The following is a 56,855-nucleotide window of genomic DNA, read 5'->3' as shown; positions in this document are numbered from 1 at the left end:
GTCCAGCCTAGGTCGGTCGGCCGACCGACCCCTCAGATCCCGGTCAGGTGGTACCACCGGCTCACGTTGCCGGCCCGGTCCTTCACCTGGAACCACCGGATCCAGCCGCTGTCCCAGGACACGATGTCGGTGCCCCAGCGCACGGTCTTGTTGCTCCGCCGCGAGCTCCCGTAGGTGACGGTCGCCAGCCCGGTGCCCTGGTCGGAGGCGTGGATGTGCACCACCCAGCCCCAGCGGGCGTTGCTCCACGCCGCGGTGACCCGCTTGAGCTTCGGCGCGGCGGAGTCCAGCACGATCTGGTCCTTCGCGCGGCCGGCCGACGCCGCACCCGGGAACCGGACCCAGACCGTCTTCGGCACCTTGCTGGACCGCTTGTCCAGCGTCCACAGGTAGCGGCAGCTCGTCACGAGCGCCTTGGTGTCGGCGCGCTTGAACTTCGCGTCGTTCGAGATCGTCACCGCGGTCGCCCCGACGGGTGCGCGGATCGTGAGGACGGTGTACGGGTCGCGCGCGTAGTGCGCACCCTTGTCGATCTTCACGGCCGGCCGGCCGCGGCAGGTCTTCACCGGCGGCTCGGTCCCGCCTGGGATGGTGACCGGCTCGCTGCTCGCGGGGCCGCTGGCGCCGACGTCGTTGAGGGCGGTCACCACGCAGCTGATCTCCGTGCCCGCGTCGGCGTCGCTGACGACGTACGTCGAGTCGGTCGCGCCGTCGATCGTGACCCCGTCGCGCTGCCAGACGCGGGTGAAGGCGAACGGCGCACCGGTCCACTCGCCGTCGCTGCAGGTGAGCTCGAAGCCGACGTCGGCGGTCCCGGTGATGACCGGCACGGCGGTGTTGACCGGCGCACCCGGGTCGCCCGGCGTCTGGGCGTCGGCCATCCAGCGGGTGGTGCCCTCGACGGTCCAGCGCTGCACCCGGCCGTTGCCGGTGTCGGCAATCCAGTAGTTCCCGCCGAGCACCGGGGCGCCGAGCGTGATCGAGCGCGCGTGGTCGAGGTGGCCCTTCCCGGAGCCGGGGTCCGGCGGGTGCCCGAGGGTCCGGTAGAAGCCGTAGTCCTGGGTCGCGTTGTAGAAGTAGATGGCGTTGTTGGCGGCGTCGAGCACGCCGAGCTGGCCCTTGGTGTCCGCGATGAGCCCGGAGATCAGCGGGCCGGCGAACCCCGGCCCGCGCTGCACGTGCACGGTGCGGACCGGGTCGGCGCCGGTGCGCAGCGAGCGCAGGTTGTAGACCTGCACGACCCGGGAGTCCGGCACCCCGACGTAGAGCCGGGCGGGGACGCCGTCGAACGCCGGCGCGAGGGCCACCCCGCGCGGGTAGTCGTTCCCGGGCAGGCCCACCTGCGCCTCGAGGTTGCCGGCGAGGTCGTAGACCTCCACGTCGGCCCGGCAGCGGGCCGCGACGTAGACCCGGTCGGAGGTGACCGCGAGGCCGCCGTACCGCGCCGGGTCGTGCGCGTGGTCGACCGGGCAGTTCCCTCCCGGGTCGTGCGCGAACTGGGTCAGCGGGGTCCCGTCGGGTGCGACCTGCGACACGGTCTCGCCGTCGTCGACCCACACGTTGCCGTCGGCGTCGACGGCGAGCCCGTCGACCGGCCCGCTGCTGCTGAGGGCGAGCGACCCGTCGGGGTTGCCGTCGGCGTCGAGGCGGAGCAGCTTGCCGCCGGAGGCGAAGCCGACGTACGACGTCCCGTCGGTCCCGACGGCGATCGCGATCGGCCGTCCGGAGCTGACGGCGCCGGCAGGAGGAGGGGACAGCACAGCGAGGGCGGCGGCGACCAACGTCGCCGCGACCCCCCACCTGAGCGCATGCCGCAGCGCACCCCCCACCTCTCCAGGGTATTCGCCGATGCAAGGCGGCGCGGCCTGAATGACTAGACTCGAGCGGGCTCGATCGAGCCCTCAACTCCACCGAACGGACGTCGTACCGCCATGCCCACCACCGCCCGCACCGACCTGCGCAACGTCGCGATCGTCGCCCACGTCGACCACGGCAAGACCACCCTGGTCGACGCGATGCTCCGCCAGGCCGGCGCGTTCACCGCCCACCAGGCCGAGAGCGTCGCCGAGCGGGTCATGGACTCGGGCGACCTCGAGCGCGAGAAGGGCATCACGATCCTCGCGAAGAACACCGCGGTGCACTACGCGGGTCCGGCGGCCGAGGGCAAGCCGATGACGATCAACATCATCGACACCCCGGGCCACGCCGACTTCGGTGGCGAGGTCGAGCGCGGCCTGTCGATGGTCGACGGCATCGTGCTGCTGGTCGACGCCTCGGAGGGCCCGCTGCCGCAGACCCGGTTCGTGCTGCGCAAGGCGCTGAACGCCGACATGCCGGTGATCCTCGTCGTCAACAAGACCGACCGCGGCGACGCCCGGATCGCCGAGGTCGTCGACGAGACCTACGAGCTGTTCATGGACCTGCTCGACGAGAGCCACAGCCAGGACGCGCTGGACTTCCCGGTCGTCTACGCCTCCGGCCGCGCGGGGGTCGCGGGGCTGGAGATGCCCGAGAACGGCGCGCTGCCCGACTCCCCCGACCTCGAGCCGCTGTTCAAGACGATCCTCGAGACGATCCCGGCGCCGACGTACACCGAGGGCGCCCCGCTGCAGGCCCACGTCACCAACCTCGACTCCTCGCCGTTCCTCGGCCGGCTCGCGCTGGTGCGCGTCCACGAGGGCACGCTGCGCAAGGGCCAGCAGGTCGCGTGGATGAAGCGCGACGGGTCGGTCAAGAACGTGAAGATCACCGAGCTCCTCGTCACCGAGGGCCTCGAGCGCAAGCCCGGCGAGTCCGCCGGCCCCGGCGACATCGTCGCGATCGCGGGCATCCCGGAGATCACCATCGGCGAGACCCTCGCCGACCCGGAGCAGCCGGTCGCGCTCCCGCTCATCCACGTCGACGAGCCGGCGATCTCGATGACCATCGGCACCAACACCTCGCCGCTGGTCGGTCGGGTGAAGGGCTCGAAGGTCACTGCGCGCCTGGTCAAGGACCGCCTGGACTCCGAGCTGGTCGGCAACGTGTCGCTGAAGATCCTCCCGACCGAGCGCCCCGACGCCTGGGAGGTGCAGGGCCGCGGTGAGCTGGCGCTGGCGATCCTGGTCGAGCAGATGCGCCGCGAGGGCTTCGAGCTGACCGTCGGCAAGCCGCAGGTGGTCACCAAGGAGATCGACGGCAAGCTGCACGAGCCGACCGAGCGGCTGACGATCGACGCGCCGGAGGAGTACCTCGGCGCGATCACCGAGCTGCTCGCCTCCCGCAAGGGCCGGATGGAGCAGATGACCAACCACGGCACCGGCTGGGTGCGGATGGAGTTCCTGGTCCCGGCGCGCGGCCTGATCGGGTTCCGCACCGAGTTCCTCACCGACACCCGCGGCACCGGCATCGCCCACCACATCTCCGAGGGCTACGAGCCCTGGGCCGGCGAGATCCGCTCGCGCAACAACGGCTCGCTGGTGGCCGACCGGTCGGGTGCGGCCACGGCGTACGCGATGACCTCGGTGCAGGAGCGCGGCATCATGTTCGTCGACCCGGCCACCGAGGTCTACGAGGGCATGATCGTCGGCGAGAACTCCCGCGCCGACGACATGGACGTCAACATCACCAAGGAGAAGCAGCAGACCAACATCCGGTCCGCCACCTCCGACAACTTCGAGAAGCTGATCCCGCCGCGCAAGCTCTCGCTCGAGCAGTGCCTGGAGTTCTGCCGCGACGACGAGTGCGTCGAGGTCACCCCGGAGCAGGTCCGGATCCGCAAGGTGGTCCTCGACCAGAACGAGCGCGCCAAGATCGCCGCCCGGGCCCGCAAGTCCCGCTGACCCGCTCCCTGCTCGCCTCTGGAACGTCATGCGAGCTGGCTGCCTCGGCGACCGGGCTGGATGACGTCCGGCGCCGGCGGGCGGGGGAGTTTCATCGGCCGGCCGATGGAGCAACCACCTCGTACGACGCAACCCCGCAGGTGACCCGGACGTCATCCGACCCGGCGCCCCGAGCAACCACCTCGTATGACGCAACCCAGCCCCGGGTACCGGCCACCCCATGAAGGAGTTCACGAAGGGCGACCGGGTCACCTGGCAGAGCCACGGCGGGACCGCCGAGGGCGTGGTGGAGAAGGAGATCACCTCCGACACCAAGGCCGCGGGGCGCACGGTCAGGGCGTCGAAGGACGAGCCGCAGTACCTCGTCAAGAGCGACGAGAGCGGCGGCGAGGCGGTCCACAAGCCGTCCGCGCTCACCCGGAGCACCAAGAAGGGCTAGCCAGCCCCTCACCCGCAATCGGTGAGGCACCGCCGTCGGAAGCGGGCGACACTGCCCCCGTGACCGTCCCCGTACGACGGCTGCCCGAGGACGCGGCGGCCGCACTGACCGCGGTCGACCTCGTGGTCGGCGTCGTCGCGGTGACCGCCGCCGCGGCGACCGCGACCGCGCGAACCCTCCGCGTCGACGGGCTGATCGCCCGCGGCGCCCGGCCGTTCCTCCGCGCCGGCGCCGCGGCCCGCACCCGCATCGTCCGCGAGGTCGACACCTACGCGCCCGGCCTGGTCACCCTCGCCGTGGGGCGGTACGTCGACCTCGACGGCCTCGTCGCGACGGTCGACCTCGACGCGGTGGCTGCCAAGCTCGACGTCGACGCCGTCATCGACCGGGTCGACCTCAACGAGGTCGCCACCAGGCTCGACGTGGAGGCGGTCATCGACCGGGTCGACCTCAACGAGGTCGCCAAGCGCATCGACATCGAGCTCATCCTCGACCGGCTCGACCTCACCTCGACCGTCACCAGCCGGGTCGACCTCAAGACCATCGTCGACTCGGTGCTCGCGCAGATGGACCTGGCCGGGCTGGTCGAGGAGGTCATGGACGAGATCGACCTGCCGGAGATCATCCGCGGCTCGACCGGGACGATGGCCTCCGACACGGTCCAGGTCGTGCGCATGCAGGGCGTGAACGCCGACGAGGCGGTCGCCCGGATCGTCGACCGGGTCCTGCTGCGCCGCAACCGGGCGCGGCCCGCGCCGGGCGGGGCCGGGTGAGCATGACCGAGCACGCACCCGAGCCGACAGCCGAGCCGACCGCCGAGCCGACCGCCGAGCCGACCGCCGAGCCGACCGCCGAGCCGACCGCCGAGCCAGCGCCCGAGCACCCGCGCGAGCACGCGCACGAGCTCTCCGCGATCCCCCGGGAGGCCCGCGCCTTCCAGGGCAACCGCGCCGGCATCGTGACCCGCGGGGCGGCGGCCACCATCGACGGCCTGCTCATCGGGGCCGCTCTGCTCGGCATCTACCTCGGGTACGCCGGCCTGCTGTTCCTCCTCGACCCGCGCTCGTTCGCGTTCCCGGACCCCACCTTCTTGCGCAGCGTGATACTGGGCGGCTTCCTGATGGGCTTCTACACGACGGTCACCTGGGCGGTCACCGGCCGGACCTACGGCAACCTCCTGCTCGGGCTGCGGGTCACCGGCAGCCGCGGCGGCGACGTCGGCTGGCTCCGCGCGGCCCTGCGCTCGGCCTTCTACGTGTTCTTCCCGATCGGCCTGATGTGGGTGGCGATCAACCGTGGCAACCGGTCGGTGCAGGACCTCGTGCTCGGCACGGCCGTGGTCTACGACTGGCAGCCGCGGGCGCACCGGTATCGTCCCGAACCGTGACGACCTCCCAGCAGCCGACCTACGACCAGCTCGCCGTCCTGCCGGCCTACTCCGAGCAGCCGGTGCCGATCGCGTTCGAGGACGTCAACGGCCACCTCAACGTGCGCCACTACACCGGGATCGCGAGCGAGGGCCTCGACGAGTCGATCGTCGAGCTCGGCATCCCGCAGAACTGGCCGGCCGCCGGGCACGCCTGCTTCTCCGCCGAGCACCACCTCAACTACTTCGCCGAGCTCCGCACCGGCGATCAGATGTCGACCCGGGTGCTGCTCCTCGGCCGCTCCGAGCGCGCCGCCCACGCGGTGGTCTACCTGCTCGACGACACGCACCAGCGGCTCAGCTACGTGATGGAGGAGATCTTCCTCCACATCGACATGAGCACCCGTCGTACCGCGCCCTGGCCCGAGGACGTCGCGGCCAACCTCGACCGCCGGATCGCCGAGGACGCCGCCCTGCCCTGGACGCCGGTGACCTCGGGCTGCCTGGCGCTGCGCTGAGCGCGGGCGGAGCCGGCCCGTGCGCCTCGACGTCCAGCTCCACGCCCGCCCCGACGCCGCGGCCGCCCGCGCGGTCGAGCTCGCCGGCACCGGTGTCGCCGGGCTGTTCACCTTCGAGGGGCCGCACGACGTCTTCCTGCCGCTCGCGGTCGCGAGCCAGGCGGTCGAGACCGACCTGATGACCAACGTCGCGATCGCGATCCCGCGCAGCCCGATGCACCTCGCGCACACGGCGTACGACCTGCAGCTGCTCGCGAAGGGCCGGTTCCGGCTCGGGCTGGGGTCGCAGGTGCGGCCGCACATCGAGCACCGGTACGGCGCCACCTGGGACCGCCCCGCGGCCCGGATGCGCGAGGCGGTGCTGGCGGTCAAGGCGATCCTGGGCGCGTGGCAGGACGGCAGCCGGCTCGACTTCCGCGGTGAGTTCACGCGGCACACGCTGATGCCGCCGACGTTCGTCCCCGGCCCGAACCCGTACGGCGTCCCGCCGGTCTACCTGGGCGCCCTCGGTCCGCTGATGACCCGGACCGCGGCCGAGGTCGCCGACGGGCTGCTGGTGATGCCGTTCCACAGCCACCGGCACTTCCGCGAGCGGACCCTGCCGGCGGTCGACGCCGGCCTCGAGGCGGCCGGCCGCACCCGGGCGGACCTCACGATCCAGCCGCAGGCGATCGTCGCGATGGGCCGCACCGACGAGGAGCTCGCCGCCGCCAGCGTCGGGGTCCGAGGGCTGCTCGCGTTCTACGGCTCCACCCCGGCGTACCGCCCCGTCCTCGAGGTCGAGGGCTGGGCCGACGTGCAGCCGGAGCTCAACCGGCTCTCCAAGCAGGGCGACTGGGCGGCGATGTTCGAGCTGGTCACCGACGAGATGCTCGAGACCCTCGCCGTCCGGGGGACTCCGGAGGAGTGCGCCGCGGAGATCCAGCGCCGGTTCGGCGACGTCGCCGACCGGGTCTGCGCCTACTTCCCCGGGTACGACGTCCCGCTGGACCAGGTGCGCGACCTGGCCGCCGCGCTGGCCTGACGCCCGTCCCCGTCCGCCCGCCCGCCCGTTCGCTCGCTGGGATAGTCCCTGACGTTTCGGCCCTCAGGACCGCGCCGGAAGGGCGAAAAGGTCAGGGACTATCCCGATGTCGACCCAGACACACGGCCAGAGCACCGCTCAGCGAGCCCGGCGCACCTGCGGACTCGTGGCGGAGATGGCGACACCGGCGAACCCGGCGACGAGCAGCACCACGGTCGCCTTCGAGAGGTACTCCGGCAGCAGCATCGAGAACGGGGCGATCACCACGTGCGCGATCAGCGCGACCGGCACCCACACCGGGGTGGTCCGGGCCCGCAGCAGCGCGGCCGCCAGCAGCAGCTCGCCGAGGTAGAGCCCGACGATCCACACGTAGAGGAACACCGCCAGCCCGGTCTCGGAGGCGAGCTGGTCGATGCCCTGGGACTTGATCGTGTCGGTCCGGACGAGGGCCCGGAAGAAGACCATCAGCATCGAGAACCCGGCCGTGCCCACGAACCCGATCTCGAGCACCACCGCGGCGATCAGGCCCAGGGTCCAGCCCCGCCGTTGCACGAGCGTGAGGATGGCGGGCAGGCCGAGCGTGAGGCAGATCGAGGCGATGAAGAGGATCGCGGCCGCGGCCATCCACAGGCCGCCGTCCTGCTGCACGGTCCGCAGCGAGTCGGCCGCGTCGTCGGACTGGGGCAGCAGGAAGCCACCGAGGCCCAGCGCCAGCGCCCCGGTGAGCAGCAGTGCCGCCGAGACCGGCACCCAGTCCATCCGCACGAGCGAACAGTAGGCCCTGCGGCCCCGCTTCGCCGCAGGAACTCCCCAGGCCGCTGGGATGGTCCGCGACCTGGGGTCTGGAGCAGCCTCAGCCGACGATCTCGGCCAGCCGGTGCACCTGGTCGACGTCCGCGTCCGTCGGGATCAGCTGCACCTCGTCGGCGCCCAGGTCCGCGACCTGCTCGAGCACCTCCCGCAGCTGCGCGGGCGTGCCCGCGAACCCGGCCGTCGCGGCGAGCAGGTCGACGAAGTCGGCCGGGATCCAGTTCATGTAGTGCCGCAGGTGCCGGTGCATCTGCTCGCGCGCCGAGCCGTCGCCGTCGTCGAGGGCGAACCAGAACGACGTGGTCAGCCGCGGCGCCGGCCGCCCGGCCTCGCGCCAGGCGTCCCGGGTGAGCGCGAAGACCTGCTCCATGTCGGCGAGCCCGACGTCCAGGGACATGCCCGCGAGCCCGTCGGCCCACGCGGCCGCGGCCCGGATGGTGCGCGGCCCGAGGGTGCCGACGAGCAGCTCGGGGCCACCCGGCTGCACCGGCGGCGGTCCCACCGGCCGTACGGCGTCGCCGACCCGCTCGCCCGCCCAGACCTCCCGCATCGCAGCGACCCGCGAGGCCAGGCCGGCGATGGTCCGGGTCCCGAGGTCGGCGTCCGCGACCTGGTAGTCCTCCTCGCGCCCGCCCACGCCCAGCCCGACGGTCAGCCGGCCGCCGGAGAGCCGGTCGCCGGTCGCGAGCGCCTTGGCCAGCGGCACCGGGGCGTGCAGCTGCGGCACCACCACGGTCGTCACCAGCCGCACCCGCGAGGTCCAGGCGGCGGCCGCGCCGAGCAGGGTGAGGGTCTCGGGGTTGTCGAAGGCCATCCGCTCGCCGAAGCACAACGAGGACCACGGCCCCTCGTCCACGGCCCGTGACCACCGCTCGAGGGTGTCGTCCGCCGACCACAGGTCCGGCTCCATCACCGGCAACGTCATGCCAACGTCCACGTGCCTAGTCTGGCGGGCATGCAGGCCCCGGCGGACCAGATCAGGGACGAGAGCACCGGCACGACCGCGCGGGCGCGGTCCCAGACCCTCGGCGACCTGCCCCGTCGTACGGCGCGCCGGGTGCCCGACAAGCTCGCGATCGTCGACGGCCCCACCCGGCTGACCTTCGCCGAGCTCGACGCGGTGGTCGACGCGACGGCCGCCGCCCTCGCCGACGCCGGTCTGGCGCCCGGTGACCGGCTGGCGCTGCTGTGCCACAACTCGTGGCAGTTCGCGGTCCTGGACTTCGCGTGCGCCCGCGCGGGCGTGGTGCTGGTGCCGGTCAACTTCATGCTCGGCGGCGAGGAGGTCGCGTTCATCCTCGACCACAGCGGCGCCCGGGCGTTCGTCGTCGAGGACGCGCTGGTCCCCGTCGCCGAGCGGGCGCTGGCGGCCTCGGCCGGCACGGTCGAGCGGTGCGCCGTCGTACGCCTCGCCGGGCCCGGCAGCGACGTCCCCGACGGCTGGGTCGACCTCCAGGAGTGGCTCGAGCACGACGGCACCCCGCCGGACGTGGTGCTCGGCGACGACGACCCGGTGCGGATGATGTTCACCTCCGGCACCGAGTCGCGGCCCAAGGGCGCGCTGCTGAGCAGCCGCAGCCTGCTGTGGCAGTACGTCTCCTGCGCCATCGACGGCTCGATGAGCGCCGACGACGTCGAGCTGCACACGCTGCCGCTCTACCACTGCGCGCAGCTGGACTGCTTCCTCGGCGTCGACGTCTACCTCGGCGCGACCAGCGTGATCCTGCCCGGCCCGGACCCGGCGGCGATCCTGCGAGCGATCGAGGAGCACCGGGTCACCAAGTTCTTCGCGCCGCCGACGGTGTGGATCGGGTTGCTGCGCCACCCGGACTTCGACAACGCCGACCTCTCGAGCCTGCGCAAGGGCTACTACGGCGCCTCCCCGATGCCGGTGGAGGTGCTCCGCGAGATCCAGCGCCGGCTGCCCGAGGTCGCGCTGTGGAACTTCTACGGCCAGACCGAGATGGCGCCGCTGGCCACGATCCTCGGGCCCGAGGAGCAGCTGGAGTACGCCGGCTCGGCCGGCCGGGCCGCGCTCAACGTCGAGACCCGCGTGGTCGACGACGCCGACCAGCCGGTCCCGCCCGGCACCGTCGGCGAGATCGTGCACCGCTCGCCGCACGCGACGCTCGGCTACTACCGCGACGAGGCGAAGACCGCGGAGGCGTTCCGGCACGGGTGGTTCCACTCCGGCGACCTGGGCTACCTCGACGAGGACGGCCGGCTCTACGTCGTCGACCGCAAGAAGGACATGATCAAGACCGGCGGTGAGAACGTCGCCAGCCGGGAGGTCGAGGAGGCGATCTACACCCTCGACGGGGTCGCCGAGGTCGCGGTGTTCGGGATCAGCCACCCGGTCTGGGTCGAGGCGGTGACCGCGGTCGTCGTCCCCAAGCCCGGCACCACCCTCACCTCCGAGGAGGTCGTCGCCCACTGCCGCACGGTCCTGGCCGGCTACAAGACGCCCAAGTACGTCGTCGTCGCCGACGCCCTGCCCAAGAACCCGAGCGGCAAGATCCTCAAGCGGTCCCTCCGCGAGGAGCACCGCGACCTGGCCGCCGGCGAGCGGTGACCGGCCCTCCGGGTCCCGACCCCCGGGCCTGCGCCCATCCGGGGCGGGCGCAGGTTAACGTCCTCCCGTGACGTCGCGACTCGGTGGAGCACTCGTGGGGGTGCTCGCAGTGGGTGTGGTCGTCGGCACGGGTGCGATGTGGGTCGACTACAACAACCGGGTCGACGAGACCGCCGCGGACGCGGCCGACCACGCGGGACCCCTCCCCTCCGCGCCCACGAGCACAAGCGCGTCACCGACCGCGGACGCCAAGGTCGTCTCCCTCTGGATCGGCGACGGCTACACGGCCGGCTCCGGCGCGGACAAGCCGGAGACCGGCGAGTCCTGCGTGGCCGCCGAGGAGCTCGGCTGGACCTGTGAGCTCGCCGCCGAGCGCGGCACCGGTTTCCTGAGCAGCGGGCACGCGTTCGACTCGTCGTACGACGCCCTCGTCGACCGGATCGACGAGCTGCCCGCCAGCGAGCCGGACGTCGTCGTGGTCGACGCCGGCCGCAACGACCAGGGGGTCTACTCGCAGGCCGCGATCGTCGCGGCGATGGACACCTACCTGGCCAAGCTCCGCAAGACCTATCCCGACGCGGTGCTCGTGCAGGTGGTCCCGTGGCGGCTCAGTCAGGAGGGGCCCGACCAGGCGATGACCGCCGCGGTCATCAACCTGATGGACAAGTACGACGGGTACGTCGTCGACCCGGTCGCGCAGGGCTGGGCCGGCGCGGGGAAGACCGACCAGCCGGACCTCCTCGTCGCCGACGGGATCGCCAACCAGGCCGGCCACGAGCTGATCGGCCGCAAGCTGGCCGCCTCGATCCGCGCCCTCGACCTCCCGGTCGAGACCGAGGGCACCGCGACCACCAGCGCCAGCCCCAGCACCACCCTGAGCGCGAGCAAGACCCCCTGACGAGCGCTTCATCTGGGATAGTCCCTGACCTTCTCGCCCTGAGATGTGGCCGTGAAGGGCCAGACCGTCAGGGACTATCCCAGCAGGCCCGCCCCCGGGGCCTTGTGGATGACCGATCGAGCGATCCGCGCCGGCGGGAACCGTCTCGTCATGGACCTCTCGGGCGTGACCAGGGACGTGGTCGTCCCTGTGCGCGTCGACCCGACCGGCCAGCAGGGGCCGACACCCAAGGCGGCCCGGGGTCCTCGGTGGCGCAGGTCCAGCCGAGGCCTGTTCGTGCCCGCTGACGTCGACCCGACGGCGACCGTCCAGCGGATCGTCGAGGCGGCGGCCGCGCTGCCGGAGGACTGGGGCGGTGTCACCGGGTGGGCGGCCCTCGCGTGGATGGGTGCGCGCTGGTTCGACGGCACTCCGTGGGGCGGCGGCCCGCGCCGCCTGCCCACCCTCGCCATCGGGGGCAACCGCGCGATCAGGGCGCAGCGGAGCTTCGCGACCTCCGAGGAACGGCTGGCTCCCGGCGACCTCCTCGTGGTCGACGGCCTGCGAGTCACCACCGCCGCGCGGTCGGTCTGCTTCGAGATGCGGTACGCACCCAACCCCCTGGACGCGGCCGTCACCCTCAGCATGGCCTGCTACGACGACCTGGTCTCGATCGACGAGGCGGCGGCGTACGCCGCGACCCTCAACGGCTGGACCGGGATCCCGCAGGCTCGGGACGGCCTGGTCCTGGCCGTCGAGAACGCCTGGTCACCACCCGAGGTGCTCATGGGGACGGTCTGGGCTCGCACCGGTCTCGGACGACCCCTGCACAACCGACCCGTCTTCGACCCCGAAGGTCGTCACCTGGGCACTCCCGACCTGGTCGACCCGGTCGCGGGGGTGGTCGGGCAGTACGACGGCCGCCTGCACCTGGCCGGCGCCCGGCGGCTCCGCGACCTCGGTGGTGAGGAGGCGTACCGCTCGCACGGGCTCGAGGTGGTGACCATGCTGGCCGGGGACCGGCGGGACCCCGGCCCGTTCCTCGCGCGGCTCACGGGGGCGTACCTGCGGGCCGCCGACCTCCCCGCTCACCGGCGTCGCTGGACCATCGAGCAGCCGGACTGGTGGCACGACACCTCGACCGTGGCCGCTCGCCGCGCGCTGCCACCCCACCTGCGCGGTCGGCTGCTGCGCTATCGGGCGGCCTGAGCGGGCCCGATCTGGGGTAGTCCCTGACCTTCTCGCCCCGGAACCTGCCGTTGAGGGGCCGAAAGGTCAGGGACTATCCCCCTCAGACCCGCCCCCCACCACCACCCCCACCACGACGAAGAGCCCCTGACGAGCGTGTCGCCAGGGGCCCTCCGAGGTGCTGGACTACTTGATCCGGAACGCCTTGTCATTGACGTCGAAGAAGTAGTTGCCGACGGCTTCGATCATGATCCATGCCGAGGAGGTCTTCTTCTTCGGCATCTTCACGACGACCTTCCCGTCGTTGGCCGTCTTCTTGGCGAGGACGGTCTTCCAGGTCTGGCCGTTGTCGGTCGAGAGGACGATCTTCACGTTCTTGGCCAGCTTCTGCGTGCCGTTGACCTTCCACGTGATCGTCGTCTTCTTGCCGCCCTTGACCGACTGCCCGGACTTGCCGAACGACGACACCAGGAACGGCCCGGTCTTCGGGTCGACCTTCAAGGTGACGTCGTCGTAGCCGACCCCGCCGCCGCCGGCCACGCCGTCACGCGCGGTCAGCCGGAAGTGCATGGCGTGGTCGCCCTGGCCCGGCGTGCCCTTGTAGGCGGACGTCGGCAGGAACTCCGAGTAGCAGTCCCGCGCCTTCGCCGGCACCGGCGTGTAGTTGTCCGGGTCGTAGGGCGCGACCTTCGGGCAGGTGCCGCTCTTGGCGTTGGTGTTGCCCGCCAGGATCTGCGCCAGGTCCGGGAAGGTCCGGGTCCGGTCGGCCGCCGTGGCGAGGTTCTCGCCGGGCGACTCGTACTCGAGCGTGCCCTCGTCGGTCACGTCCGCGTAGATCCCGAACACCCGGAACAGCGGGCCGAAGACCTTCTTGTTGTCGACCAGCCCGGTGCCGTTGTGCCCGCGGGCGTCGTCGTTCTGCTCCCACAGGTAGATCAGCGGGTCGCCGTCGGCGTCCTTGCCGGTGCCGGTCAGGGTGAACGGCGTGCGGGTCGGGATCGTCTTGTTCTTCGGCGCGCTCACCGTCGGGTTGTGGTTGTCGGTCGGGTTGACCTCGAACCCGGTGTTGCCGGGCTCGCCACCCTTGGCGGTCTCGCCGACGTGGACGTACGTCGCACCCGGGGCAGTGACCTGGAGGGCGGGCTCGTCCTCGCGGTCGCTGTCGTTGGTGTACGGGTCGGCGTCACCGGCGAACATCACCTGGAAGCCGCCCGCGTTGGGCTCGGTCAGCGGCGCCGGGTACTCCCCGGTGTCGTAGATCTCGCCGTAGGGGTCGTAGCCCCAGCCGGCCACCGTGACCTGGGTGCCGACCAGCGCGGAGAGCTGGGTCGCCATGTTGGCCGCGGTGTACGCCGTCGCGCCGGACGTCTGGCCGACCACGAACTGCTTGGTGCCGGCTGCGCCCGGGAACCCGACGGTGATCGTGTCACCGTTGTCGAGGCCGCGGAACGCGACGTCCTGCACCTCGACCGGCGCCCCTGCGGGACTGCCGGTGTAGGCGTTGACCTCGGTCTGCGTCCGCTGCGAGAAGTACGGGTCGGTGTGCGGCTGCAGGTCGTCGTACCGGCAGATGCCGGCGTAGGCCATCACCGAGGAGCCCGAGCCCGGCTCGACCGACGTACCGGCGTTGCGGTTGCCGCCCGAGCAGTTGACCTGGGTGCCGTTGAAGGTGTGGTTGCCGCCGAACTGGTGGCCCATCTCGTGCGCCACGTAGTCGATCGCCATGAAGTCACCGGTCGGGTCCGGCAGGCCGGTGCAGCCCATGCCCTTCTCGATGCTGCCCACGACGCCGAGGCCGGCGATGCCGCCGCCGTTGACGCCGAGCATGATGTGGCCGATGTCGTAGTTGGAGGCACCGACGAGCTGACCGAGCACGATCTGGTTGCGCTCGAGCGTCCCCACGTCGCAGTAGGCGATCTGGCCCTGCACGTAGCCGCCGTTGTCGGTGGCGTCGGGGTCGTTGACCCAGCAGGGGTTCGCGCCGCACGGGCCGTTGGGGCCGGTGGTCTCCGCCTCGGTGTTGAACTGGACGTCGGCGGTCAGCTCGATGTTGATCGCCAGGTCGTCGTTGTAGATCTGGTTCACGCGGTTCATCAGCGTGACCTTCTCCGAGGTGACGTTCGAGGAGCTGGCGCCGAAGTACTCGTAGTAGCTCGGGTCGGTGACCAGCGCGAGCCGGTAGACCTTCTGCGACACGGGGCCGCCGCCGGCGCGGGCCTTCATGGCCCGGTCCTTCATCAGCTTCTTGACGACCGGCATGTCCTTCTCGGCCAGCTGCTGCGCCTGGTCGGGCAGCGAGCCGCCGTAGTAGCTCAGGTGCGTCGTGGTGCCGCGGACGTTGTACGCCGGGTCGACGTACCAGGCGCCCTGGCCGCCGGCCGGGCGCACGCTCGCGTGGAAGCCCATCGGGGTCAGGTCCATCGCGATCGTGGTGCCGCGGTGGTCGGTGGAGCGACCGGCCCAGGTCGAGATGTCGGGGTTGGCCGCGGCGAGCTTCGGCGAGAGCAGCGACGTGCGCTGCACCGCGAAGTGCTCGAGGCCGCCGGTGGGCGTGGGCACCGCGAACGACGTGGTCCGCTGGCTGCCGGCCTTGGCGGCGCCGGCGAGGGCCGAGCGGACCTGCGCGGTGTCGACGCGGAAGGCCGTGTAGTGCTCCGGGTTCACCCGGACGTGCGCACCGCTCGGGCGGAAACCGTCCATCGAGCGGTACATCCCGTGGTCGGTCGACGCGTCAGCGGACGACCCCCCGGGAAGCACTGCAGCGGCGAGCGCGACGGCGGCCAGGGCTGCTAGTGGTTTGAAGTGACGCGACATTGTTCTCCCTCGTGGCCGAGATGCCCCCCGATCAGGCGGCGATTCGCACTCTAGGCCCCGGATGTGGTCCGCGCATCACCCCATTCGAGAGGAAATCCTCCACCGGCCCAGCAGCGTGCCCTCGCCCTCGAGCAGCGTCAGCAGCTCCAGCGGTACGTCGACGGGCGGGCCGACCGCGATCCGCGGGCCCTCCCCGGCGACCAGCCGGGGCACGACCGTCACGCACACCTCGTCGGCCGCGCCGGCCGCGACGAGGTCGTGCAGCAGGTGCGGACCGCCCTCGGCGAGCAGCTGGGTGAGGCCGCGGCCGGCGAGCTCCTCGCGGAGCCGGAGCAGGTCGACCTCGTCCTCGCCGAGCACCAGCACCTGGTCGTTCCCGAGCAGTTGTTCAGCCTCCGCGAGGTGCTCCGCGCTCGCGCAGGTCGCCAGCAGCACCGCTCCCGGCGGGCCCCCGCGCAGTTGTTCGGGTACGTCGCCGCGCCGGCTCACCACCACCGTCGGCCGGTCGACCGGGGCGTAGCTCTCGGCCCTGGCGGTGCCGGCGCCCACGACGATCGCGTCGGCGAGCGCCCGCAGCTGGTCGTAGACGCGCTTGTCGACGGCGTTGTTGATGGACCCGCTGCGGCCGTTCTCGCCGCTGGCGGCACCGTCGAGGGTGCTGACCATGTTGACCCGCAGCCACGGGTCTGCCGGGGCCGCGTAGAGCCGGGCCAGGTCGGGCTCGGCGCCGCCGGGGTCGGGCCCGACCAGCACGCGCAACGTCACCACTCCCACCTCACCACCCAGTACTGCACGCCGTAGGGGTCGGCCTCGAGGTCCACGGTCCCGGGACAGCCCGGGGGCAGGACGGCCGCCAGCTCGTCGAGCGCGAGGGTGTCCGCCCACAGCTCGTGGGCCAGGTCGTGGTCGATGCTCGCGAGGTCGCCGGCCCGCAGCCGCGCCCCCAGGTCGGCATCGAAGCCGACCGCACGCTCGTCCACGTACCCCGGCGACGACTCCCCCCGCTTCGCCGACCCGTTCGCCACGACCACGACCGGTGGTCGAGCTTGTCGAGACCCCGGAACCGAAGGCAGGGCCTCCGCCGGTGGTCGAGCGGTCTCCGGTGGTCGAGCGGTCTCCGGTGGTCGAGCTTGTCGAGACCCCGGAAGCGAAGGCAGGGCCTCAGCCACCAACGCCTCCCCGACCCTCCGCCCCTGCTCCGTCCCGACCACGGCGACCGGCCCGTCCGCGGCCGCCCAGCCGACAGCGGCCACGCAGGCCGCTCGCAGCTCCGCGACGGGGTCCTGCAGCCCGGCGTACTCCGGCAGCAGCGCGAGCACGCCCGGGACCAGGACCGCCCTCACGCCAGCCCCCGGATCGCGCGCAGCGGCGGGCGGCGGCCGGCGATCGACCAGGCCATGTCGACCAGCTGCCGGGTCTCGAGGACCTGGTGGACCCGGTGGATCCGAGCGCCGGCCATCGCGCAGATGGCGGTGGCGGCGTAGGTGCCGTTGCGCCGCTCGCCGGTGGGCAGCCCGAGGGTCTCGCCGACGAAGTCCTTGTTGGAGACCGAGACCAGCACCGGGTAGCCGGTGTCGACCATCTCGCCGATCCGCCGGGTGATCTCGAGGGAGTGGAAGGTGTTCTTCGCGAAGTCGTGCGCGGGGTCGATGACGACGCTGTGCGGGTCCACCCCGGCGGCTACCGCCCGCTCGGCCAGCGCGACGGTGGTCTCGATGCAGGCGGCCACCACGTCGTCGTACTCCTGGCGGAAGGGGTCGGTGCGCGGGCTGAGCCCGCCGGCGTGGGTGCAGATCACCGCGGCGTCGTGCGCGGCGGCGACCGCGACCAGCTCGGGGTCGTGCCCGCCCCAGGCGTCGTTGATGACGTCGGCGCCCTGCTCGAGCACCGCCTGGGCGACCTCGGCGCGCCAGGTGTCGACGCTGATGACGAGGTCGGGGTACGCCGCGCGCACCCGGCCGACGAAGCTCGCGACCCGCTCGATCTCCTCGGCCACGTCGACGTGAGGGCCGTAGCCCGCCCGCACGCCGCCGATGTCGACGAGGTCCGCGCCCTCCTCGACCACGCGCTGCACCCGCGCCCACGCCTTGTCCTCGGCGAAGGTGGCGCCCTGGTCGAAGAACGAGTCCGGCGTGCGGTTGACGATGGCCATCACCAGGGGCAACCCGTCGGTGAACGTCCGGTGCCCGAGCTTGAGCGGCGTGCACGACTCGGACATGCCGACGACAGTAGCGATTGCAGCCACCCAACCTGTTTGTGAGGTTCAATCGAGCATGTCCACGTCACAGGAGCCCCGACGGGGCCGAGGGCGACCGCGGACGCCGGGGGCCGAGAAGCGGATCATCGACGCCGCTCTCGAGGAGTACGGCGAGCACGGCTGGTCGGGGTTCACCATGGACGGCGTCGCGCGCCGCGCCGGCGTCGGGAAGTCGACGGTCTACCTGCGATGGCAGGACAAGGACACGCTCCTCACCGACGCGGTCGGGTCGGCCAGCGACGAGCTCGGCGACGTCGACACCGGGTCGCTGCGCGGCGACCTCAAGGGGCTGGCGGCGAACCTGTTCCGCTACTTCCGCGAGCCGGCCGGCTGGGCGTCGCTGCGGATCATCATCGACACCGCCGGCGCACCCGAGCCGCTGGGCCGCTTCTCCGAGGCGGTCGCCGACGTGCAGGTCGAGCACGTCGAGAAGATCCTCCAGCGCGCCGTCCAGCGAGGCGAGGCCAAGGACGGGGTCTCCCCCAACGCGGTCGCGGAGTGCCTCTACGGCTCGGTCACCATGCAGACCCTCGGCGTCCGCCTCGACGGCGGCGCGCTCGAGGACGCCCAGATCGACGAGCGCGCCGCAGCGCTGGTCGAGATCGTCCTGGACGGGGTGCTGGGCTAGCTGTACTGATCGGTGAGGTTGGTCAACCTGGTGATGGGTGCTGACCCGCCGATCGCGGTGTGGGGCCGGTGGTGGTTGTACTCGTGGAGCCATCCTGCCAGCGCTGCTCTGCGGGCGTGTTCGGAGCGGTAGAGCTTCTTGAAGGCCCAGCCCTGGGCCAGGGTGCGGTGGAAGCGTTCGATCTTGCCGTTGGTCTGCGGGTGGTAGGGGCGGGTCCGTTTGTGGGCGATGGCGAGCTCGGCGCAGGTGTCGCGCCACAGGAATGACCGGTAGCAGCTGCCGTTGTCGGTCAGGACCCGTTCCACGACCACGCCGCGGACCGCGAACCAGGCCACCGCACGGGTCAACACGGCGGCCGCGGTGGCGGCGGTCTCGTCGTCGTGGCACTCGGCGTAGGCCAGCCGGGTGTGATCGTCGATGACGGTATGCACGAAGCAGGTACCGATCTTTGGGTTGTGGTGTGCGTTGCGTGGCTTGCCCGGTGTGGCTGATCGGTTCCGATCTCCCTGCTGGCGACCGACATAGCGCCAGCCGCCGCCGTCGGGGATGTTGCCGAGCTTCTTGACGTCCTGATGCAGCAGCGAGCCGGGGTGGTCGTGCTCGTAGCGACGGATCGGCTCCCCGGTCGCACGGTCGACATGGGTGAGCCGGTTGATCCGGCACCGCACCAGCACCTTGTGCACCGTCGATGGCGCCACCCCGACTCGATCAGCGATCTGGACCGGCCCGAGTCGCTGCTTCCAGCGCAGGTGCACGATCTTGCGGACCACCGGTGCCGGCACCCGGTTCGGTGAGTAGTGGGGACGCGAGGACGCATCGTTCATTGCGTCCGGCCCGAGGAGGCGGTAGCGCTCGGCCCACCGCTTCGCGGTCGGCCAGGACACGTCGTAGCGCTCGGCGGCCCGTGCGATCGGCCAGTCGTTCTCGACAATCAGACGCGCCAGCCGCAGACGAGCGCGAGGGGTCAGTGCAGCGTTAGCGTGGGACACGAAGACCTCCAGGTGGCGGAGCCGGTTCTTAGACAGCTCCACTCCACGCCCGGAGGTCTTCGCCTTCCAAGCTCATTCAGATCGTGTCGTCACACGATCTCGACCAACGTGCCCGATCAGTACAGCTAGCGACCCTGCTCGCGCGCCTCTCTAGCCGACGAACCGGCGTACGGCGGCCGCCAGTGCCGCAGCGTAGGTCGCCCGCCCGGCGGGCCGGGTCATCCGGTGCGCGTCGCCGGCGTTGCGCATGTTGCCCAGCTCGACCATCACGGTCGGGACGTCAGACAGGTTGAGCGTCGCGAGGTCGGAGCGGAAGTCGAGGCCGTTGCCGCCGGCGATGTAGTTGGCCACGGTCAGCCCGCGGCCCTTGAGCGCTGCCCGGGTGTCGAGGGCGAGCCGCTTCGAGGTCCGGTAGATGTCGTGGGTCCAGGGTCGGCGGTCGGTCGGTGCGATCACGTGGAAGCCGTGGGCGCCGGCGGTGTAGGAGCCGTCGCCATGGATGCTGATCTTCGCGTCGGCGTGCACCTTGTTGCCGGCGCGGCCGCGCGCGTCGACACACGGGCCCCACCGGTCCTCGCGGTTGGCGACCCGGGTCAGCCTCACCTTGGCGCCGAGGTGCTCGAGCCGCGCCTGGAGCAGCTTGGACACCCGCCAGGTGAAGGTCGCCTCGGGGTAGCCGCCGTTGGTGGCGGTCCCGGTCGTGTTGCACTCCTTACGGAACCCACCCGCCGGAACCAGTCGGTTGATCTTCTCCGGGAAGTTGTGGTTGCCCAGCTGGTGGCCCGGGTCGATCACGATGACCTTGCCGTCCAGTGGCTTCTCCGTGGTTTCGAGGCTCGTCGCTGGCGCTCCTCGCACCTCAACCACCGAGCCACCCGATCCGCCGGCGTCTGCCGAGCGCCCCGCGTGCGCAGCGCCGACCGGCGCCACCAGCAGGACCGCGACGAGCAGCGCCAGCAGCTTGGTCACTCGTACCCCAGGATCTCCTGGCGCTTCTCGCCCCACGCCAGGGCCGAGCCGATGGCGTCCTCGAGGGAGAGCTCGGTGTGCCAGTCCAGCAGCTCAGCGGACCGGTCGACGTTGGCGAACGCCCCGACGGCGTCACCGGGGCGCGGCGGCGCCTCGCGCACCGGCACCTCGCTGCCGAAGACGTTCTCGAACGCCTTCACCAGCTCGCGCACGGTGACGCCCGATCCGGTGCCGACGTTGATGACGACGCTCGGAGCGCCGGCCGCCTCGATCACCTGGTCGAACTTCTCGACCGCACGCGCGTGCGCCCTCGCGAGGTCCCAGACGTGGATGTAGTCGCGGATGCCGGTGCCGTCGCGGGTCGGGTGGTCGGTGCCGGTGATCGTGAACGCGTCCTTCTGCCCACGGGCCGCCATCACCAGCTGGCCGAGCACGTGCGAGGGCTCCTTGGCGTAGATGCCGGACTCCAGGTCGGGGTCGGACCCGATCGGGTTGAAGTAGCGCAGGATGATCGCGCGCAGCCCGGTCGCGGCGGCCATGTCTTGGAGGACCTCCTCCATCATCCGCTTGGTGCGGGCGTAGGGCGAGGTCGGCGCCAGGAGGTCGCCCTCGGAGACCTCGAACTCGTCCTTGAGCGCGTAGATCGACGCCGAGGACGAGAAGAGCACGCGGCCCTTGCCCAGCGCGTCGAGCTCGTCAAAGAGCTCCAACGACTTCGCGACGTTGTCGCGGTAGTACTCGTAGGGCTCCTCGACCGACTCCGGGACGACGATCCGCGCCGCCATGTGGATGGTGGCGTGGATGTCGGGGTGCTCGTCCACGATCCGTCGCAGCAGGGCGCGGTCGGCGATGTCGCCCTCGTAGAAGATCCGGTCGCGGACGAACGCGAGCGGCCCGGTCAGCAGGGAGTCGAGGATGACAGGGGTGTGCCCCGCCTCCTCGAGCGCCTTGGCGGTGGTCGAGCCGATGTAGCCGGCACCGCCGGTCACGAGAACCTTCATGGTGGCCACCCTAGGTGACCGCCCTCCAGTGCCCAGAACCCTCGACCCGCCCTGCCGCCGGCATCCGGCTGGCATGATCCACACCATGCCGACCGCGCTCATCACCGGGATCACCGGGCAGGACGGGCTCTACCTCGCCGAGCTCCTCCTCGACAAGGGGTACGAGGTCCACGGGGTGATCCGCGGGCAGAACAACCCCAAGCTCGACTTGGTGCAGCGCCTGCTTCCCGACGTGCGGCTGCACAACGGCGACCTCACAGACATGTCCAGCCTCATCCGGGCACTCCGGGACTCGAACCCCGACGAGGTCTACAACCTCGGTGCGGTGTCCTTCGTGGCGTACTCGTGGGAGAACGCCCAGCTCACCACCGACGTCACCGCCAAGGGCGTCCTCAACATGCTCGAAGCCGTGCGGCTGCACACCCACGACAAGCCGGAGGGGATCCGGTTCTACCAGGCCTCCAGCTCAGAGATGTTCGGCAAGGTGCAGGAGGTCCCGCAGCACGAACGGACCCTGCTCTGGCCGCGCTCGCCCTACGGCGTCAGCAAGGTCTTCGGGCACTACATGACGATCAACTACCGCGAGTCCTATGGCATGCACGCCTCGTCCGGGATCCTCTTCAACCACGAGTCCCCGCGCCGCGGACCCGAGTTCGTGACCCGCAAGATCAGCGAAGCGGTCGCCCGCATCACGCTCGGCCTGCAGGACGAACTGGTGCTCGGCAACCTCGACGCCGAGCGGGACTGGGGGTTCGCCGGCGACTACGTCGAAGCGATGTGGCTGATGCTCCAGCAGCCGCAGGCGGACGACTACGTCGTCGCCACTGGGGAGACCCACTCGATCCGGGACTTCCTCGACGCTGCGTTCCGCCATGTCGGCATCGACGACTGGACGCGGTACGTGCGCCAGGACCCGAAGTACATGCGCCCGGCCGAGGTCGACCACCTCGTGGGTGACGCCAGCAAGGCGCGCGAGGTACTCGGTTGGAAACCCAAGGTCTCCTTCCAGGAGCTCGTGGCGCTGATGGTCGACGCCGACCTCGCCGCGACCCGATCGGGATGGTGAGATGACCCGGGCGTTCATCACCGGCATCGGCGGGCAGGACGGCAGCTACCTCGCCGAACAGCTCGTCGCCGAGGGCGTCGAGGTCCACGCGCTCGCCCACGCGATCGAGCCCCTGCCCGACGCGCCGGGCGTCGAGCTGCACTCCGGCGACCTGACGGACGTCGATGACGTGCGCTCGCTGCTCATCGATCTCGCCCCGGACGAGGTCTACAACCTCGCCGCGATGAGCTCGGTCGCCCGCTCCTGGGAGAAACCCGACCTCACGGCACAGGTGAACGGCATGGCGGCAGCGGCGCTGCTCGAATCCGCGCTCCTCGTGCAGGAAAAGCTCGACCGGCCGGTCCGCTTCGTCCAGGCCTCGAGCGCCGAGATCTTCGGCCAGCCCGACCGGTCCCCCCAGGACGAGTCGACACCCGTCCGTCCTCTCAACCCGTACGGCGCGGCGAAGGCCTACGCCCACCTCATGGTCGAGGTCTACCGACGACGAGGCCTGCACGCGGTCAGCGCGATCCTCTACAACCACGAGTCGCCACGCCGGCCCGAGCAGTTCGTGACCCGCAAGATCACCTCGACCGTCGCCTCGATCGCCCGCGGTCGCGCGGACGTCCTGACCCTCGGCAACCTCGACGCCCGCCGCGACTGGGGGTGGGCGCCTGACTACGTGGACGCGATGGTGCGCGCCGCACGTGCCGACCAAGCAACCGACTACGTGGTCGCCACCGGGGTCGCACACTCAGTGCGCGACTTCGTCGCGGCCGCCTTCGCCCAAGCCGGGATCACGGACTGGGAGGACCTCGTGGTCGTCGACCAGGAGTTCGTCAGGCCTGCCGACCCGACCGAGCTGGTCGGGAACGCGACCCGGGCTCGTCGGTTGCTGGGTTGGTCACCGACCGTCGGATTCGACGAAGTCGTCCAGCACATGGTCGAAGCTGATCTCGCTGCTGGCTGAGGAATCACTCAGCGCGGCGAGCGCGGCCCGCACCTCCTCGACACTGCCCGAGCGCGGCAACCCGAGGATCTGGGCGTCCGAGACCGGCGGGACCGGGACGTGCGAGACGAGCGGGTGCCGCGGCCGGACGTCGCGCGGCTCGTCGTCGGCGAAGAGCTCCTCGTGGAGCTTCTCGCCGTCGCGCAGGCCGGTGTACTCGATCGGGACCGGCGTGCCGGACTGCTCCATGAGCTGACGGGCGACGTCGACGATCTTGACGGGCTCGCCCATGTCGAGGACAAGCGCCTCGCCCGGCGCGCCGATAGCGGCCGCCTGGATCACCAGCTGACACGCCTCCTCGATCGTCATGAAGTAGCGAGTCACCTCGGGGTCGGTGACCGTCAACGGACCACCCTCGGCGATCTGGCTGGCGAACGACGCCAGCACGGAGCCCCGGCTGCCCAGCACGTTGCCGAAACGGACCGACAGGAATGTCCCACCACCTTGGCGCGCCTGCTCGGCCGTCATCCGCTCGGCAACCCGCTTCGAGTAGCCGAGCACGCTCGTCGGGTTCGCCGCCTTGTCGGTCGAGATGTTGACGAACCGGTCGACGCCGACCAGGTCGGCCGCCTCCAGCAAGGTGCCGGTGCCGATCACGTTGGTCTTGACCGCCTCCGCGGGGTACTGCTCGAGCATCGGCAGGTGCTTGAGGGCGGCGGCGTGGAACACCACGTCGGGCCGACGCTCGGCGAAGATCCGCTTGACGTTCGTCTCGTCGCGGATGTCGCAGAGGATGACCTCGTCGGAGTCCAAAAGCGCACGTCCGTGGATGGAGAGCTGGACGGCGTGCAGCGCCGACTCGTCGCGGTCGAGCATCATCAGCTCGGCCGGCTTGAACCGGTGGATCTGCCGACACAGCTCCGACCCGATCGAGCCGCCGGCGCCGGTGACCAGGACCTTCCGGCCAGTGAGATAGCCGGCGATCGCGGCAACATCGGTGTCGAGCTGGTTGCGACCGAGCACGTCGGTGATGTTGATGTCGCGCAGGTCGCGGATGCCGACGTTGTCGTGCAGGAGCTGTGTGGTCGACGGCAGGACCTTCACTGGCACGTTGGCCACGACGGCGGCGAGGCGGAGCCGCTTGATGATGGCGGCGGAAGCACTCGGGATGGCGATGACGACCATCTCGATGTCCGCGCGCTCGACGAACCGCTCGAGCTCGGCGGTGCCACCGACCACCGGCACGCCCTTGATCCGCAGGTGCCGCTTGCGCGGGTCGTCGTCGAGGAGCGCGACCGGGAGGTAACCGCTCTGCGGATCGCGCCGCATCGAGGCTACGAGCTCACGCGCGGCCTCGCCCGCACCGACGACGAGCGTGCGCAAGGTGTCGTCGCCCATCCCGGCACGCTCGTCGCGCTCACGGAGCATCCGCCAAGTCGCTCGCCCCCACCCGGCGATGACGAGGGCAAGGAGGGTTGCACCGGCGGGAATGCTCCGCGGGATCCACTGAGCGATGAGATTGAGGGCGAAGACCCCGAAGCCCACTCCACCCATCAGCATCCCGAGCAGCACCGCTTCTTCTAGACTGGCCGTCCGGGCCCGTCCCTGGTGCAGGCGGAACGGCATGGCGAGCATGACGTAGATAGCCGCAGTCACGACAGCAACCGTCATCACCTCCGGCCAGGGCACAGCGGTTGCGTCACTGTCGAGCCGGAGCCATGCGAAGACGGCGTACCCGATCAACCACGCGCCGACGTCGAACAGCACGGCGAACAGCGCACGGTGCCGCCTCATACGCGCAACCACATGGCTCACAGTCTTCCCCCGGGATGTCGACGGTGACACACCCCGAGAGAGGTCTGACCGAGGTCAGCCGGCCGAGACAGTCCGCCGGGATGCTTACCGAGGCAGGCTATCCTCGGTCGTGCATCTACGCACACCTCGTCCGTACATTTCTCAGACCGTGAGCGTGCAAGCGCTGAGGGAACACCCAGTGAACTAGTCGCCCTCAGCCGGGTTCTCCATCTACTAGGCCATAGTCAGGGACGGCATCGCTCGGCAAGCCCACCCAATGAGTTCGCGCTCTAGGGTTCATGGAACTAGGACCGGCATTCGGAGGAATCCGGCCCACCCGACAGTCGGCCGGGGTGAGGATATGGGGCGAGAAGTCGCATACTGTCTGTCCTAGGCGTCACATGGGGGGCGCCATGAGGACGGGACAGCGGTGGAGCTCAAGGACTACTGGCTGGCGGTGCGGCGCCGTTGGCGCGTGATCGTGGCGACGGTCGCGGTCGCTGTTGCCGCCGCTGCCGCACTGACCTGGCAGGCCACTCCGCAGTACGCGTCGACGGCCAGCATCTTCATATCCACGAGCCCGTCGGATACTGCTGACGCCTACCAAGGCAACCTTTTCGCGACTCAGCGCGTCAGCTCGTATGCCGAGCTCGTCGGCAAACGCAAACTCGCCGAGCGGGTGGCAGACGATTTGGGCGGCGACCTCAGCCCCTCCGAGCTTCAGGCGGCGGTGTCGACGAGCGTCAACCCTGACACCGTGCTGCTGGACATCACTGCGACCGACCCCGACCCGGTCCTGGCCCGGGATATCGCCCAGGCCTACGCAAACGTGCTCAGCGACGAGGTCGCCATCCTGGAGACGCCCCAGGGCAAGACGAACGCGCTGGTGCAGGCCTCGATCGTCGACAATGCGCAGGTCTCGTCTACACCCGTCAGCCCGCGGCCGATGCGCAACATCGGGCTCGCCCTGGTGCTCGGTCTTCTGGCGGGCGTCGGGCTGGCCGTGATGCGCGAGCGGTTGGACACCACGCTGAAGACCACCGACGACGTAGCCAGCATCACGGGAGCGCCGATCCTCGGGCGTATCAGCGCCGACTCATCCGCCGTCCGTCGTCCACCAGCCGAAGTGCTGGCAGACGCGACTCCATGGTCTGAATCCTTCCGCGTGCTGCGCACTAACATGCAGTACGTCGAGGTCGACCACGACCAGAAGGTGTTCGTGGTCAGCAGTTCCCTGCCAGCTGAGGGCAAGACCACGACGGCGATCAACCTGGCTACCACGCTCGCGCTCGCCAACCAGCGCGTCGTCCTGGTCGAGTGCGACCTCCGCCGCCCACTTATCGCCAACCGGCTCGGCCTCGACGGGGGTGTCGGCACGACGAGCGTGCTGATTGGCAAGGTGCACCTGCGCGACGCACTCCAGAAGTACGCCGACACCGAACTGTGGGTGCTCTCAAGCGGCCCGATCCCGCCGAACCCGTCGGAACTCCTGCAGTCCAACGCGATGGAGAAGCTGATTGGGGAGCTACGCGATGAGTTTGACATCGTGATCTTGGATGCTCCGCCGCTGCTGCCGGTCACGGACGCCGCCCTCCTGGCTGCCCGATCCGACGGTGCGATCGTCGTGATCCGGCACGGCAAGACCACGAAGGACCAGCTGACCCACGCTATCGAGCGGATCGAGGCGGTCGACGCCAAGGCTATCGGCGTGGTAGTCAACCTAGCTCCCGCCCGCAAGGCTGGCCGATCCTACGGATACGGATACGGATACGGCTATGGCTACGGTTATTCCAGTCACCCGACTAACGATGTATCTGAGAAGCGCGGACGAGGCACCCGCCGGCGCAACGGACGTAAGCCGCGCTCGTAGGTTGGACGCGACACCGACCGCAGCAATTGCAGGTTGGCATCCCGCGGCGGCGCGACCATCTCCACTGTGACGGACCACTCGGACATGGTCCTCTGCGGCTGGGTCGAGTATCGGATCGCCTCGACCACACCGACATCCGGGAGATCCGCACCCGCCTCCGGTACGGCGGTGTCGCAGCGCGACAACCGCCACAGCTTTCAGGCCGTCTCCAAAAAAGCACCTACAGTGGCCCGTTCGACCTCGGCTACACGATCCAGGGCATCACCGAAGGTCAGCTCGTCGCGCACAACCTCGCCGCGCGGTTACGACGAGCCGCTCATCGAACAAAGACGTTCAAGCTCGAAGCGATTTGGTCCGCCGGCACCTAGGGCCGGAACGTCTCGACGAGCATCCCCCGAAATGTCCGATAGGCGTACGCCGCGGGGCCGGCCAGCATCGACGGCACGAGGGGGTTGGCCTCGGCACGGCGTCGCAGGGGGGTATTGACATCCGCGATCAACCCAGCCTCGGATAGCGTAGCCGCGATGCTCCGAGGGCTGCGATAGAAGGTGCGCTCCGTCGAGTAGCGATCGAAGATCTCAGTCCGCTCCTCCAGCGTGTGCTCGTTAGCGAAGTACGGCGCTGCCTGCCCGGTCCGGAGCGCGAGGCGGATGCCAGCGCGCCGAAGTGCCCCCTTGGGGAGCCAGTGGACAATCGGGGTGTGCATGTGAGGCTCGCGTGGGGTCCAGCGAGCAGGGAACACATGCAGGCCACGACCGCCGGGCTTGGTAACCCGGGCGACCTCGCGGGCCAGTGCGCCAAGGTCCTCGACGTGTTCGAGGACCTGATCTGAGACGATGGCGTCAAAGTACTCGTCGGGGTAGGGGTACTCGCCAGATTCGCCGACCAGGCCGAGCCGTGCGCCCCAGCCGCGTGGCTCAAGGTACGCCTCACCGTGCTCGACGTAGCGGGGTTCGACCTCCAGACCGTAGGCATCCCAGCCCTGCTCCAGCATCCAGGCGACGTGCCCGCCAGACCCGCAGCCGACGTCGAGGACTCGGAGCTGGCTGCGCGGCCGCGCCTCCGTGACACGCTCCAGCCAGTCGCGGTGCACGACCCCGAACGACTCAGGACCCTTGAGTGGGCGCACCTTCGCGTGGGTGTCGTGGTCGCTGAAGTCCGGTAACCGAGTCATCGCGGTCGAGCCTAGGCGATGCCGAAATGCCTCGCCAGCGCCCAGGAGATCAATCCCGGCATCACGATGGCTGCTCCGACCCCAAGCGCGATGCCGCAGAACATCAGGTAAAACCGGGCGATTGCACCGAATCTGCCGATCACTCTGCCAGTAGACCACGATACCCGTCCGTGAACGCCCTCGGCCGGAAGTGCCCAGCCTTCATCGACCGTCCAACAGGCTCTGAAATAACCCCGCTCTCCAGCCACACACAGTCGCGCAGGGGCCCGATCGCCACCCTGCACTTGCCGAGCTGAGTCCAGCTGGTCCAATCAGCCATTCTCCTCCCGGGCACCCCAAAGCGAAAGCTCCGTACCCGGGCGTGACCTCGCTGAGCACCATGCGGTTACGAAAACCCTAGGGAACAGGGTCCTTCGATCCTTACCTAGGGGCAGGACAGCGACCGTAGTCGTCCTCGAGCCGCAGGATGTCGTCCTCGCCGGTGTACTGGCCGCGCTGAATCTCGATGATCACCAGCAGCTCGTCCTGCTCATTGACGATCCGGTGCGCGGCACCAATCGGGACCTCGACGCAGTCGCCTGGGCCGGCGTAGGACGTCTCACCATCGAGCACGCAGGTGGCCTTCCCGGAGACCACGACCCAGTGCTCCGCGCGGTGCCGGTGGGTCTGGTACGAGAGCCGCTGCTGCGACGTCACCACGAGACGCTTGACCTTGTACCCCGCTGCCTCGTCGAGGATCTCCCACGATCCCCACGGACGCACGTCCGACATCCCCATGACTACCCCCCAGTGGCCAGCGGCGCTCAGGCCAGCGTAGTAGTCCATCGGCGCCAGCGCCGGGAGGCGGCCGACCTTGAGGAGATCTGGAGGCGTCAGCGGCGGGTCAGAGAAGCCAGCGCCGGGCGCACGTCGGCGAGATAGACGAAAGCCGCAATCGTGAAGACGATGTTGAGGATGCCGAGCGGGCCGCCCATGACCACCTGCACGGCGAGCCCGAGCCCGAGGATGATCGCCCACGCCGGTTTGGTCAGCTTGTTGGCCGCGCTGTAGGACTCGGCCGAGTAGAGCAGCGAGTTCACGAACGCGAACAGCTTGACCCCGAGCAGGACGAGCTCGATCACGAGCAAGAGGGTCGACTCGGCCTGGAGTACGTGCAGCACGCTGCACATCGTACGTTCCGCCCACCGGTGGTTGAGGCGCGAGCGAAGCGAGCGGTGCCTCGGTGGTTGAGGCGCGAGCGAAGCGAGCGGTGCCTCGGTGGTTGAGGCGCGAGCGAAGCGAGCGGTGCCTCGGTGGTTGAGGTGCGAGCGAAGCGAGCCTCGAAACCACCCCGGTCGTCGACCCTGTGTCCAGGAGCAGGAGCCGCGGCCTGGCCAGCACCCCACCACTCGATCCAGAAATGGACGAGGCCCCCGGTGAACCGGGGGCCTCGTTCAGGTCAGAACAGCGTGAGCTGGTCCGATGTCCTTCAGTTGCCGACCTTCTCGGCGGCGTCCGTGGTCGCCTTGACGGCGCTCTCGGCCGTCTTCTGGGCGGCGGTCACGGTGGCCTTGGCGCTGCTCTTCGGGGCCGTGGACGACTTCTTCGCGGTCGTCGTGGTCTTCTTGGTGGCCTTCTTGGCCGTCTTCTTCGCGGTCGTCGCGGTCGACTTCGTGGCCTTGGTCGCCTGGGTCTTGGTGGTCTTGGCCTTGGCCGAGGTGGTCTTGGCCTTCGTCACGGTCGCCTTGGTCGACTGCTGCTTGCGGATCCGCTCGACGAGGGTCTCGCCCCGCTTGGCGAGGTCCGTGTAGGTCTCGCCCACGGTGGAGACGTTCTCGTTGAGGAGGGTCTGCACCCGTGCCGGGAGCTCACGCGCGTCGGCCTGGAGCTCGGCCACGCGGGCCTCGATCGCGGCGCGGCGGGCCTTGGCGTCCTTGGACAGGGCGTCGACGCGGGCGTTGACCACGGTCAGCGCCTGCTCGCGCAGGGCCTTGGGCTCGAGCTCGATGTGGTTGATCCGGGTCTGCACGTCCTTCTGGACACCCGCGAAGCGCTTCTGCACGTCCGCGACGTACTCACGCACGGTCTTCACGGCGAGGTCGGTGACGCCGACGCCCACGTACAGCGGGCGGGTCGCCTCGACCTTGATGTCGAACTTGGTGTTGGGCATGTCGTGCTCCTTCATCTAGGCCCGGCACGACACCGGACCCTGGTGGTTGGTCAGTCGCTGCTGGCCTGGTTGAGAGCGAGGAACGACGCGTACACGTCGAGAAGCGACTGCTTCTGTCGCTCGGTGAGCTGGGTGTCACCGAGGATCGCGAGCTCCACGGAGCCGCCGACGCCGTCCTGCGGGTGGACGATCCCGGCCCGCAGGTAGAGCTGCTCGGCAGAGATGCGCAGCGCCTTCGCGATCTGCTGGAGCACCTCGGCCGACGGACGGCGCAGTCCGCGCTCGATCTGGCTCAGGTACGGGTTCGAGACACCTGCCTGCTCGGCGAGCTGGCGGAGCGAGAGGTGGGCGGCCACCCGCTGCTCCCGGAGGTAGTCGCCGAGGGTCTCGACGGTCTTGCCGACCTTGCCCTTCGGTCCCTTTGCCATACCTCCATAGTGCTAGCAAGAGTTAGCACTTTGCAAGCAGATGGCCTGTGACCCTTTGCACAGACTGGGGATTTGCGCTTGCAGACACCGAATATTCCCGGCTCAAGGGGCCGCAATGGCCTCTGAATCTACGATGGTGGCTGGAGGGAGGGAGCGATGCACCGGCTGACGGGTGAGACCAGGAACTACGCCTGGGGCTCACGCACGCTGCTGCCACGCTTCCTCGGCCGCGACAGCGACGGCGACCCGCACGCGGAGCTGTGGGTCGGCGCTCATCCGGGCGACCCAGCGCGCCTCGCGGACGGTACGACGCTCCTCGACCTCCTGACCGAGCACCCCGGTCGCGAGCTGGGGTCGGCGGTGGCCGACCGGTTCGGCGGGCGGCTGCCCTTCCTGATGAAGGCGCTCGCGGCGGCCGAGCCGCTCTCGTTGCAGGTCCATCCGACCCACCAACGTGCCGAGCAGGGCTTCGCCCGTGAGAACGGGGCCGGGATCGCGATCGGCTCGCCGAGACGCAGCTACCAGGACGCCTCGCACAAGCCTGAGCTGATCTACGCCGTCACCCGTTTCGAGGGGATGGCCGGTTTTCGCGACGTGGACCGGTCCATCGCCATCCTCGAGCTCCTCGGGCTGCCGTGGGCCGACGAGATCGCTCGGGACCTGGCTCACGGGACTCCCGCCGAGGCTCTGCACCGGGTCGTCTCGGGGCTGCTGTCGTTGCGCGACCCGGAGCTCTCCGACGCGCTGGTCGACCTCGCCAAGGCGGCGCGCACGGCAGAGGAGCGATCCCACCGGCAGCGTCCGCCGACGACCCGCCACCACCGCGAACGCACGAGCGTCGAGCGTGAGGCCGTCCGGGTGTTCGCCCAGGCGGCGGCCCTGGCCGAGCGCTACCCGGGCGATCCCGGGGTCCTGGTGACGCTGCTGCTCAACCACGTCGTGCTCTCCCCCGGCGAGGCCATGTTCCTCGACGCGGGTGTGGTGCACGCCTACACGTCCGGCTTCGGGGTGGAGATCATGGCGTCCTCCGACAATGTGGTGCGCGCCGGGCTCACCCCCAAGCACGTCGACGTCGACGAGCTCCTCGAGATCGCCGACTTCACGCCGATGCCGCCCCCGCTGTGCCCCGGTCGGCCGGTCCCTGACGGCCTGGTCAGCTTCAGCCCGCCGGTCGAGGAGTTCACGCTGCACGTCGGCGTCGCACCGGCCACGGCCCTGCCGGCGACCGGGCCGCGCATTGTCCTGGTGCTCGACGGCGAGGTTCACCTGGCGACCGCTGCTGAACGGCTTCACCTGACCCGCGGCGACGCGGTCTTCGTCGGGCACGACGAGGGAGCGCTCGAGGTCACCGGCACCGGACGCGTCGCGGTCGGCGCCGTCCCCGGCTGATCCCGGGCCTCAGACCTCGGGGACGTCGATCCAGGGCCGGCCCTCGTTCTCGAGGGCGTGGATGTCGGCGTCGACCATGATCCGCACCAGCCGCTCGGGGGTGACCCGCGGCTCCCAGCCGAGCTGGCGTGCGGCCTTCGAGGCGTCGCCGACCAGGGTCGCCGTCTCGGTCGGGCGCGCATAGCGGTCGTCGTACCGGACGTGCTTCTCCCAGTCCAGGCCGGCGTGGTCGAAGGCAGCCACCACGAAGTCACGCACCGAGAAGCTGGTGCCCGTGGCCAGGACGTAGTCCTCGGGCCGGTCCGCCTGGAGCATCCGCCACATGCCCTCGACGTACTCCGGCGCATAGCCCCAGTCGCGCCGCGGATCGAGGTCGCCCATGTAGAGGTAGTCCTCGAGCCCGGCCTGGATCCGGGCGACCGATCGGCTGATCTTGCGGGTCACGAACGTCTCTCCCCGCCGGGGCGACTCGTGGTTGAAGAGGATGCCGCTGACCGCGAAGAGGTCGTACCCCTCGCGGTACATGACCGTCGTCCAGTGTGCGTGCAGCTTGGCTGCCCCGTAGGGCGAGCCAGGACGGAACGGCGAGTTCTCGTCCTGCGCGCCGTCGACGGCGCCGAACATCGCCGAGCTCGAAGCCTGGTAGAACCGGCAGTCGACGCCGACGGTCCGGATGGCCTCGAGGAGGGTCACCGCGCCGACGCCGGTGGTGATCGCCGTGTGCTCGGGCTCGTCGAAGCTGACCCCCACATGTGACTGGCCGGCGAGGTTGTAGACCTCGTCGGGCTGGATCTGGTGGAGCAGCCGGATCAGCCGCGCGCTGTCCGAGAGGTCGGCGTAGTGGAAGAACAGCTTCGTCTCGGGGTCGTGCGGGTCCTGGTAGAGGTGCTCGACGCGGGCGCTGTTGAACGTCGAGGACCGACGGCGCAGCCCGTGCACCTCGTAGCCCTTCGCGAGCAGCAGCTCGGCGAGGTACGAGCCGTCCTGGCCAGTGATGCCGGTGATCAGTGCACGCCTGGCCATGCTCGCCCCTCCCTGGTCAGTGGGCCGTCGTCGGTTGGCGAAATCGTGTCACAGGACCGCGCGGACCGCTCCCACTTGCCGACCACCGCCCAGCAGCGGTGCCTCACCCGTCCTCCGGACGGCCTCGCCGTCCACCCCGGGCTCCTCGTCCACGCCCGCACGCACGAGGGCGGCGGCCATCACCACCGGCCGGGCCCGGTCGGTCCCGTCGTCGATCTTCAGCGCGAACGCCCTGCCGTCGGCGAGCGCGACCGCGTAGCACGCCTCGGCCCCGAGCTTGCCGATCGCGCCCGGGATCGCTACGAGCAGGGCGCGGTCGTCGCGCCGGGTGCCGGACACGAGCTCGGGGTGCTGCCGGATGGCATCCGCGACCAGGTGCTCGGGACCGTCCTCGGCCACCGCGAGACGGCGGAACGCGGTCGCCAGGCCGGTCAGCGAGCACGAGAGCACCGGCGCCCCGCAGCCGTCCACCGCGATCTCGCTCGGCTCGCCCGTGAGCTCCTCGACCGTGGACCGGATCGCCCGCTGGAGCGGGTGGTCGGGCGAGAGGTAGTCGTCGGTGCCCCAGCCGTTGTGGACACAGGTCGCCAGCATCGCGGCGTGCTTGCCCGAGCAGTTCATCTGCAACGACGTGGGGCCGCCGCCCGCCCGCAGCACGGCGTCGCGCTCCTCGGCGTCGAGCGGGTAGTCCGGGGGTGTCTGCAAGGCCGCTTCGTCGAGACCGGCCGTCGCGAGGATCCGGCGGACCCCGTCGAGGTGGAACGGCTCTCCGGAGTGCGAGGCGCACGCCAGCGCCAGCAGGTCCGAAGGCAGGTCGAGCCCCTGCCGGACCATCGCCACGGCCTGGAGCGGCTTGAGGCACGACCGCGCCAGGATCGGCTCGCCGACGGCACCGACCATCCAGTCCACCGCGCCGTCAGGACCCAGGGCGACGACCGATCCGCGGTGGTGGCCCTCCACGAACTCGGAGCGGACCAGCTCGGCGACGACCACAGGCTCAGACACCCCGGCAGGGTAACGACCGCCTAGTGGCACGATGACCCCCGTGTCCTTGCCACCCGTCCCGCAGCACTGCCCCACGCCTCGCGAGCTCGACGACCTCGAGCTCCTGGTGACCGGAGCGCTGGTCCCGACGGTCGTCTTCAACGAGCCGGGCAGCCCGGTCACCCTCGAGCTTCCGCCCTCGGTTGCAGAGCAGGCTGCCGCCGCCGGCGCGGTTGAGCTCGTCGATCCCGAAGGGTTGCCGCTCGCCCAGGTGGAGGTCCCCGGCGGCACCATCGAGCCGCTCACGCACACCCAGTACGGCCCGTTCCGGCGCTTCTACCTGACCCCGCGCGAGACCCGCGAGCGGTACGCCGGGCGGACGTTCGTCCCGCTCGTCGACGCGTTGACGCACCCGCAGCTCACCGCACTCGCCTCGGTCGGCCCGCTCGTGCTGCTGCCGCTGGTCGGGCACGGCACCCCGGACCTGTCACCGGTGGCGTTGTTGCGCGCGACGATCGCCGCGGCGAGCCACCTCCCGGACGCGGAGGTCGTCGCGATCCCGCTGGCAGGGCACGGAGACGCCGACGTCGACCACGACCTCGGCGTCCAGGTCGTCGCGAACTACGCGGACGACGACCCGGTCGTCGGGGTGACCGACGACCCCACCGGGGCGTTCACGCCCGAGATCGCCGCCATCGTCGACTTCGACCGTCCCGCGCCCGACCGTCAGGGGCTCGTGCTCTTCTTCACCGGTCTGTCCGGCAGCGGCAAGTCGACGCTGGCCCGAGCGCTGATGGACCGGCTGCTCGAGCACGGCGTGCGCACCCTGACCAGCCTCGACGGTGACGTGGTGCGCCGCAACCTCTCGGCCGGGCTCACCTTCTCCAAGGAGGACCGGGAGACGAACATCCGCCGGATCGGCTGGGTCGCCGCAGAGATCTCGCGGCACGGCGGCGTCGCCGTCTGCAGCCCGATCGCCCCCTTCGACTCGACGCGCCAGCAGGTGCGGTCGATGGTCGAGGACGCCGGCGGCGCCTTCTTCCTCGTCCACGTCGCCACCCCGCTCGAGGAGTGCGAGCGCCGCGACCGCAAGGGCCTCTACGCCAAGGCACGGCGCGGCGAGATCCCCGAGTTCACCGGCATCTCCTCCCCGTACGAGGAGCCAGAGGACGCCGACGTCCGCGTCGACACCACTGGTCGCACCATCGACGACGCCCTCACCGACGTCCTCGAGGCGCTGCGACAGTCCGGCCACCTCGACCTTCTTTCCGAGGGGGGTGAGGACCCCACGCAGGTACCGGTGGTCGAGCCCCTCGACGTCCAGCCCCCCGTCCCGGTGGTTACGCCTGTCGAGGCCCCCGGACCGAAGGCTGCGCCTGAGCCGGCAGCCGAGCCGGAGCCGGTGGTCGAGCCCGAGCCCGAGCCGGTGGTCGAGCCCGTCGAGACCCCCGCACCCGAGGCAGGGCCCGAGCCAGTCGTCGAGCGTGAACCCGAGCCCGAACCGGTGGTCGACCCCGTCGCGACCCCCGCACCCGAGGCAGGGCCCGAGCCAGTCGTCGAGCCCGAACCGGTGGTCGAGCCTGTCGAGACCCCCGCACCCGAGGCAGGGCCTGAACCGGTCATCACCCCGGCTGCAACACCGACGCCCGGCTACGAACCCCGCATCCGTCCCCCGGCCACCACGCAGCCGACGTCCCCCGCCAGCACGACCAAGGACCCGATCCGGGTCCTCTACGTCTGCACGGCCAACATCTGCCGGTCGCCTTTCATGGAGCTGCTCTCGCACCACCTGGTCCGTCCCCACGAGGGAGCGGTCTTCGCGAGCGCCGGCACCCGCGGCTTCGACTCCAAGCCGATGCCGGACGACATGGCCGCGACACTCGTCGAGCGGGGCGTCCCCGGTGTCTCCCGGTTCCGGAGCCGCGCGTTCAACAGCGACCTCATGGCGAACTCCGACCTGGTGCTGACCGCCGAGTCCTCGCATCGCTCGTTCATCCTCGACGACCACCCGGCGTCCTTCCGCAAGGTGTTCACGATCGGCCAGTTCGCGGAGGCGGTGCGCACGGCCCGACCGGAGCTCTCGGGGCAGGCTCTGCTGGACGCGGTCGGCCTGCGTCGCGGGCCGGCCGACCCGGCGCTGGACGTCGCCGACCCCTACAACCGGGGGCCCGAGGCCGCCGAGGCATGCGCGGCATCACTCGAGGAGCTGCTGCGCGTCGTGCTGCCAGCCCTCACCGGAACGAGGAAGATCGCCTCATGAACGACGTCCTGACCACCACGTTCTTCTCCATCCTCGCCGCCGGCTTCTTCGTCGGCGTCGTGGTGGGGCTGACCGGGATGGGTGGTGGCGCGCTCATGACGCCGGCGCTGATCTTCCTCGGCGTCGGCGACGCGGCAACAGTGGTGACCGCCGACCTGACCGCAGCCGCCATCTACAAGAGCGGTGGTGCGATCGTGCACGCCCGGGAGGGCTCGCCGAACTTCACGCTGGCCAAGTGGTTGATTGTCGGGTCGGTGCCGATGGCGCTGCTCGGGCCGTGGTTGGTCCACCGGGCCGCCGGGGGTGACCCGGAGACCCTGGACACCATCCTCAAGGAGTGCATCGGCTGGGCCCTGCTGCTCGCGGCCGCCACCTACGCGATCCGGCTGTACATCAATCTCCGTCGCGTCCGCAGCGGTGCCCCCGACGCCGATCCGGACCCGCACATCAGGCCGATCCCCACCCTGCTGGTCGGCGCCCTCGGCGGCCTGCTGGTCGGCATCACGAGCGTCGGCTCCGGCTCGGTCATCATGATCGCGCTGCTCATGCTCTACCCCGGGCTCGCGGCCGTGAAGCTGGTCGGCACCGACCTGGTGCAGGCAGTGCCGCTCGTGCTCGCTGCGGCGCTCTCCAACATCGCGCTCAACGGCCTCGACTGGTCGATCCTGATCCCCCTGGTCCTGGGCTCGACGCCGGGCAGCATCCTCGGCAGCAAGATCGCCCCGCGCGTCCCCCAGTCCGTGATCCGCCGCGGCATCGTGATCGTGCTGACCATGTCCAGCGTCGCGCTGCTCGACAAGGCCGGCTGGGGGCCGCTCGGCAAGGACGAGACCCACCCCGGCCTGATCGCCGGAATCGGCATCGCGATGCTGGTGCTGGTCCCGATCGTGTGGGGCCTGATCCGCAAGACCCAGGGCCTGCCGATGTTCGGCTCCCCGACGGTGGCCGAGCTCGACGGTGACTTCGGACGGACCGATCGGGCGCCCCGGCGCGTGGACACTCCCGACTGAGCGCGGCATAGTCTCAGACCTCTGAAGTGAACCAGATCACTCCACTTCGACGGCGCTTCGTAGCCTGAGCCGTCCGACGGCTACGATGACGGCTGCTGTCCCGACGAGAGGTCCCCCACGCAGTCATGACCGATACGCATGCCGACTACCGGCTGAGTCAGCTCGACCAGCTGGAGGCGGAGTCGATCCACATCTTCCGCGAGGTCGCCGCCGAGTTCGAGAAGCCCGTCCTGATGTTCTCGGGCGGCAAGGACTCGATCGTGATGATGCGGCTCGCCGAGAAGGCGTTCTACCCCGCCAAGATCCCGTTCCCCGTCCTCCAGGTCGACACCGGCTACGACTTCCCCGAGGTCCTCGCCTGCCGCGACAACTGGGTCAACCGGCTGGGCGCCCGCCTCATCGTGGCCAGCGTCGAGGAGGCCATCAAGGACGGCGTCGTCATCGACGACGGCAAGACGAGCCGCAACCGGCTCCAGATCGGCACCCTGCTCAACGCCCTCGAGGAGGGCGGCTTCACCGCCGCCTTCGGCGGTGGGCGCCGCGACGAGGAGAAGGCCCGCGCCAAGGAGCGCGTCTACTCCCACCGCGACGAGTTCGGCCAGTGGGACCCGAAGATGCAGCGCCCCGAGCTGTGGAGCCTCTACAACGGGCGCATCCACGAGGGCGAGCACATGCGCATCTTCCCGATCTCCAACTGGACCGAGCTGGACATCTGGCACTACATCGGCCACGAGGGCATCGAGATCCCCTCGATCTACTTCTCCCACCAGCGCCGCGTCTTCGAGCGCGACGGCATGCTCCTCTCGGAGTCGCCGTTCAACCCGCTGCGCTCCGGCGAGACGGTCGAGGAGCGCACGGTGCGGTTCCGCACCGTCGGCGACCTGACGCTGACCGGCTGCGTGGAGTCCGAGGCCGACACCATCGACAAGATCATCGACGAGGTCGCCATCGCCCGTGTGACCGAGCGCGGTGCGACCCGTGGCGACGACCGGTTCTCCGAGGCCGCCATGGAGGACCGGAAGAAGGAAGGCTACTTCTGATGAGCGACGAGACCCTGACCCAGGCGCAGGTCGCCCAGCAGATCCGCGAGATGGACCTGCTCCGTTTCGCGACCGCCGGCTCCGTGGACGACGGCAAGTCGACCCTGATCGGTCGACTGCTGCTCGACTCCAAGTCCATCTTCGAGGACCAGCTCGAGGCGGTCGAGGCCACCTCGCACTCCAAGGGCTACGACTACACCGACCTGGCGCTGCTGACCGACGGCCTGCGCTCAGAGCGGGAGCAGGGCATCACCATCGATGTCGCCTACCGCTACTTCGCGACCCCGACCCGCAAGTTCATCATCGCCGACACCCCGGGCCACGTGCAGTACACGCGCAACATGGTCACCGGCGCCTCGACCGCCGACCTCGGCCTGGTCCTCGTGGACGCCCGCCAGGGCCTCACCGAGCAGTCCCGACGGCACGCCGTCATCCTCTCCCTGCTCCGCGTGCCCCACCTGGTGCTCGCGGTGAACAAGATGGACCTCGTCGGCTACGACCAGTCCATCTACGAGAAGATCCACGCCGAGTTCACGCAGTTCGCGACCAAGCTGAACATCCCCGACCTCGAGGTCATCCCGATCTCGGCGCTCAAGGGCGACAACGTCGTCGACCGCTCGGAGAACATGAGCTGGTACTCCGGTCCCACGCTCATGCACCACCTCGAGCACGTCCACGTCGCTTCTGATCGCGACCTGGTAGATGTCCGCTTCCCGGTGCAGTACGTCGTCCGGCCGAAATCTGACGAGTACCACGACTACCGCGGCTACGCGGGCCAGGTCGCCGGCGGCGTGCTGAAGCCCGGCGACGAGGTCGTCGTGCTGCCGAGCGGCATGACGTCCAAGATCGCCGGCATCGACCTCTTCGACCGTGAGGTGACCGAGGCCTACCCGCCGATGTCGGTGACCGTGCGGCTCGAGGACGACGTCGATGTCTCCCGCGGCGACATGATCGCCCGGCCGTCGAACGCTCCCAAGCCGTCGCAGGACATCGACGCGATGATCTGCTGGATGACCAACGAGCCGCTGCGTCCCCGTCAGAAGCTCGCCATCAAGCACACCACGCGCAGCGCGCGAGCGCTGGTCAAGGACATCCAGTACCGACTCGACGTCAACACGCTGCACCGCGACCAGGACACCAAGGAGCTCGGGCTCAACGAGATCGGTCGGATCCAGTTGCGCACCACGGTGCCGTTGCTATGCGACCCGTACTCGAAGAACCGCACGACCGGGTCCTTCATCCTGATTGACGAGGCGACCGGCGTGACCGTCGGTGCCGGCATGATAAATTCTGGCAGCTGACGATGGTCCAGGTCTCGGGATCTGAATCGGGCACATATCTGGTAACCGGGTCGGCCGGGTTTATAGGGTTCCACGTCGCCAAGGCTCTCTTGGACGCCGGCCACCAGGTGGCTGGCGTTGATGCACTCACCGACTACTACGACGTCACCCTCAAGAACGCTCGCCTTGCACGCCTGCAAACGCGGCCCAACTACACGCATCGGTCGATCTGGCTCGAGGATCGCCTGGCCCTCAGAGACGCGTTCGACGCGGCGAGGCCCGACGTCATCATTCATCTAGCCGCGCAGGCGGGCGTCAGACATTCCCTTGAGAATCCGCGGGCCTACTTGCAGAGCAATATCGTCGGGACCTTCAATGTCCTGGAGGAAGCCCGCGCTCGTCCCCCCCGGCACTTGTTGATTGCCTCGACGTCGTCAGTTTACGGCTCCAACAACCAGACTCCATACCGCGAACGTGAGCGAACGGACCATCCTCTTTCCTTTTACGCGGCCACCAAGAAAGCCGTGGAAGATTGTGCGCACTCTTACTCGCACCTGCACTCGATTCCCATCACATGCTTCCGTTTCTTCACCGTGTATGGGCCGTGGGGACGGCCAGACATGGCACTATACAAATTCGTTCAAGCCGCGTTCTCAGGGCAAGCAGTGCAATTGCACGATCCGACGATCATGCGTCGCGACTTCACCTATATCGATGACCTAGTCAATGCAATCCAACTACTAGTTGCCGCCATTCCTCGAAAGGGATCTCCGGTCTCGCCAGATGACTCTCTGAGCCCCTCCGCGCCCTACCGGACTGTCAACATCGGCGCCGGTCAGCCAGTGAGTTTGCTGGACTTCGTCAGCGCGATCGAGCGCGCTACTGGCAAGGAATTGCTGAGACAGAGCGTCCCGGCAGTCCCTGGCGAACTGCCCGAGACGTACGCAGACACGACTCTCTTGCAACAACTCACTGGGTTCTCTCCGACGATAGGGGTGGACGAAGGAGTTGCGAACTTCGTCGATTGGTACCGGAAGTATTACTCGTAACGGTCCAGACACCTCTACATCGCGACCGACGCGCTACCGACGCGCCCGAGAGCGAGATAGTTGCTTGAAATGACCCTATTCGGTCGAGGATTCTTCAAACCGCCGCACACCCCAAACGGTCTCGTAATCGCCGGCCACCTCCTTCATAACGAAGCGAGACTCTTCCATCCGCGCCGCGATTCGGGACCGAAGTTCCTCGTCCACTTCTCGGCTAAGCACGTTTTCGAGTTCTCGTGCCCAGCTGGCAGCGCTCTGCGACAACTCCACAAGGGTGATCCCCTCAGAGACGTTATCCGCAATGAACTCCGTACCCGGTAGGCGCGTCGCAAGCACCGGCGTGCCTGCTGTAAGGGACTCAAGGACAACCCCGGGCAATCCCTCATGGCGAGAGGTCAAAAGCAGCGCGTCCGCCGACCCGAGCAATTGCGGAACGTCGTCTCGCCCCCCGAGCATCGTAATGCGATCGACAGGAGCAGATAGGACGTTGCTGTCAGCAAGCAGGGTTTCCACACTCCGATCACTGGGACCCACGATTACTAAGTGGACATTCTGGTTTTCGCGAACAAGCTCGGCGAAAACTTGGACTGCCTTTTCACGAAACTTCTGCGGGTCGTCGCGCCCAACCACGAGGACAATTCGATCATTCGCACTGAGGCCCAGGAGCTGCCGGGCATAGCTCCGGTCAGTTCTACCAGCGAACTTCTCAATATCTAGTCCCGGTAACAGGAGTTTCGCCCGGGGATCAGAACCCCATCGACGGCCTAACGCAGTCTCAAGCGACCCTGGTGACACACCTGCAATCGTGGTCGCGAACCTCAACGCAATTTGGTGGTATACGAATTCCGGGATCCTGTGAATCCCATTTCTTCGCAATACCCCTTCATTCCGAAAGTGAACGATCCGGACAGGCACACCCCACCATGCTGCCAGAAGAATAAGCAGGTTAGCCCGCTCGTGGCCGCGCATTACATGCACATGAACAGCTGCGGCATTGACCTGCCGCAGATGTTGCCGCGCTTGCTTAAGAAAGGCGAGGCTCCTGAATCTCACTGTAATAACATCAGCGCCAGCGCGAAGATAGTCCTCGGTAAGTGGGCCCTTCGCGCCACCCGTCTGAAACATGACCGTACTGTAAGGCGTCGGTCTCAGGTACTGGAGAAGCTCCAGGGTGCGAACCTCGGCCCCGCCGTATCCGAGATGACTGAAAAGATGGACGACTTCCAACGGCCGCTGCGTTTCCCCGCGCCAAATCCTCATCAGTTTCTCGACGGTCACCGTCGAGTCATATTCGGTGCCCGTGAGTTTGGCAAGTCCGAGTTTCTCGCCTGCCCTTTCGTTTAACCATTGGAACGAGGCGGCAATCTCTCGTGCCCAGTCCCGAGGCGGCGCGTCTACCGGACACAGGCGAACTTGCTCTGGCAGCAAGTCACGCACCCTACGAAGACCAGGCAAGTCCGTGGCTACTACTGGACACCCGGCCGCTAATGCCTCCAGAACGACGCCTGGAACACCTTCATTCCTAGATGTCAGAAGAAGAAGGTCCGCGCTAGCCAGCAAGGACGGCACGTCCTCGCGAATACCCAACCAATGGACGCTGGGCGCCACCCCAAGCGTCGCGGCCTCCGTCTCAATCTCGGACCGCGACCGCTCGTCGATCGTTCCGACAAAGGCGAGATGTACGTTATGAACCGAGTCGCCTAGCTCGGCTAATAAGCGCATAGCCTGCGGCCGGTTCTTGATTGGGACATCTCGCCCAATGTGCAGGATGACCCGAGAAGAGTCGGGCGCTCCAAGTTGCTCCCGCAGTGTGCTCTCAGCTGTGACGTCGTCGAACCGAGTCAGATCGATGCCAGGCTCGACGATCGAGCAACGTGGGTCCTTAGCCCAATCCTCTCCGAATGAGGCTTGCAGCGCCTCCTGAGATATCCCAACGACTGCGGTGGCATAACGTCTCACTAGCCGCGAGCCGATTCGTCTAAGCACTCGTCCAGCAAGCCCGGCGGGCAGCTCCAACTCGTTGAGGTGAATGTGAACGACGCGGCGGGGCGTCCCAAACAACCTGCCAAGGCAAGCGACAACGCCACCAGCTATCCCGATGTGGGTGTGGACCACTGCACACTTACGCAACATGCCAGCCAAGCGCAGCCAGCCTGCCGGCCGCCGGAACGGCGCGAACGCCACCGTTGCGCCACTTTCAGCGAAGTCCTGTGTCAAGGGATGTGGCGCAGCGGTCGCAACCGCCACCACGGAGGTTGCGATGCCTCGCCCGTGTGCAGCGCGGACGAGTTCAAGCAGTCGACGCTCGGCACCACCGTTTGATAACGAAGTGGCGACTAGCACAACCCCATGCCGCGGACGGCTCACCGTAGGACTCTCCCTCCGACACCGATAAAGGATCTCGCCACTTCTCTGGTCGAGACCATACTCAGTCGACAAAATGCCCGGACCGACTCGGCCGAGTAGACCAAGTACGCGACGGAAGCGGCCACCCCTGCGCCCGTCGCGCCGTAAGTTGGGACGAGTGCGATTGAGAACGTCACATTCGTTACCGCACCGACGGCCGCCCGCTGATTCGTGATATCCGCCCTTCCACCACTCACAAAGAAGTAGCCGAACGGTCGCTGAACCGCGAGGAAGAATACCCCTGGCAGAAGGGCGAGGGTAGGTAGAATAGCACCCGAGAATTGCTGACCCCATATCAGTGGGATCACGAAAGGCGCCGAAATTGCGGCAGCGAGGCTGCATGGCGCGATGACAACGGCCGTCAAACGCACAAGACCTACGGTCTCCTGCGCTCCAACGCCGACGTCTGAAGTCAACTGCCTCTGAAGGAAGGTAGTCGTAATCGTATTACCGGCCACCATCAGCGGGCCAGTGATCGCAATCGCGACCGCGTATGAGCCCACCTCGGAACTGCTCGCAAGAGAGCCGAGGAGCAGCACGTCGCAACGCATCAGAAGGTAAAGAAGAATCTGTCCGGGATGATATCTAGCACTTGCCTGCAGGATCCGGCCCGCAAGCTGCAGACGGGCTGCCTGCGGACTTGGTCGGAAGATCACCACCGTCACCGCGGAGCTGACAAAAAGACCGCCAGCGTATGCCGCCAAAGCAGCCGAAACTGTCATGCCGTTCAAACCGACGAGAATCAGACTTCCCGCAAGAAACACGCTTGCCTCTAGGAGTCCAATCACCCCTGCGGCTACAGGCTTGTTATCCATTAGGAGCAACCTCTGGCCCCACACTTGGAAGACGGTGACACATGCAATCATGCCCACGACCCACCACAGATCGCCGCTCAGACCGAAAGCTCCCATGGCGGTTACCACCGCCGCGACAACACCGACTGCAAGGCCGAGGACCGGCGCGAGATACAGCGCCGTTGCGACCACCTGCGTCCGATGTCCAGGATCTTGCGCGTAGAGTTCTGTGGCGCCCTGCTCACCGGATAGGGCAACGACCGTGGCAGTCAGTAGGGCGATCGTCAGTGCCAGTTGGTACTCGCCGCGCCCCGACGGATTCAGCTGGCGAGAGATCAAGACGTTTGCGCAAAAAGCAACCCCGAGTATCCCCATCCGAAGCATGGTGGTGGTGAAGGCGACGCCTTGCAATTGCATGGCTCTAAGTTGCTTTCAGCGTGCGCTGCACTGCCGCGACGCCAAGGCTGAGGAGCCAAAGGATCAAACTAAGCAACGCGAGAACCGGCGCAGACTCAAAAGCATTCCGGACCAACTGCTGAAACATAACGGCTGCCGCTATCGCACCGAATAGTGCGCCAGCGGAGCCCTTCGCGCGACCCGACAGTCGGCCAAGAGCAGCACCGAAGAGAGCCATTACTGCAATAACGCCGGTTCGCCCGAAGTTGTCGTAAGCCTCAGCTATGACAGAGCCGCCGAAGTACCCAACGCGAGTAATAACCTGCGTCGCCATGTAATCCATATCGCGACTGGGATCGTAGTTCTTGTCACGCAAGACGAAGCGTTTGCCGGAGTCTCGTAAAGGGGCGACGTAGGTTCGACCGTGATAGAACGGCTCCTCTTCAGTTTGATGCCACCGAACAGTCTCGGCCACGACATAGAGGGTCCCACCCATCTCGTACACACCGCGCAGAGGGTCGACTGAGATTGAAGTGGTCGACCTCTGTTCTGCCGTGAGACGCGTCTGCGCCACGACGGCGATGGGCACTAGAAGCAAGAGGACAACAGCGGTGCTCTGACGCCAGCTCGGCATCGGTCGCTGAAGGCCGATCACCGCAGCCGCCACGACTGCCGGGAAGAGAACCTCTCCTCTGAGGCCGAGCGGAAACGCCACGACCGCAAACAGACAGTAGACCAACCAGACCAACAGATTGAGTCGGGTCCTATACCGGACCATTGCGAGCGGAAGCGCAAGATTAATCAGCTGATAGAACAACGGAACCGGAGTCCCCGAGACGCTCTCCAAATAGTCCGAGTAGTTGGAACCGACGCCCAGGCCGGCCCGTCTAGCGAACCCAAACCACAGCGCGCACCCAAGGACAAGAGTTACGCCTCCAACTACGCTGACGGACTGCCGAACCTGCACATCCGACGGCGATGACGACTCTTTGCGATCCTTTGGGTATCCCAGAATTGCGAACGTAGCAAAGGCAGATATCCCCACGGATGAGAGATAGACGGCCGTCGGCATTTCCGGCATCCGCAGCAGACGCTGTCCTCCCAGGAACGCAGGTGTGTCTGAGTGTAGGAACTCGACGAGAGCACCAGCGTGGAAGATACATAGGGTCAGAAGACACGTCTGCGGGATGGACCAGAACCCACCCTCGATAGAGCTTCCGACCGCAATAAGCGACATGAGTGCAACTGCGAGGCCAACGCCTGAGACGGCTCGGACGGACCACTCGGGATCGACGATGAGGAGAATCATCGATGACAGTAGGAGCCCGGCAGTTACGGTGGCCCACTGTCTACTGACGGCCGACCGTTCAAGCTCAAGTTCAGCGTTCGTCATCGCTACCGTAAATTTCGTCGATATACGATAGGTAGGACCCGGCACGCTGGCCGGCGCTGGGAAGTTGGGCAACAACGGCACGCCCCGAGGCAATCATGCGCGAAGTGAGTTTCCTGTCGGATAACGCCTGAATCAGCGTCTTCGCGCAGTCACCCGCATCGAGCGGATCGAAATAGGCAGCAGCTTGCCCGCAGACCTCTCGATAGAAGTAACGGTCGCTCACGAAGAGTGGCTTCCCGCTGCGCATCACCTCAAGCGGCGTCACGGAAAAGGCTTCAAGAAGGCTCGGGCAGATTGCGCCATCCATGGCGCTCAGGGCATCGGGAACCTGACGCACAGATATAACGCCAAGATTGACGCAAGCATCTCTAAACCGTCCGTCCCGCCGATCCCAATCCTCGGCCGGAAGTGTTACGGCAAATCGAATTGAGACGCCTAGTTTGAGCGCGCGCTCCCGAACCGCCGGTAGCAACTCAAGGTTCTTATGTGGATAGGGTCGCGCGATGCAGGCAAGCAGATAGTGTGTGTCCTTGGGTCGAAGAACGCCAACGGGCTCCCACGTCTCCGGTTGATCAAAAATCCCATTGTATGAATTTGGCACAACCGCCACCGGCGTCTTCCATCGCTTCAGAACGGTCAACCTCGAAGCAATTGCCTGGGATTCAACGATCACCATATCCGCGCGGCTAATCGCAAAGCGCGACGCCGCCCCGCGCAATTTCCACCATGCCCTGGACTTGGCCGTTGACGGTTCGCCCTTGGGCGTCCCGAAGATTGAGCGCACGTCCGCATAGCCAGCAATATGGTACTTTGCGAGACCATGTGGCCTGTATTCAGGGCCGAATATTGCGAAACTTACTCGATACGATTGGTCGCTCTTTACGCTCTGCCACGGCTTGGGATCGAGCACCGAAATCGGGAGTCTTGCGCGCGCTTGCGCGCCTAATGAGTCCCAGACAGGAGAGGAAACCCAGCAATCAGTCCTCTGTATCCAAGGGAATTGCTCGTCCCACCGTCCGGTCGCCAGCTCGTCCAAGAACGAGCCGGCGACTTGGACGCCACCCCCTGACCGGAGATTGGTTGCTCGAATTAGGACGCGATCGCCGCTAGTCATGATCTGATTCCAGCCCAACCTGCGTGACGCCCAGCTGTTGAAACGATAAAGTTTACGACACGCTGACTGACATTCCGAATGTCGTACGCGTTCGGGACTAAGTCGGGCGAGTGGTCCTGCCGCAACAACAGTTCGAGCGCCAGGACAACATTCGCCGGGTCGAGCCCGACCATGACAATTCCGCCGCTGTCCAAAGCCTCTGGGCGTTCGATCGAGTCGCGAAGCGTCACCGCAGGAAACCCCAAGATCAAACTCTCTTCCGAGATCGTCCCACTATCGGACAACACGCAGGCGGCCCGCATCTGTAACTGATTGTAGTCGTGAAAACCGAATGGCTCGAGAAAATCGACCCCAGCGATTCCATCGAAGCCGTCGAGCACCTCCAGCCGCTTGCGCGTGCGAGGATGCGTAGAGACGATTACGCGCAGTCCCCAAGTCGAATGCACAGCACGGAGACAGTCGATCAGCAATGAGAGGCGAGCGGGCGAGTCCACATTCTCCTCGCGGTGAGCACTGACCAAGAAATAGCCTCGCGGCTCCAGCCCGAGTCTGTCGAGGACGTCAGACGCATCAATTTGCGGTCGGAAGTGCTCAAGGACCTCGCGCATTGGCGAGCCCGTTAGCTGCAGTCGCCTCGGGTGTAGTCCCTCCGCGAGAAGGTTCCGCCGCGCGTGCTCGGTGTAGACGAGGTTAAAGTCCGCGACGTGGTCAACGAGCCGTCGGTTCGTCTCCTCAGGAACGTTCTCGTCAAAGCACCTGTTCCCCGCCTCCATGTGATAAACGGGAATCTGGAGCCTCTTCGCCATGATCGCCGCCAAGCAGCTGTTTGTGTCTCCCAGCACTAGGACGGCGTCTGGTTGCTCTGCCCGCATTACCAGTTCGCTCTTGATCAGAGTCTCACCCAAAACCCGACCCAAGGACGATGTGTCGACTTCGAGGTAGTGGTCCGGTTCACGGAGTTCGAGGTCCTCGAAGAATACCTGATTCAACAGGTAGTCGTAGTTCTGGCCAGTGTGGACCAAGATGTGTTCCACCGACTCGTCTAGCCGTGCAATCACTCTTGAGAGTCGGATGATCTCGGGACGCGTCCCAACGATCGTCATCACCTTCACGCACGGGTCTCCTGCACTACTCGATCGGGATACTGGTCGGGATCATCCGGGTCGAGCAACTGGTCCGTCCAGAAAATTGTGACGAGGTCGTTGTTCCCAACATTAGTGAGGTTGTGCACCCACATGGTCGGCATGTCGATGTAGCCAGGCCGATCGTCCGATACGGTGAATCGGATGACTTCATCGTGCAAAAGCCGTCTAAGGCTAATCTCTGCGGCGCCACGGACGACATAGAAGCGCTCGATCTTTCGCAGGTGGTAATGCTCGCCTCGCGTGTACCCGGGCCGGGTAACCGAGACGAAAGACTGTCCCTTGCCGCCATGACTCCGCACCGTTTCGAAGAGTTCACCTCGTGCGTCGGCATGTACGGTGGCGAACCGCGGGAACTGCTCGGGGAATGTGTACGAGCGATAGGTGTTGAACAGATCGACCGAGAAGCTGTCAGGAAGGGCTGGGATATCGCCGTTGCGGTACACGTTGTGGAATCCACGAATCTGATCGAGGATCTCGGAGACGCTCCGGGGCTCCCCGGTAGGCTCGATTACCACGTCCTGATCGCCAATCATCGCTGAGAGCAACACTTCGGCAGCCGCTTGGGCGTGGAGGAGGGGGACCTCGATGTCCTGGATAATGGACGGTGCGCCGTCGTTAGCGATCAGGTGGCAGAAGGTCGCAACGAACGAGTTGTATTCGGGGCGACCGTGCTCGCCGAAGAGGTTCGGCAGAATGACATCGGCAAGCGACCCGCCGGCCGCTGCCGTAGCTGCGCGAATTAGGTCCCCCGCCTCGGCCTTGCCACAGCCGTAGGGGCTTTTACCTCGCGCCTGGATGCTGTTGGCGTAGACAACCCGTACGGGTTTGGAAGCCGCAACCAGTGCGGCGGCAAGTTGCGTAGCGAGCGCGACGTTGCCTGCCCTGACCTCCTCGTCAGACGCCGCTCTGTTGACGCCTGCGAGATGCAGAACGACATCAGCACGTCGTATGTGTTGAACGAGGCCATCAGGATCCGCGAACTCCGCGCGACCGAGCCGCACAACCTCCATTTCGTGCAAAGCACGCAAACGCGCCGCCGTATGCCAGCCGAGAAAGCCGTGTCCGCCGGTGATTATCACTCTCATTAGTCGTCCTCGACGGCGATGCCAGCGGCAGCCAATTCACGACGAATAGGTGGCAACGATCGGAGGATCGTCTTGACCTCGTCGACATCGAGCCGTCGAGTATTGTGCGACGTGTAGTCGTCCTGGACAACTCGCCGCTCACCTTCATCAAAGAAGAGTTCGTACTCAAGGCCGCGCGCGTCGAGGGGTACTCGGAAGTAGTCGCCGCGGTCGTCGGCCTTCTGAAGTTCCTCACGGCTAAGCAACGACTCGTAGAGTTTTTCGCCGTGACGCACGCCCAGAACCCGGAGGTCGGGGTGTTCGACGCCGAAAATCGAGGCCGTGGCTACGGCGAGGTCAAGCACCGTGCAGGCCGGGGCCTTTCGCACGAAAAGGTCGCCGGCAACGGCGTTCGAGAATGCGTACTCTACCAAGTCCACGGACTCGTCGAGTGACATCAAGAAGCGTGTCATGTCCGGGTCAGTCACTGTTAGCGGGTGGCCCGACCGGATCTGCTCGACGAATACGGGGATCACCGACCCGCGGCTGTACATTACGTTGCCGTAGCGGGTAATAGATACCGTTGTTCCTCTAGTCCCATAGGTGCGGGCGTGGGACTGAGCGACCTTCTCCATCATTGCCTTCGAAATACCCATGGCGTTGATCGGATAGACAGCCTTGTCGGTGCTGAGGCACACAACCGATTGCACTCCGGCCCGTTCGGCGGCACGGATCACATTATCGCTTCCAGTCACATTGGTCAGCACCGCTTGCATCGGAAAGAACTCGCAGCTCGGAACCTGCTTAAGGGCGGCGGCATGGAACACGTGGGCGACACCGGTCATCGCATCCTCGACGCTACGTGAGTCACGCACATCTCCGACGTGAAAGCGCACTCGACTGTCTGCCAACTCGCGACGTAGCGCGTCCTGCTTCGCCTCGTCCCGACTCAGAACCCGGACCTCACTGATGTCGGTAGCCAACAGCCTGCGCACCATTGTCGATCCGAACGAGCCCGTTCCCCCGGTGACCAGCACCGGTCCTTGCGTGTCGCTCACTCCGTCACTCACCTGTCTGCGCCCCAGCCCGTCGATCATCGCCGTGACTGCATGATGCACGACGGAGGACGTCCGCCAGTTTGTGGGACCCGATCTCCTCAGCCATCTCGCGGAGGTAGAGCTCTCTGCCGCGTATGCCCATCGCTCTCAATTCACTCGAGGGCAGGTTGCGCAATCGTAAGACCGCTTCGGCCAGCGCCCGCGGATCCTCGGGTGCTACTCCAATTCCCGCGCCCGCGCGCTCGACGACCGCTGCGGCGTCACCTGGGGCACTCACCACGGCGGCCTTTCCTGATGCCAGAATCGCCTGAACCTTGCTGGGCATCGTGACCGCAAAGAGAGGTTGGTCGGCGAGAGACACGAGCTGGGCGTCGGCCGCAGCCACGATCGCCGGCATCGCGGAGCTGGGCTGCTGGTCCAGGAAGTGAACGTTTCGCAGCCGCTGCTCCTTGACCCGGCGCCGCAGGTCGTTCTTCTCGACACCGTCCCCCACCAGCACCAGGTGGACGTCGTTGCCTACCCGACCAAACGCTGAGACGGCAGTCGCAAGCGCTTGGCCAGCACCGTGGTTTCCTGCATAGAGGAGCACGAACTCCTCGCGCCCAATTCCCAGCTGTTCCCGAAGATCCAGCGAGTCGACATGATCACCCACATGCCCCCTGGGAACCCAGTTGTAGATGAGCTCGAGTTTCTCGGGGGGCACGCCCCGATTCGCCAGCAGGTCGACCATCCCGGGCGAGATGACCACGACAGTGGCAGCAGAGCGGTAGGCCCACGAGACGAACGATTCAAGCATCAAACGTGCAGCGCGGCCCAAGGGACCCGAAAGAAACCCAGAAGCGAATACTGAGTCCGGCCAAACATCCTGAACCACCAGGACGTATGGGACACCGAACAAGTGACGTCCCATCAGGGCCGGCAATGCCGCCGTTGCTGGAGACGAATAGACGAGAGCGACGTCGGCCCGACGAACCTGGGCTACCCCGAAGAAGCAACTCGACAGCGCCCAGGAGACGTAATTGGCAATTCTCCGGTGAGTCTTGAGTCCATGGTCTGCGAAGAGCGGCGTCCGACGGACAGTGATGCCATCGACCACGTGTGTGCTGACTTGCGACGCGCGGTACCCCTTGTGTATCCGTCCCGTCGGATAGTTCGGTATCCCAGTCAGAACTGACACGTCGAAGCCGAGTTCCTTGAGCGACGTGGCAATACCCACAGGCTGCGCAGCCGGTTCCGGGGAGTACCACTGGGTCACGAACAGGAGCCTCGGCTCCGTCATCGTGCTGGAATCCCTTTGACCACAACCCCGGGGGGTACATCCTTCACGACACACGCGCTGCCCCCAACGACAGACGCCCGTCCGACTGTCACGCCGTTGAGCACGACACCGCCCACTCCGATCAGGACCTCGTCCTCGATGACGCAATCTCCGGAGATGGACGCGAGCGGGTTCACGCTCACGAAGTCGCCAATGGAGGAGTCGTGACCCACGGTCGCGTTGATGTTCAGGTGGACATGCTGACCGAGATGAATATTTGTGGTGACACGGACACCGGCACACACCACGCTCCCGTCACCTACCGTTACGCCAGAGCCGAAGGTCGCTGAGGGATGAATCAGAGTCGTGGGCCTGGCACCGCGAGCGAGCATCCGTTCGGCTACCCGTCTGCGCGTTGCCGGGGCACCAATACCGACGACGAAATCAACGTGCTCGAATTTCGGACCTTCCATGCCCCCCAGATAGCGGACGCCGCGGGCTTCGAGTCGAGTTAGATTCTCGTCCGCGGGTGCGTCATCAACGACGCCAAGTAGGTTAAAGACGGGACGATCGGCTACCTCATTGACGGCATCAAGCACATCGATCACTTCGCGGCCAAATCCACCTGCTCCCACCACAACCAGGTCACGCGTCACGAGGGTCACCTCCAGTGCCCGTAAACTCAGCCATCGACACACCGCCCGAGTCGGCAATGCCGTCCCGACGCAGAACTCGTCCAATAGTTCGGACCATGATTGAGAGGTCCAGAGCTGGACTCAGGCGGTCGACATACTCAACGTCCTTTGCAAACTTCTCCTCCCACGTTATTGCATTCCGCCCGCTGACTTGCGCCAGCCCAGTGACACCAGGACGCACCTGGTGACGACGTCGTTGCTCGGGTGTGTAGCGGTCGAGGTAGCGAACCAGAAGTGGACGCGGGCCGACGAGACTCATGTCGCCCTTGAAGACATTCCAGAGGGTCGGGAGTTCATCCAAGCTAGTTGACCGCAGCAGCGAGCCCAGCGCAGTCATACGTTCGGCGTCCGTCATGGGACCACGACTGGGGTCAGGGGGCAGCATCGTGCGGAACTTGATAAGGGTGAAGATACGCTCGTCCTTGCCGGGACGTTCCTGGCGGAAGAGTACCGGCGAGCCGATCCGGAGACGGATCACCACTGCGACAACCATCTGAAGAGGCGCGGTGATGACTATGCCCAAACTGGACACGACGACGTCGGTTAGGCGCTTCCACGGCCCGTAAGAAGTCAGGTTCACTTCGACAGACCTAAGACGCTGTGAATTACTTCCGCGATACGTCCGAACTCGGCGTCGGACATCCCCGATCCGGATGGCAGCGTGAGCCCCATTGAAAAGAGTAGCTCGGCCGTTCCGTCGAGAGTGCCCCGTAGACCCGCACAAACAGGCTGCATGTGCATTGGCTTCCAGACCGGTCGGGTTTCAATCTCGCTTGCCGTCATGGCGGCGCTCAGATCACTAACTGTAAATCGAGAGAGTTCCGGGTCGACGATAACTGCAGTAAGCCAGCAGTTCGAGTCCGAATCGTCCGGACCCCCGAGGATCGAAACGCCAGGCTGCGAGGCAAAGAGTGCTCGGTAGGCGGAGCGCCAGCGTCGTCGCCGCCGAACCATCTCCTCAAGCCGCGCGAGCTGCGCACGCCCCAATGCGGCCAGGATGTTGGACAGCCGGTAGTTGTACCCAATCTCGGTGTGCTCGTAATGGATGACGGGTTCTCGTGCCTGCGTCGACAGCTTTCGCACATGCGCGGCAAGATCGCCGTCTCGGGTCAGCAACACTCCACCGCCCGATGTGGTCATGATCTTATTGCCATTGAACGAAAGTACCGCGGCATCGCCGAAGGATCCGGCCGCCCGACCACGGCAGGTCGCACCGAAGGACTCGGCAGCGTCAGAAAGCACCTTCAGGCCGAACTCGTCGGCCAGCTGCTGGATCTCGTAATAGTCCGCCATCTTGCCGAGCAGGTCAACGGGAACGACCACGCGCACTAGCCGGCCTTCGGCGCGGAGTGCGGCTAGGGCTCTCCGCAGGAGCCTTGGCGACATGTTGCCCGTAATCGGGTCAGAGTCGACGAAGTACGGCTCCGCGCCGACGTAGCGGATGGCGTTGACGGTGGCGGCAAATGTGAGCGTCGAGACGGGTACGACATCTCCCGGTCCGATGCCCCACGAGACCAGCGCCAGGTGCAGCGCCGCGGTACCCGAAGACAGCCCTACAGCGTATGGGGCACCGACTCGCTCAGCAATCTCCCGCTCAAACGCGGTCAGGTCGGGACCGGCAGGTGCGACCCACCCGGACTTGATCGCGCGCATGACGTAGTCCTGTTCGAGCACGCCTACATCAGGCGGCGACAGCAAGATCGCCTCCATGGTGATCATTCCCCTCAGAGCGTTCGTCCCCGGACCGAAGCCCCTGCAGTCTAAGGGCTTACTGCCTCTGGCCGTGCACGTGGCAAGGGAGTGGACTGCCTCAGCACGATGACGAGAAGGCCCGTTGATCAGCCCCTGGCAGGACGCTCGGTGTCATCCTGAGGTGTCCGTCACCGGTCTGCCCTTGGCCTGTTGAACCTTCCCAGGTCAGAACTTGGTCATCACGGGACGAGATCAACACGTCGATGCTCACCACAGGCCGGCCGTTGAGCTGCTGCGCCTTGACGCCTGGGAGCGTTTTGCCGTTCAGGCGGACCTGGTCGATCGAGCCGCCGTAGGGACCGTGCACCCGGACCATGACGTACTGGGAGCCAGGCTCGGTTCCATAGCGACCGCCGCCCGTCACAGACACCGGCAGCTTCGCCGCCTCGCTTGGCGAGATTGCCTGACCGAGAGTGAGCGTCCCGGTCAGCTGCTGCACATCGTTGTCGCACTTCACCGCATCGACATCGGCGCTGTATCGCAGGTAGTAGGACATCTTCGACCCCGTGAGATCGCTGAGGCCGATGTCGACGTGGGGAGTCGATCCGTCGTCGCCGGCCATCGCCCCCTCGACGCTGGTACCCGCGAGCTCACTGCTCACCCCGGCGTCGAACGATGAGATGAGCAATCGGCCTTCGCCGGCCGCACGGTTCAGGCCTTCGGCAAACGCGGTCGGCGAGGCAAGGGAGCCCGTCGCGGCGTCGAAGATCGCCTTCGACGCCTTCGCGAAGAAGGCGTTCTGGGCCTCAGGACCCTCCTCGATGTAGGGCTTGCTCAGCAGCTCCGACACGGCATTGCTACGGCTCAGGGTCACGTCGTCGACGGTTACGGCGCCGGTCCCGTCGAGGAGATAGGACATCCCGACGGGATCGATAGCAAGGACCCCATCGATCGGGCTGTCGGGGAACTTCTGGTCCCAGTGCGCCTGCCACAGCTCTGCTGCGCGCGGGAAGTCCCCGGTCCACCCCGGGTCCTGGAAGTAGATCCCCAGTTCCTTGCCGTAGACCGCCTCTTCCTCGTCCGACAATGGGATGACTGGAGCGGCCGTTGCTGGGAAGTCTGTGGCCGCACCCTGTCGCGTCATCTCGATCCTGCCGTCGTCAGCGTGGATGAGCGCCCACGACCCCGGCATCCCGCCCGTGTCGCGGATCTCGGCATTGTTCTGGAAGAGAAGCAGGTAGTCCTTCGGACCGTCGGCGCCGGCCATCGATGGCAGGACGGAGACCGCCTTGTCGGCGGAGGCCAGGCCCGAGCGGAGGCCGTGCACCAGGTCCGCGTACTTGTCGAAGCGCGTGCGGAGGGGGCCGACGTATCCGTCTCTGTCGAGACCGGCCAGGTCGTCGTCCGCCGTCGCGAGGGCCGTGTGTGCCTCGCTGACGGGTTGTTCCATCGTGGCGACCTTGTCAAGGTCGATCGCGCCGTCAGCGACCAGCCCGTCGAGGCTCTGGACGGCGGTGCTGAGCGGCGCCACGGCGTCGCTCGAGATGACGTCGAGCGAACGACTCATGGCAGCGACGCCGTCGACGTCGTCACCGACGAACGGCAAGTGCCCCATGGCACGCCACCAGACGCCGGAGGTGTGGGCGTCGGCCGACGCAGCGTCGTCGGCCAGATCGGCCGCGGCCTGGTCCTGCACAGCCTTGTCTCCGTCGCGCCACGCCGCCTTCAGCTGGCTGGCACTCGACTCGGCCCCGCGCAGGTCGCGCTGCACCTGCCAGACGAGCCAGGCGGTGTACGCCAGCGCCGCAACGACGACGACGACGATGACGGTCCAGAGGGTGCGGCGGAGGGTCACGGCGCGATCCTGTCACAGACGCAGAAGTGGCCCCGCCGCGACCGCGGCGGGGCCACTCCTACAGGCAATGCGGGTCAGACGACCTGGAACGAGGTCTCGCCGCGCGACCCGCCGAACGGCGTGCTCGAGTACGGAGAGAAGATCCCGCGGGCGCTGTAGGTGCCCTTCTTGTTGATCTTCCGGGTCGTGAAGCAGACCTGGCCGCCCTTGTACTGCTTGGTCCGCGACCAGTGCAGGCCCGGGCCGTCAACTGTCGCGGTCACGCGTCCCTTGGGCTGCCCGCTACCGGGAGTCGTCACCCGGACGCACACCTTGGCCTTCTTGCCCTTCTTGACTGGCGCGTTCGGCACCGTGACCTTCGTGTTGGTCTCGACGCAGCCGGTGTAAGGGCAGCTGGCGCTCGCTGAACCCGTCGACACCCCGACCAGGCCCGCGCACATCATGACGGACGCGATGAGCCCGATGATCAATCGCTTCATGTTTCCGCTTCCCCATTCAGCGCAGTGCGCCACAGCGTGTAATGCAAGTCCGCACCACCATAGTCGAGATGACGGGCGGAGTCACTCGCCCATATGGGCAGGTGGACTGGTCTGGAGCAATTCGCGCGCGAGATCGGGTCCACCAGCAGCGCGACCGGCGAGCTTGGCGAAGGACACGGCACGCTCCACGAGCTGGGCGTTGCGCTCCACGGGGACGCCCTTGGCGAGGGTCAGGACGTCCTCCATCCCGACCCGCAGGTGGCCGCCCATGGACAGCGCCGCGAGCATGACGGGCAGCGTGCTGCGGCCGATCCCGGTTGCCGACCAGCTGCTGGTCTCGGCCGGCAGCATGGCGACGCCGGCGACCAGGGCCGCCGCCGTGCCGGGCATCCCGCCGGGGACGCCCATCACGAAGTCGCAGTGCACCTTGCCGCCGTACGGCAGGCCGAACTTGTTCAGCAGGCGGTCCAAGGCGTGGACATGGCCGAGGTCGAAGAGCTCGAACTCCGGCACGACCTGGCGCTCTTGGCTGAGCTGGTAGAGCTCACAGATGAACGGCCACGGGTTGGAGAAGACGTCGTTGCCGAAGTTGGTCGTGCCCATGGTGAGGCTGCAGGAGTCGGGCTGAGCGTCGAGCACCTTCAGGCGGGCGTCGAGGGGGTCGTGGACCGAGCCGCCGGTCGAGAGCTGCACGACCAGGTCGGTCGACTCGCGCAGCGCCTGCACGGTGTCGTGCAGGCGGGTCTGGTCGAGCGTCGGCCGGTGGTCGGCGTCGCGGATGTGCACATGGAT

The 56,855-nt window shown here is 67.6% G+C and carries 52 protein-coding genes (1 of these 52 only partly in view); 19 read left to right on the top strand and 33 right to left on the bottom strand.

The window, feature by feature from the left end; all coding sequences use genetic code 11:
* Positions 1 to 32: 32 nt before the first annotated feature.
* Complete coding sequence (locus tag ACILQ5_RS07460; RefSeq protein ID WP_395657346.1) at positions 33 to 1,829, bottom strand: hypothetical protein; 1,797 nt, start codon at positions 1,827 to 1,829, stop codon at positions 33 to 35.
* Positions 1,830 to 1,931: 102 nt separating this feature from the next.
* Between ACILQ5_RS07460 and typA the strand changes: the two genes are divergently transcribed.
* From typA to ACILQ5_RS07430, 6 genes are all read left to right on the top strand, one after another.
* On the top strand, positions 1,932 to 3,821 hold the full coding sequence (gene typA / locus ACILQ5_RS07455) for a translational GTPase TypA (RefSeq protein ID WP_395657345.1): 1,890 nt from the start codon (positions 1,932 to 1,934) through the stop codon (positions 3,819 to 3,821).
* A 220-nt stretch (positions 3,822 to 4,041) separates the two neighbouring features.
* Positions 4,042 to 4,260 carry a DUF2945 domain-containing protein gene (locus tag ACILQ5_RS07450; RefSeq protein ID WP_395657344.1) on the top strand — a complete coding sequence of 73 codons (219 nt, stop codon included), beginning with the start codon at positions 4,042 to 4,044 and terminating at the stop codon, positions 4,258 to 4,260.
* A 59-nt stretch (positions 4,261 to 4,319) separates the two neighbouring features.
* Positions 4,320 to 5,033 carry a hypothetical protein gene (locus ACILQ5_RS07445; protein WP_395657343.1) on the top strand — a complete coding sequence of 238 codons (714 nt, stop codon included), beginning with the start codon at positions 4,320 to 4,322 and terminating at the stop codon, positions 5,031 to 5,033.
* 2 nt (positions 5,034 to 5,035) lie between these two features.
* Positions 5,036 to 5,647 (top strand): RDD family protein, encoded by a 612-nt coding sequence (locus ACILQ5_RS07440; RefSeq protein ID WP_395657342.1) that lies wholly within the window; start codon positions 5,036 to 5,038, stop codon positions 5,645 to 5,647.
* Positions 5,644 to 6,144 carry a thioesterase family protein gene (locus ACILQ5_RS07435; protein WP_395657341.1) on the top strand — a complete coding sequence of 167 codons (501 nt, stop codon included), beginning with the start codon at positions 5,644 to 5,646 and terminating at the stop codon, positions 6,142 to 6,144. The genes ACILQ5_RS07440 and ACILQ5_RS07435 overlap by 4 nt, the downstream gene beginning before the upstream one ends.
* A 19-nt stretch (positions 6,145 to 6,163) precedes the next feature.
* Positions 6,164 to 7,168 carry a TIGR03617 family F420-dependent LLM class oxidoreductase gene (locus ACILQ5_RS07430; RefSeq protein ID WP_395657340.1) on the top strand — a complete coding sequence of 335 codons (1,005 nt, stop codon included), beginning with the start codon at positions 6,164 to 6,166 and terminating at the stop codon, positions 7,166 to 7,168.
* A gap of 138 nt (positions 7,169 to 7,306) precedes the next feature.
* On the opposite strand, the gene ACILQ5_RS07425 is transcribed toward ACILQ5_RS07430, so the two are convergent.
* Both ACILQ5_RS07425 and ACILQ5_RS07420 read right to left on the bottom strand, forming a co-directional pair.
* Positions 7,307 to 7,933 carry a hypothetical protein gene (locus ACILQ5_RS07425; RefSeq protein WP_395657339.1) on the bottom strand — a complete coding sequence of 209 codons (627 nt, stop codon included), beginning with the start codon at positions 7,931 to 7,933 and terminating at the stop codon, positions 7,307 to 7,309.
* Between the two features lie 88 nt (positions 7,934 to 8,021).
* Entirely contained in the window at positions 8,022 to 8,915 is an 894-nt protein-coding gene (locus tag ACILQ5_RS07420) for an LLM class flavin-dependent oxidoreductase (RefSeq protein WP_395657338.1), read from the bottom strand.
* Positions 8,916 to 8,933: 18 nt separating this feature from the next.
* Here ACILQ5_RS07420 and ACILQ5_RS07415 point away from each other — a divergent pair, with 18 nt between their 5' ends.
* The 3 genes from ACILQ5_RS07415 (at position 8,934) to ACILQ5_RS07405 (ending at position 12,636) form a co-directional block, all read left to right on the top strand.
* The gene (locus ACILQ5_RS07415) at positions 8,934 to 10,550 is read left to right on the top strand and encodes an acyl-CoA synthetase (protein ID WP_395657337.1); all 1,617 of its coding nucleotides are present in this window, start codon (positions 8,934 to 8,936) and stop codon (positions 10,548 to 10,550) included.
* Between the two features lie 67 nt (positions 10,551 to 10,617).
* Positions 10,618 to 11,448: an SGNH/GDSL hydrolase family protein gene (locus ACILQ5_RS07410; protein ID WP_395657336.1), complete on the top strand. Its 831-nt coding sequence runs from the start codon at positions 10,618 to 10,620 to the stop codon at positions 11,446 to 11,448.
* Between the two features lie 276 nt (positions 11,449 to 11,724).
* Entirely contained in the window at positions 11,725 to 12,636 is a 912-nt protein-coding gene (locus ACILQ5_RS07405) for a hypothetical protein (protein WP_395657335.1), read from the top strand.
* A 165-nt stretch (positions 12,637 to 12,801) separates the two neighbouring features.
* On the opposite strand, the gene ACILQ5_RS07400 is transcribed toward ACILQ5_RS07405, so the two are convergent.
* The 4 genes from ACILQ5_RS07400 to folP all read right to left on the bottom strand — a co-directional run bounded on the left by ACILQ5_RS07400 (position 12,802) and on the right by folP (position 17,647).
* Positions 12,802 to 15,315 carry a M12 family metallo-peptidase gene (locus tag ACILQ5_RS07400; RefSeq protein ID WP_395657334.1) on the bottom strand — a complete coding sequence of 838 codons (2,514 nt, stop codon included), beginning with the start codon at positions 15,313 to 15,315 and terminating at the stop codon, positions 12,802 to 12,804.
* A gap of 189 nt (positions 15,316 to 15,504) precedes the next feature.
* Entirely contained in the window at positions 15,505 to 16,194 is a 690-nt protein-coding gene (locus ACILQ5_RS07395) for a dihydrofolate reductase family protein (protein WP_395657333.1), read from the bottom strand.
* The gene (locus tag ACILQ5_RS07390) at positions 16,191 to 16,409 is read right to left on the bottom strand and encodes a hypothetical protein (RefSeq protein WP_395657332.1); all 219 of its coding nucleotides are present in this window, start codon (positions 16,407 to 16,409) and stop codon (positions 16,191 to 16,193) included. The genes ACILQ5_RS07395 and ACILQ5_RS07390 overlap by 4 nt, the downstream gene beginning before the upstream one ends.
* Before the next feature lie 359 nt (positions 16,410 to 16,768).
* Positions 16,769 to 17,647, bottom strand: a complete 879-nt coding sequence (gene folP / locus ACILQ5_RS07385; protein WP_395657331.1) for a dihydropteroate synthase — start codon at positions 17,645 to 17,647, stop codon at positions 16,769 to 16,771.
* Positions 17,648 to 17,702: 55 nt separating this feature from the next.
* Here folP and ACILQ5_RS07380 point away from each other — a divergent pair, with 55 nt between their 5' ends.
* Positions 17,703 to 18,314, top strand: coding sequence for a TetR/AcrR family transcriptional regulator (locus ACILQ5_RS07380; protein WP_395657330.1), 612 nt, complete (start codon positions 17,703 to 17,705; stop codon positions 18,312 to 18,314).
* On the opposite strand, the gene ACILQ5_RS07375 is transcribed toward ACILQ5_RS07380, so the two are convergent.
* From ACILQ5_RS07375 to galE, 3 genes are all read right to left on the bottom strand, one after another.
* Positions 18,311 to 19,303, bottom strand: a complete 993-nt coding sequence (locus ACILQ5_RS07375; RefSeq protein WP_395657418.1) for an IS481 family transposase — start codon at positions 19,301 to 19,303, stop codon at positions 18,311 to 18,313. The genes ACILQ5_RS07380 and ACILQ5_RS07375 overlap by 4 nt on opposite strands.
* A gap of 150 nt (positions 19,304 to 19,453) precedes the next feature.
* Positions 19,454 to 20,272 (bottom strand): N-acetylmuramoyl-L-alanine amidase, encoded by an 819-nt coding sequence (locus ACILQ5_RS07370; RefSeq protein WP_395657329.1) that lies wholly within the window; start codon positions 20,270 to 20,272, stop codon positions 19,454 to 19,456.
* The gene (galE, locus tag ACILQ5_RS07365) at positions 20,269 to 21,273 is read right to left on the bottom strand and encodes a UDP-glucose 4-epimerase GalE (RefSeq protein ID WP_395657328.1); all 1,005 of its coding nucleotides are present in this window, start codon (positions 21,271 to 21,273) and stop codon (positions 20,269 to 20,271) included. The genes ACILQ5_RS07370 and galE overlap by 4 nt, the downstream gene beginning before the upstream one ends.
* A gap of 85 nt (positions 21,274 to 21,358) precedes the next feature.
* Here galE and gmd (ACILQ5_RS07360) point away from each other — a divergent pair, with 85 nt between their 5' ends.
* Positions 21,359 to 22,339, top strand: a complete 981-nt coding sequence (gmd, locus tag ACILQ5_RS07360) for a GDP-mannose 4,6-dehydratase (protein WP_395657327.1) — start codon at positions 21,359 to 21,361, stop codon at positions 22,337 to 22,339.
* A gap of 1 nt (position 22,340) precedes the next feature.
* Positions 22,341 to 23,288 carry a GDP-mannose 4,6-dehydratase gene (locus tag ACILQ5_RS07355; RefSeq protein ID WP_395657326.1) on the top strand — a complete coding sequence of 316 codons (948 nt, stop codon included), beginning with the start codon at positions 22,341 to 22,343 and terminating at the stop codon, positions 23,286 to 23,288.
* Here the strand turns inward: ACILQ5_RS07355 and ACILQ5_RS07350 are convergent.
* The gene (locus ACILQ5_RS07350; RefSeq protein ID WP_395657325.1) at positions 23,223 to 25,061 is read right to left on the bottom strand and encodes a polysaccharide biosynthesis protein; all 1,839 of its coding nucleotides are present in this window, start codon (positions 25,059 to 25,061) and stop codon (positions 23,223 to 23,225) included. The two genes, ACILQ5_RS07355 and ACILQ5_RS07350, sit on opposite strands and share 66 nt — an antisense overlap.
* 430 nt (positions 25,062 to 25,491) lie before the next feature.
* Here ACILQ5_RS07350 and ACILQ5_RS07345 point away from each other — a divergent pair, with 430 nt between their 5' ends.
* Complete coding sequence (locus ACILQ5_RS07345) at positions 25,492 to 26,931, top strand: polysaccharide biosynthesis tyrosine autokinase (RefSeq protein ID WP_395657324.1); 1,440 nt, start codon at positions 25,492 to 25,494, stop codon at positions 26,929 to 26,931.
* A gap of 364 nt (positions 26,932 to 27,295) precedes the next feature.
* On the opposite strand, the gene ACILQ5_RS07340 is transcribed toward ACILQ5_RS07345, so the two are convergent.
* From ACILQ5_RS07340 to ACILQ5_RS07315, 6 genes are all read right to left on the bottom strand, one after another.
* Positions 27,296 to 28,105, bottom strand: a complete 810-nt coding sequence (locus ACILQ5_RS07340) for a methyltransferase domain-containing protein (protein WP_395657323.1) — start codon at positions 28,103 to 28,105, stop codon at positions 27,296 to 27,298.
* A gap of 11 nt (positions 28,106 to 28,116) precedes the next feature.
* A complete protein-coding gene (locus tag ACILQ5_RS07335) occupies positions 28,117 to 28,248 on the bottom strand; it encodes a hypothetical protein (RefSeq protein ID WP_395657322.1) in 132 nt (43 codons plus the stop codon).
* A 277-nt stretch (positions 28,249 to 28,525) separates the two neighbouring features.
* Positions 28,526 to 28,930 (bottom strand): phosphomannose isomerase type II C-terminal cupin domain, encoded by a 405-nt coding sequence (locus ACILQ5_RS07330; protein WP_395657321.1) that lies wholly within the window; start codon positions 28,928 to 28,930, stop codon positions 28,526 to 28,528.
* Between the two features lie 47 nt (positions 28,931 to 28,977).
* Complete coding sequence (locus tag ACILQ5_RS07325; protein ID WP_395657320.1) at positions 28,978 to 29,265, bottom strand: DUF2516 family protein; 288 nt, start codon at positions 29,263 to 29,265, stop codon at positions 28,978 to 28,980.
* 308 nt (positions 29,266 to 29,573) lie between these two features.
* The gene (locus ACILQ5_RS07320; RefSeq protein WP_395657319.1) at positions 29,574 to 30,254 is read right to left on the bottom strand and encodes a hypothetical protein; all 681 of its coding nucleotides are present in this window, start codon (positions 30,252 to 30,254) and stop codon (positions 29,574 to 29,576) included.
* Between the two features lie 50 nt (positions 30,255 to 30,304).
* A complete protein-coding gene (locus tag ACILQ5_RS07315; protein WP_395657318.1) occupies positions 30,305 to 30,682 on the bottom strand; it encodes a helix-turn-helix domain-containing protein in 378 nt (125 codons plus the stop codon).
* 156 nt (positions 30,683 to 30,838) lie between these two features.
* Between ACILQ5_RS07315 and manA the strand changes: the two genes are divergently transcribed.
* Positions 30,839 to 32,071: a mannose-6-phosphate isomerase, class I gene (gene manA / locus ACILQ5_RS07310; RefSeq protein WP_395657317.1), complete on the top strand. Its 1,233-nt coding sequence runs from the start codon at positions 30,839 to 30,841 to the stop codon at positions 32,069 to 32,071.
* 9 nt (positions 32,072 to 32,080) lie between these two features.
* On the opposite strand, the gene gmd (ACILQ5_RS07305) is transcribed toward manA, so the two are convergent.
* Both gmd (ACILQ5_RS07305) and ACILQ5_RS07300 read right to left on the bottom strand, forming a co-directional pair.
* Positions 32,081 to 33,094, bottom strand: a complete 1,014-nt coding sequence (gene gmd / locus ACILQ5_RS07305) for a GDP-mannose 4,6-dehydratase (protein WP_395657316.1) — start codon at positions 33,092 to 33,094, stop codon at positions 32,081 to 32,083.
* Between the two features lie 48 nt (positions 33,095 to 33,142).
* Positions 33,143 to 34,099 carry an asparaginase gene (locus ACILQ5_RS07300; protein WP_395657315.1) on the bottom strand — a complete coding sequence of 319 codons (957 nt, stop codon included), beginning with the start codon at positions 34,097 to 34,099 and terminating at the stop codon, positions 33,143 to 33,145.
* 40 nt (positions 34,100 to 34,139) lie between these two features.
* On the opposite strand from ACILQ5_RS07300, the gene cysC reads away from it, so the two are divergent.
* From cysC to ACILQ5_RS07275, 5 genes are all read left to right on the top strand, one after another.
* A complete protein-coding gene (cysC, locus tag ACILQ5_RS07295) occupies positions 34,140 to 36,338 on the top strand; it encodes an adenylyl-sulfate kinase (RefSeq protein ID WP_395657314.1) in 2,199 nt (732 codons plus the stop codon).
* Positions 36,335 to 37,348: a sulfite exporter TauE/SafE family protein gene (locus ACILQ5_RS07290; RefSeq protein ID WP_395657313.1), complete on the top strand. Its 1,014-nt coding sequence runs from the start codon at positions 36,335 to 36,337 to the stop codon at positions 37,346 to 37,348. Before cysC ends, ACILQ5_RS07290 begins: the two co-directional genes overlap by 4 nt.
* Before the next feature lie 125 nt (positions 37,349 to 37,473).
* The gene (cysD, locus tag ACILQ5_RS07285) at positions 37,474 to 38,388 is read left to right on the top strand and encodes a sulfate adenylyltransferase subunit CysD (RefSeq protein WP_395657312.1); all 915 of its coding nucleotides are present in this window, start codon (positions 37,474 to 37,476) and stop codon (positions 38,386 to 38,388) included.
* Positions 38,388 to 39,689, top strand: coding sequence for a sulfate adenylyltransferase subunit CysN (cysN, locus tag ACILQ5_RS07280; RefSeq protein WP_395657311.1), 1,302 nt, complete (start codon positions 38,388 to 38,390; stop codon positions 39,687 to 39,689). Before cysD ends, cysN begins: the two co-directional genes overlap by 1 nt.
* A gap of 2 nt (positions 39,690 to 39,691) precedes the next feature.
* The gene (locus tag ACILQ5_RS07275) at positions 39,692 to 40,717 is read left to right on the top strand and encodes an NAD-dependent epimerase/dehydratase family protein (RefSeq protein ID WP_395657310.1); all 1,026 of its coding nucleotides are present in this window, start codon (positions 39,692 to 39,694) and stop codon (positions 40,715 to 40,717) included.
* Between the two features lie 75 nt (positions 40,718 to 40,792).
* Here the strand turns inward: ACILQ5_RS07275 and ACILQ5_RS07270 are convergent, their stop codons facing one another.
* The 14 genes from ACILQ5_RS07270 to ACILQ5_RS07205 form a co-directional block, all read right to left on the bottom strand.
* Positions 40,793 to 43,057 (bottom strand): glycosyltransferase family 4 protein, encoded by a 2,265-nt coding sequence (locus tag ACILQ5_RS07270; RefSeq protein WP_395657417.1) that lies wholly within the window; start codon positions 43,055 to 43,057, stop codon positions 40,793 to 40,795.
* 20 nt (positions 43,058 to 43,077) lie between these two features.
* Positions 43,078 to 44,331 (bottom strand): lipopolysaccharide biosynthesis protein, encoded by a 1,254-nt coding sequence (locus ACILQ5_RS07265; protein WP_395657309.1) that lies wholly within the window; start codon positions 44,329 to 44,331, stop codon positions 43,078 to 43,080.
* Positions 44,332 to 44,335: 4 nt separating this feature from the next.
* Positions 44,336 to 45,703 carry an O-antigen polysaccharide polymerase Wzy gene (wzy, locus tag ACILQ5_RS07260; RefSeq protein ID WP_395657308.1) on the bottom strand — a complete coding sequence of 456 codons (1,368 nt, stop codon included), beginning with the start codon at positions 45,701 to 45,703 and terminating at the stop codon, positions 44,336 to 44,338.
* Entirely contained in the window at positions 45,690 to 46,613 is a 924-nt protein-coding gene (locus tag ACILQ5_RS07255) for a glycosyltransferase (RefSeq protein WP_395657307.1), read from the bottom strand. The genes wzy and ACILQ5_RS07255 overlap by 14 nt, the downstream gene beginning before the upstream one ends.
* Before the next feature lie 200 nt (positions 46,614 to 46,813).
* Entirely contained in the window at positions 46,814 to 47,920 is a 1,107-nt protein-coding gene (wecB, locus tag ACILQ5_RS07250) for a non-hydrolyzing UDP-N-acetylglucosamine 2-epimerase (RefSeq protein WP_395657416.1), read from the bottom strand.
* Between the two features lie 5 nt (positions 47,921 to 47,925).
* Complete coding sequence (locus tag ACILQ5_RS07245) at positions 47,926 to 49,047, bottom strand: NAD-dependent epimerase/dehydratase family protein (protein ID WP_395657306.1); 1,122 nt, start codon at positions 49,045 to 49,047, stop codon at positions 47,926 to 47,928.
* Positions 49,047 to 50,123, bottom strand: a complete 1,077-nt coding sequence (locus tag ACILQ5_RS07240; RefSeq protein WP_395657305.1) for a polysaccharide biosynthesis protein — start codon at positions 50,121 to 50,123, stop codon at positions 49,047 to 49,049. The genes ACILQ5_RS07245 and ACILQ5_RS07240 overlap by 1 nt, the downstream gene beginning before the upstream one ends.
* Positions 50,089 to 51,339: a glycosyltransferase family 4 protein gene (locus ACILQ5_RS07235; RefSeq protein ID WP_395657304.1), complete on the bottom strand. Its 1,251-nt coding sequence runs from the start codon at positions 51,337 to 51,339 to the stop codon at positions 50,089 to 50,091. The genes ACILQ5_RS07240 and ACILQ5_RS07235 overlap by 35 nt, the downstream gene beginning before the upstream one ends.
* Before the next feature lie 20 nt (positions 51,340 to 51,359).
* Positions 51,360 to 51,998, bottom strand: a complete 639-nt coding sequence (locus tag ACILQ5_RS07230) for a NeuD/PglB/VioB family sugar acetyltransferase (protein WP_395657303.1) — start codon at positions 51,996 to 51,998, stop codon at positions 51,360 to 51,362.
* Entirely contained in the window at positions 51,988 to 52,617 is a 630-nt protein-coding gene (locus ACILQ5_RS07225) for a sugar transferase (protein WP_395657302.1), read from the bottom strand. Before ACILQ5_RS07225 ends, ACILQ5_RS07230 begins: the two co-directional genes overlap by 11 nt.
* Positions 52,614 to 53,756 carry an aminotransferase class I/II-fold pyridoxal phosphate-dependent enzyme gene (locus ACILQ5_RS07220; protein WP_395657301.1) on the bottom strand — a complete coding sequence of 381 codons (1,143 nt, stop codon included), beginning with the start codon at positions 53,754 to 53,756 and terminating at the stop codon, positions 52,614 to 52,616. Before ACILQ5_RS07220 ends, ACILQ5_RS07225 begins: the two co-directional genes overlap by 4 nt.
* Positions 53,757 to 53,847: 91 nt before the next feature.
* On the bottom strand, positions 53,848 to 55,584 hold the full coding sequence (locus tag ACILQ5_RS07215; protein WP_395657300.1) for a DUF4012 domain-containing protein: 1,737 nt from the start codon (positions 55,582 to 55,584) through the stop codon (positions 53,848 to 53,850).
* A 74-nt stretch (positions 55,585 to 55,658) separates the two neighbouring features.
* On the bottom strand, positions 55,659 to 56,063 hold the full coding sequence (locus tag ACILQ5_RS07210) for a hypothetical protein (RefSeq protein WP_395657299.1): 405 nt from the start codon (positions 56,061 to 56,063) through the stop codon (positions 55,659 to 55,661).
* Between the two features lie 81 nt (positions 56,064 to 56,144).
* Positions 56,145 to 56,855, bottom strand: partial view of a 3-keto-5-aminohexanoate cleavage protein gene (locus ACILQ5_RS07205; protein ID WP_395657298.1) — the 3' portion only. The gene runs 147 nt beyond the window's last position; the window shows 711 of its 858 coding nt (coding positions 148-858); its start codon lies off the right edge, out of view; it ends in the stop codon at positions 56,145 to 56,147.

It is taken from the genome of Nocardioides sp. (assembly GCF_044226305.1).
Lineage (GTDB): Bacteria > Actinomycetota > Actinomycetes > Propionibacteriales > Nocardioidaceae > Nocardioides.
This window is presented reverse-complemented; position numbering and strand designations above follow the sequence as displayed.

Excerpts from the sequence above, each read along its gene's own strand:
- typA (WP_395657345.1), top strand. The coding sequence starts at position 1,932 with ATGCCCACCACCGCCCGCACCGACCTGCGCAACGTCGCGATCGTCGCC.
- ACILQ5_RS07450 (WP_395657344.1), top strand. The coding sequence starts at position 4,042 with ATGAAGGAGTTCACGAAGGGCGACCGGGTCACCTGGCAGAGCCACGGC.
- ACILQ5_RS07440 (WP_395657342.1), top strand. The coding sequence starts at position 5,036 with ATGACCGAGCACGCACCCGAGCCGACAGCCGAGCCGACCGCCGAGCCG.
- ACILQ5_RS07415 (WP_395657337.1), top strand. The coding sequence starts at position 8,934 with ATGCAGGCCCCGGCGGACCAGATCAGGGACGAGAGCACCGGCACGACC.
- ACILQ5_RS07400 (WP_395657334.1), bottom strand. The coding sequence starts at position 15,315 with ATGGACGGTTTCCGCCCGAGCGGTGCGCACGTCCGGGTGAACCCGGAG.
- folP (WP_395657331.1), bottom strand. The coding sequence starts at position 17,647 with ATGTCCGAGTCGTGCACGCCGCTCAAGCTCGGGCACCGGACGTTCACC.
- ACILQ5_RS07380 (WP_395657330.1), top strand. The coding sequence starts at position 17,703 with ATGTCCACGTCACAGGAGCCCCGACGGGGCCGAGGGCGACCGCGGACG.
- galE (WP_395657328.1), bottom strand. The coding sequence starts at position 21,273 with ATGAAGGTTCTCGTGACCGGCGGTGCCGGCTACATCGGCTCGACCACC.
- gmd (WP_395657327.1), top strand. The coding sequence starts at position 21,359 with ATGCCGACCGCGCTCATCACCGGGATCACCGGGCAGGACGGGCTCTAC.
- ACILQ5_RS07355 (WP_395657326.1), top strand. The coding sequence starts at position 22,341 with ATGACCCGGGCGTTCATCACCGGCATCGGCGGGCAGGACGGCAGCTAC.
- ACILQ5_RS07350 (WP_395657325.1), bottom strand. The coding sequence starts at position 25,061 with ATGAGGCGGCACCGTGCGCTGTTCGCCGTGCTGTTCGACGTCGGCGCG.
- ACILQ5_RS07340 (WP_395657323.1), bottom strand. The coding sequence starts at position 28,105 with ATGACTCGGTTACCGGACTTCAGCGACCACGACACCCACGCGAAGGTG.
- ACILQ5_RS07330 (WP_395657321.1), bottom strand. The coding sequence starts at position 28,930 with ATGGACTACTACGCTGGCCTGAGCGCCGCTGGCCACTGGGGGGTAGTC.
- ACILQ5_RS07320 (WP_395657319.1), bottom strand. The coding sequence starts at position 30,254 with ATGCCCAACACCAAGTTCGACATCAAGGTCGAGGCGACCCGCCCGCTG.
- ACILQ5_RS07315 (WP_395657318.1), bottom strand. The coding sequence starts at position 30,682 with ATGGCAAAGGGACCGAAGGGCAAGGTCGGCAAGACCGTCGAGACCCTC.
- manA (WP_395657317.1), top strand. The coding sequence starts at position 30,839 with ATGCACCGGCTGACGGGTGAGACCAGGAACTACGCCTGGGGCTCACGC.
- gmd (WP_395657316.1), bottom strand. The coding sequence starts at position 33,094 with ATGGCCAGGCGTGCACTGATCACCGGCATCACTGGCCAGGACGGCTCG.
- ACILQ5_RS07290 (WP_395657313.1), top strand. The coding sequence starts at position 36,335 with ATGAACGACGTCCTGACCACCACGTTCTTCTCCATCCTCGCCGCCGGC.
- cysD (WP_395657312.1), top strand. The coding sequence starts at position 37,474 with ATGACCGATACGCATGCCGACTACCGGCTGAGTCAGCTCGACCAGCTG.
- cysN (WP_395657311.1), top strand. The coding sequence starts at position 38,388 with ATGAGCGACGAGACCCTGACCCAGGCGCAGGTCGCCCAGCAGATCCGC.
- ACILQ5_RS07275 (WP_395657310.1), top strand. The coding sequence starts at position 39,692 with ATGGTCCAGGTCTCGGGATCTGAATCGGGCACATATCTGGTAACCGGG.
- ACILQ5_RS07265 (WP_395657309.1), bottom strand. The coding sequence starts at position 44,331 with ATGCAATTGCAAGGCGTCGCCTTCACCACCACCATGCTTCGGATGGGG.
- wzy (WP_395657308.1), bottom strand. The coding sequence starts at position 45,703 with ATGACGAACGCTGAACTTGAGCTTGAACGGTCGGCCGTCAGTAGACAG.
- wecB (WP_395657416.1), bottom strand. The coding sequence starts at position 47,920 with ATGACGATCGTTGGGACGCGTCCCGAGATCATCCGACTCTCAAGAGTG.
- ACILQ5_RS07245 (WP_395657306.1), bottom strand. The coding sequence starts at position 49,047 with ATGAGAGTGATAATCACCGGCGGACACGGCTTTCTCGGCTGGCATACG.
- ACILQ5_RS07240 (WP_395657305.1), bottom strand. The coding sequence starts at position 50,123 with ATGATCGACGGGCTGGGGCGCAGACAGGTGAGTGACGGAGTGAGCGAC.
- ACILQ5_RS07220 (WP_395657301.1), bottom strand. The coding sequence starts at position 53,756 with ATGATCACCATGGAGGCGATCTTGCTGTCGCCGCCTGATGTAGGCGTG.
- ACILQ5_RS07210 (WP_395657299.1), bottom strand. The coding sequence starts at position 56,063 with ATGAAGCGATTGATCATCGGGCTCATCGCGTCCGTCATGATGTGCGCG.